We start from the raw sequence: 50555 nt of genomic DNA, 5'->3' as shown, positions 1-50555 counted from the left end.
GCTCTACACCGGAGCGTTTGAGCTGGAGTAGCTCAAAACAGCCCCTACGCTCCCAACGGAGCTCCCCGGGGGGGGCGGGGGGGGTTTTTGGGGGGGGGGCCGCGGGGGTTTTTTTTTACCAAACAAATTACGGCCGGGGGGGGGGGTTAGCCCAGCGCGCCGGCCTTATCGGTTAAGCAATCGAAGCGCTCCTGCTATGAACCGAAGTTCGTTGCAGAAACTACGCTCGAAACGCTACATCTGCTTGCGACGACGATCGCCAAGCGTCACGCCCGCGGCAACGAGCGTAATGCCACCGATGACGAACACCTCACCCGCAAGCGCGGAGCCATCGCCAGTCTGGGCGAGCGCGGCCGACGTGGCCTTCTTCTTGGCGACAGGAGCCTTTGCAGCAGCCTGCGCAACCTGGGGCTTGGCCTGCGGCTCGGCCTTGGGATGATATTTGTCGTACTCGGCCTGTGCGGCTGCCAGGGCTTCCTTGGCATCGTTAAGCTCTGCAAGCGCGGCGGCATAGACGTCGTTGGCATCGGACAGCTTGGCATCGGCATCGCTCAGAGCAGCCTTGAGGCCAGCGGCGGCATCGACGGCGGCCTTATAGCGAGCGTAGGCAGCGTTAAGCTTGACCAGCTTCTCGTTGCCCGTCGTGCCCGCGGCAAGGGATGCCTTGTGGTCGACAGCCTCAAGATCGGCCTTGAGCGCCTCGTCGTTGGCAAGCTCTGCCTTGGCCTTGACGATATCGAGGTTCGCATCGACGACGGCTTCGTTGGCGACCTCGAGCTGCTTTTGGGCATCGGCGACACCGGCGACGGCAGCGTCATAGGCGGCCTTGGCGTCGTCGAGCGCCTTCTGAGCAGCGGCGTAGCGCTCGAAGGCTTTGTTTGCAGTGGCCAGCTCGCCCTCGGCGTCCTTGGCCTTCGCCTGTGCGTCGGACAGGGTCTGCGTCTTGGCGGCAACTGCCTGTTTTGCGTCCGAAAGAGCGGTCGCGGCGTGCTCATCTGCAGCCTGAGCCTTATCAACGCCACTCTGAGCAGCACCGTCGGCCTTTTTGGCATCGTCAAGCGTGCCCTGCTTGTTCGCAAGGTCCGTCTTGGCGGCATCACGCTTGGCGGTAAGGTCCTTGACCGAAGCAGTGGCGTTGTCATACGCCTCGTTGGCCTGGTCGGATTTTGCCTTGGCGGCATCGTAATCGCCCTGTGCCTTCGCCTTGCGAGCGGAAGCCTTGGACGCGTTCGTCTGGCATTCGTCGAGCGTCGCATTGACCTTGTCGAGAGCAGTCTGAGCAGCGGCGGCTTCGCTCTTGGCGGCATCGAGCTTGGTCTGGGGCGTCTTGACGTCGATACCCTTGAGTTTGGCTTCGGCGGCGTCGTATGCCGTCTTCGCGGCGGCGGTGCCGGACTTGGCCTTCTCGTACTCGCCCTTGGCGGTGTTCGCGTTCGTGTCGGCCGCGGTATAGGCGTCTTGCGCGTCCTTCTGGTTATTGAGAGCGACGAGATATGCCGTATCGGCCGTGCCCATCGTCTTCTGCGCATCTGCCAGCTTGCTTTGAAGCTGCTTCAGCTGCTCCTTCTGCTCTTGCGTGCCGCCTGCGTTGTAGGCGGAATCGATGTAGTCGTTCAGGAGCTTCTTGAACTCGGGGACAGTGAAATCAGCCTGAGTGCTATCAGCGCTGTAATCGAAGATTGTTACCTCGGAATCGGTGTTCTTACCACTACCGGTCGCGATACCGATGGCTTCCGTGGCGGAATCGATGATGTTGAGATAATGCCCGCACTCATGGTAGATGCTGTTGTAGTTCTGATAGATGTAATAGGAATCATATCGGTGGCTGCCGAGGTCGTCGCCATACTGCGCGACGTACTTATCGAATGCCTCTTTTTCCTGAGTGTAGAGACCGGTATATGGCCAGCCAAGCGTATCCTCGGTCTCGCCGCCAGTATATGCACCGCCGCCGCCGGCAAGATTTTCTCCATTGTCCCAGTAACAGCCCGAGTGTCCCCAGATGTTCGATGAATATGATACATTAAGGGCGGCTGCCGCAGTCATGCGGAGGCTGACGCTGAGCGCCGACTGACCGTTCGCCTTGCGGAGGTTGTTCTGGGTGTCGAGATATGTCAAGGCGTTGCGCATCTGCTCCAGGGAGAGCGGGTTGGTGTCGCGAGACATGTCATGATCGACGTACTGGTCATACCATTCGGCCTTGTCAGCGGCACCGGTCAGCATCGATACGGCTTCCTGGGCGTTCTTCTTCTGCGTGGCTGTGAACTGGCTGCCGCCGATGATGTAGTTCATGAAGCCGAGCATACCCTGGCTGATTACATTCTGGTCTACGGTCATGTTCGACTTGAGGTCGGCAATCTGCTGCTCAAGAGCCTCAACCTGGGCATTAGCAGCGTCATAAGCCTTTTCCGCGGCGTTCGAAGCGGCGCAGGCTGCCTCCCACTCGCTGCGCTTCTGCTTGCGAACTTCGACAAGCTTATCGTACGCGGTCTTCTTGTCTGCTTCGGTCTGCTGCGCCTTCTCGTATGCGGCCTTGGCGGCGTCACGCTTTCTGGCCGCGTCTTTGTACTCCTTGTTTGCCGCATCGTATGCAGACTGGGCAGATGCCACAGCAGCGTTGGCGGCGTTGACCTTCTCCTGCGCGGCAGCGACGGCAGCCTGGGCGGCCTGCAGATTTGTCTGTGCGGTGGCGTCGGCATCCGTCGCGGCATTGAGCTCCGCCTGCGCGGTCTTGAGCTCACCAGCAGCAGCGTTCTTGGCGGCCTCAAGCGCACTCAGGTCGACACCCGTACCCGAGACGGCAGCATCGAGCGCGGCCTGCGCCTGGTTGAACTTCTGCTGGGCGTTATCGCGCGCGGTGGTTGCGGCTGCGAGAGCAGCGGCAGTCTCCTGCTTCTTGGCCTGGGCGGAAGTCAGAGCGGCCTCAGTGTCCTTCTTTTCCTGCTGGGCGCTGGCCTCGGCAGCCTTGGCCTGGTCCAGATTGGCCTGTGCAGTAGCAACGGCCTTATTGGCGTCATCGAGCTTGGCCTGCGCGTCCTCGACGGCCTTCTTGGCGGCCTCGTACTCGTCCATACCCATGGCCTCGAGCTTGGCTTGGGCATCATCGAGGGCCTTCTTGGCCTCATCCTGCTTTGCCTTGGCGTCCTTGAGCGCCTGGGTCTTATCCTCGACACTCTTGTTGGCCTGATCGAGCTGATCGTTCAGGTCGCCCAGCTTCTTCTGCTGTTGCTCGGTCTTTTCGACGGCGGCTTTGAGCTCGTCAATCTTCTCCTGGAGCGCGGCGACTTCTGCTGCGTTCTGCTCGATTTCGTTGTCGCTCACAGCCTGCGAGGCCTGATTCTTTTGCTGCTGCGCCTGCTTTTGAGACTGGCCCGCCGCATCGGCGTTCTTCTGGGCGGCATCGTAGGCGGCCTGAGCGTCCTTGAGCTGCTTTGCCGACTCCTCGGCCAGCTGGGCAGCCGTCTTTACGACCGCTTGGTTACCGGCGGCAACGGTATTCTCTACAGAACTACCCCCCCCCTGAACAGAATCGCCGTTATCGGTTGACGGTGCGGCGATTGCCGCCAGCGGCGACATGAGCGGCTGAGCGATGAGGCCCGCCGTCAAAACGGTTGCGACGGCGCGGTTGGCAACGCCCTTGACGTTGACGGCCTTGGCCCGAGGCACAAAGTGTTGTGGACTGTAGTTTGCCATGGCTTTCTCCCTTTGACACGGATGTATCCATACGTATCAAACAGTAGCTGTCGATTTTTGAATTCTGTTGCGCAACATTGGCGACCAGCGTATTTTGTGAAATTCACGCTCTCGTGCTTCACAGTTTCGTCACATTTGAAGGAGCTGGTGCATCATATTCTCGCGGGATGGAATTGAGCCTGTGATTTGCATTTGCTCCCGCGTCATCCGCCCTATCGGATTCCGCATCCAACAGACACTCCGCCCGCCACGGTGTAGAGTACATGCTGCGAGCGCACCCGCGTTCCTGCGGCAATACGAGGTGGACATGGAACTCGACAAACAACAGATCAAGCGACTACGCAAACGCCATCACCGGCGCCACGGCATTCGACCTGCCCATAGTGAGGCCCTGGAGAACACCGGCCGCTTCCTAAAGCGCGCATTCAACATTCGCGAGGGTCGCGCACCCTATCACGTGATTCGCAAGCGCTTTGTAAACGGGGCGCGGCTGACCGGCTCGCACTTATGCATCCTCATCATCGCCATGCTCATCGCGAGCATCGGCCTCGATATCGACTCGGACATTGCCATCGTGGGCGCCATGCTCATCTGCCCACTCATGGGGTCGGTCCTTGCCATGGCATATGGCATCGCCACGCTCGACCGCGAGATTGCCGTCGAGGCCGTCGCCGGCCTCGCGCTACAGATGGCCTTTTGTCTGATCACGTCCACGCTGTATTTTAAGCTCTCGCCCCTTGGCACCACCACGGCCGCCATCATCGACAACTCGACGCCCACTGTGTGGGACCTTGCTGTCGCGCTCGCGGGCGGCTTTGCGGGCGGGCTGGGCAACTCGCGTGACCAGGAACCTGCCACGCTTATCGCCGGCGTGGCCGTGGCGACCGCGCTCATGCCGCCCCTGTGCGCGGCGGGCTATGGCATCGCCATTGCAAGCGGGTCACTGTTTCTCTCGGCGCTTTATGAGTTTGGCATCAACGTGGTCTTTATCGCACTGGCTGCCGAAGCCGTGCTGCTTCTTTTGCGCGTGCCGCTCAAGCGCGACCTGAACGGCGACGGTATTGTGACTGCTGAAGAAAACGCCGAGGTCAACGAGCTATCGCGCAAGGTGCGCCGCCGCATCATCATGGGCACGGTGATCTTTGCCATCCCCTGCATTATTATGACGGCGGGGTCTATTGGCTCGGCGCAGGCCGGCGTGCAAGACGGCTACGGCGTCACTGAAACCACGCGCGAACTTGCCGCGGTGCTGCCGGGCTTTAAGGATTACACCGTCGCCGTCGAGACCTCGGCCGCCGAAGGCGACAAGGAGGGCGTTGTCGAGCGCCAGACTGTCGCTCGCGTAACGACAAGCGAGACGCTCGGGGCGCACGACCGCCGTGTTGCCCGCAAGCTCATCGACCTCAACGTACCCGAACTCGATCGCGTGGAGTTTGACGTGAAGTGATGCGGAACGTGAGGTAGGCCCGGTACGAGCGCGCGCAGCCGCGGGGCACAGGCACAGCCAAGCGCAGCGCTACAGCTCGTACTTGTACACGCGGTAGATGTACTTCTCGGCTTCCATCTCGTACGTGGCAATGGGCAGTCCATAGCGATCGTACTCGGCAAAGGTCTTGGCTATGCCCGATGCCACGAGCATGCTATTCGAATCGCCGACGCGCTGCGCACTACTTACGTAACCTGAGAACGGCACTGCGATCTGGTCCACAAGCTCGTAGGTGCGCGCGGTCTCGTCCACCGTAAAAATGCGCCCAAACGAATGCGTTCCCTTGCTGTAGTCGGTCACTACCGCAGCGCCCAGCTGGCCCCAGTCAAACTTGGGATAGCTCTCGGCAGCACCAAAGTTGTTGTCGTATAGCAGCACCTGGTAGCGACCAGTCGCGGTCGTCTCGTCGTTTGGCAGATAGGTCACACTATGCTGGCCTGCGTTGAGCGAAAAATCGCCTTGAGCCTGCAGCAACTTGTCCTCAAAGCCCGAGCCGGCCCAAAACTCTGGCGAGCCCATAAGCCAATCGACCGTAGGCGTACCGTAGATATCCGTGAGCTTGATGACCGTTGAGGTCTCGCGCGAGCTGAGCAGAACGGTGCCGCCGCCGAGCCACTGGATCGTGTTGATGTGAATCCAATCCAGGTCGCCGTCCGAGGCAACCTTGGCGCTTGCCTTGAGGTCGGGGAATATATCGCCCAGGTCCACGACGAGAGAGACGTCACCTGTTGTTATATCGACCTTAATGATGAGGTCCTCTACATTAACGCGATCATCCTTATCTTTTTTGGCAGCCGCGCGATCGACGTCCAAATCGGCTTCGGAGCCGGCGTGACTCGCCAGCACCAGCAGGTTGCCATCGTCATCGAAAGCGTAGTCGTGGTGTAGCTCGTAGTCGCCCGTGCTCCAGACGTTTACCACCTGGCCGATGGCGTTGATCTGGGCCATCTTGGTAGTCGAGACGCTCATGATCATGCTGCCGTCGCCCGGGAACAGCAGGCGGTGGCTGCGGTAGCCGACAATCGGCACCTCGCCGCGAATCTGGCCGTCGTTGTCGTAGAGGTACATAAAGTCGAGCTTGGACGAGTCGTTGCCCAAGATGGTAAAGAGACCATCGGCAAGCGGCGTATTGGACTCCCCCGACGTGACGGCGAGCTGCTCTTCTTCCTCGCCTTTGAGAGCCGGCGTCTTGACCGTGAACGTCGAGGTGCGGCTGATACCATCTTGTGCCGTGCAAGTGATAGTTACCGTGTTTTTGTGGTTGGGAATGAGGCCGATGACCTTGAACTCGTGTTCCATGGCCGGCGCGTCACCGCCGTGGGGCGTATGGGAAAACGCGGCGACCTTGGGCGTGTCGCCAGTCTTTTTGCGGCCGGCGACCTTGTAGGAGACGGTTACGGAATCCGTTGTCGCAAAGCGAACGTAGCAGCTCAGGGTATCGGTGCCAAAGGGATCCTGCGCGATAAACGGAGTGGTCTCGTTGTAGCCGCCGTCAGCGTACTCGGCATCGAGCCGCTCCTTGATGGCCGCCTGCTTCTCGACGTCGTAGGTCGCGACAATCTGCTTGTGGAGTTTCTTTTGCTCGTCAGTGAGCTCGTTGCTCGCAGTAGATGCGGCGCCCGTGCCGGCTCCGCCGACCGAGCAGCCCATGAGCCCTGTCCCGGCAAGCGCCAGCGCGCCCGCCGCGCCCGCAAGAGCCGCTCGACGCGAAAACAGTCTGCTGTCCTTGTCACTCAATTCCATATCGTTAACGTCTTTGAATACCATTGTTGTTCCCTCATATACCACGGCGTTTGCCCAGCCCTGTCTAATTATGACTCGCAGTTTAACAAACGCCCCTTAATGCAAGTTTAAGCTTGTAGCGATACGGAAACGCGGGGCGCGAAGGGAATCCGCAACCCTTCCGCTCCCAAGTGATCAATCGGGGCGGCCGCGATGGTGCTCGATCCAGTCCGCGGCAAAGTCGACAAGTTCGCGTTGGCGCATAAAGCGGATTGTCCCGTTGCCGAGCGGCGCTGCGGCGCACTGACACTGCAAATGATACGTTTCTCAATGTTGCCGAGGAATCTTTTTAGTACTTGAAGAAGCCCTCACCCGAGCTTTCGCCCAGCTTGCCTTCGTCGAGCATCTGCTTGAGGACGGATGCCATAGCCTTAAAGTTGTAGGGCATCATCATCTTTTTGAGCAGCGGGCTCACCAAGCCCGGCACCTTCTGATACTGCATGACGATGTTGTAGGCCGTCTGGATGCCCACGGTGTCGAACACGCGGAACGGGCCCTTGGGCGCGCCAGTGCCGCGCGTCCATGCGAGGTCGATGCTCTTGGGGTCGCTGACGCCCGAGACGTACAGATCAAGGCCCGAAAGCAGCCACGGTACCAGCATGGAATTGAGCAGATAGCCGTTCTTTTCCTTGTTGACGGGCAGGGCAAGCATACGGATGTCGCTGGCAAAGTCGACGAGCTCATCGAAATAGCGCTTGTCTGTCTGGTCCTGAGCCATGACCTCGGTCATGTTGTTCTTCCAGATGGAGTTGGCAAAGTGCAGCGACAGGTACTTCTCGGGGCGGCCGGTGTACTTGGCAAAGGTGCTCGGCAGCAGCGTGGAGGAGTTCGTCACGACAACGGTCTTTTGCGGGAGAACCGGGGCGAGCTTCTTGTAGAAGTCGATCTTTGCCTGGGTGTCCTCGGCCATCGACTCGATAACCAGATCGGCGTCGGCCACTGCCTTGGCAAGATCGAGCTCTAGCTTGAGTGTGGAGTAGGCACGCTCGACGGCGGCGAGCGCCGCCTCCTTATCGAAGGGCTGGTCGCTATCGGCGATACCGGCACACCACTCGCCCGTGCCGTCCGCCATGCCCTCGATAGCCGCGATGTACTCCTCGCGCACATGATCGATCTTGGGCTGAGTGCGGCCGATGCTGCCCTCGCTGCGCAGCCAGATCGTCACATCGAAGCCGCAGTAGGCAGCCTGAAAGGCAATCTGGCTTCCCAACACGCCGCCACCGGCAACACAAACGGTCTTGTAGCTCATAGGAACAGTCCTCTCTTACGTAATTCCATGGATGTGTATTTATTCAACCGTAAGGATGACACGCTCTAGAGGTGGGTTCCATAAACGGACGGTAATTTGCGGCGAACGGCTACATATGTTCATTATCTCAGGGTTCCAAGGGCGATTTTTGGTGCCACTGACACGTAGCTTTCGGAAGAGGTGCTAGTTGGGGCGTTTACGCAGCATACGTCCAGCAAAAACGGGTGGTAGCCGATACGGCTACCACCCGTTTGTCTCATATCTAGCACATAGCAGGCCAACTACTTCTTAATGCCACGTCCCAGACGCTTGGCGACCGATGCAACGGCCTCCTCGCTGACCGAGCCACAGCTCACGCAGCCATCATGGGCATGCATCTGGCCGGTGACCTCGTCCATCGCGAGCGGCGCCACCTTCTCGAGCTTAAAGCCCTTACCGGCGCGCATGTTTTCCTTGGCCACGCTGATCATGAGCTTAATGCGGTTGAGCTGGTTGACCTCGGACGCGCCGGGGTCGTAGTCCACCGCGACAATGTTGCTCTCGGGGTGCTGACGGCGCAGCTCCTTGATCACGGCCTTGCCCACCACGTGGTTAGGCAGGCACGCAAAGGGCTGCGTGCAGATGATGTTGGGCGCGCCATGGTCAATCAGGTCGAGCATCTCGGCCGTGAGCAGCCAGCCTTCGCCCATGTTGTTGCAAACCGAAAGCACCGTACGGGCCTTGTCCGCCATGGTGCCGATGCGCTCGGGCGCCTCAAAGCGGCGGGACTTTTGGAGCAGCTCCTCCACCGGCGTACGCATCCAGTCCACGAGCTTGATGAGCGCCTGCATACCAGCGCGCGTGGTTGCAGAGCTTCCGAGCTCATCCTTCTGCAGCTCGGCGTTGCTCATGGAGTACAGGAAGAAGTCCAGCAGGCCCGGCACCACGGCCTCGCAGCCCTCGCGCTCGATAACGTCAACCACGTGGTTGTTGGCTGTGGGGTGGAACTTGACCAAGATCTCGCCGACCACGCCCACGCGCGGCTTGGTGCCCTCACCCACGAGCGGCATGGTGTCGAACGCGCGGATGGCCTCGCGGCACAGCTTGGTGTAGTTGTGGCGGTTGAACTTGGGCGCCAGCTTGCGGGCGTGCGCCATGTACTCCTCGTAGAGTGCGTTGGCGGCACCGGGCGTAGCCTCGTATGGACGACAGCGATAAAGCATCTGCATCATCACGTCGCCAAAGAGCACCGCGTAGACTGCCTGCTTAAGCAGCGCCGGCGTAATCTTAAAGCCGGGGTTGTCCTCACCGAGCGCCACCGCCGAAAGCGAGATCACCGGGATCTCGGGGTGGCCGCTCTCGCGCAGGGCCTTGCGGATGAGTGCGATGTAGTTGGTGGCACGGCAGCCGCCGCCGGTCTGGCTGATAACCACGGCCGTCTTGGACAGGTCGTACCGGCCGCTCTCGATGGCCTCCATAATCTGGCCGGTCACCAAAATGGACGGATAGCAAATGTCATTGTTCACATAGCGCAGGCCGGCCTCGACGGCGTCGTGATCGGTCGAGGGCAGCAGCTCCAAGTTGTAGCCGGCACCGCGGAACACCTCTTTGACCAGGTCAAAGTGGATCGGCGCCATCTGCGGGCACAGGATGGTGTAGCCCTCCTCGCGCATCTGCTCGGTAAAGGGCACCTTGGGCCACGCGGTCGATGCGCTCTCGCGCTGAGCCTCGAACGTGTACTTGCGGCTCGCGAATGCGGGGGCATCCGTGGAGGGAGCCACCGGCGCGGCATCGCCCTGCTCGTAGGTCTCGCCCGCGGCCGCGGCCTCGGCCAAGCGCTCGGCCTCCTGGTCCTTAAGCGCGGCCATGAGCGAGCGGATGCGGATGCGCGCGGCGCCCAGGTTGGACACCTCGTCGATCTTGAGCACGGTGTAGATCTTGCCGCTGGCCTCCAGAATCTCCTGCACCTGATCGGTAGTCAGAGCGTCCAGGCCGCAGCCGAAAGAGTTGAGCTGGATCAGGTCCAGGTCGTTGCGCATCGTCACAAAACGGGCGACGGCGTACAGGCGGCTGTGGTACATCCACTGGTCGACGACGCGGATGGGGCGCTCGGGCTTCACCAGGTGCGCAAGCGAATCCTCGGTAAAGACCGCAAAGCCAAAGCTCGAGATAAGCTCGGGCAGGGCGTGGTTGATCTCGGGGTCGTTGTGGTAGGGGCGGCCGGCGAGCACGATGCCGTGACCGCCGTGGTCCTCGACCCACTTAAGGGTCTCCTCACCCATGGTCTGGATGTCCTCGTGGAAACGCGCATCGGCCTCAAAGGCAGCGTTGACGGCGGCATCGACCTCGGAGCGCGTGATCTTGGGACCGCGCACGCGGCCGCGACCAGCTTGCGCATCGGCCACGCGGTCGACGGCGAGCACCTGGTACAGACGGCGCTTGAGCTCGGTCTTGTCGTGATAGGGCACAAACGGGTACAGGAACTCGATATTCTGCTCACGGATCTCGTCGATGTTGAGCGCCAGCGCCGTGGGGTAGCTCATGACGATGGGGCAGTTGTAACAGTTGCCGGCGGTCGGATCCTCCTTGCGCTCCCAGCGCACGCACGGCATCCAGATAAAGTCGACATCGCGGTCGATAAGGTTCATCACGTGGCCGTGGCTCATCTTGGCCGGATAGCACACGCTCTCGGACGGCATGGACTCGATGCCCGCCTGGTAGGTCTTCTTGCTCGACTGGTCGGACAGCTGCACGCTAAAGCCCAAGCGCGTAAAGAACGCGTGCCAGAAGGGGTAGTTCTCGTACATGTTGAGTGCGCGCGGGATACCCACGGTGCCGCGCGGGGCCTCGTCGGGGCTCAGCACCTCGCGATTAAAGAGCAACTCGTTTTTCTTTTTGAAGAGGTTAGGGGCCTCGGTCTTTTGCTTTTTGTGGCCGGCGCCCTTCTCGCAGCGGTTGCCGGTAATGAAGCGCCTGCCGCCGCCAAAGTCGTTGACGGTGAGCTGGCAGTTGTTGGAGCAACGGCCGCAGCGGACGTGCTTTTGCGTCACAGTGAGGTGCGCGATGTCCTCGGCCGAAAGGATGGTCGAGGTGCCGTCGGCGCCAGCGCGATCACGGGCGAGCAAGGCCGCACCATAGGCGCCCATGCAGCCGGCGATGTCGGGACGCACGGCGTGAACGCCGGTGAGCTGCTCAAACGCGCGCAGCGTGGCATCGGACATAAAGGTGCCGCCCTGGACGATCACCTGGCTTCCGATCTCCTTGGGATCGCGCAGCTTAATGACCTTGAACAGGGCATTCTTAATGACGGAATAGGACAAACCGGCCGCGATGTCGCCCACCGTGGCACCTTCTTTTTGCGCCTGCTTAACACGCGAATTCATAAAGACCGTGCAGCGACTGCCCAGGTCCACCGGAGCCTTGGCATGGATGGCGGCGTCGGCGAACGCGCGCACGTCCATGTTCATAGAGACGGCGAAGCTCTCGATAAAGCTACCGCAGCCCGACGAGCAGGCCTCGTTGAGCATGATGTGCTCGATAACGCCGTCCTTGACGCGCAGGCACTTCATGTCCTGACCGCCGATGTCCAGGATAAACTCGACGCCGGGCAGGAATGCCTTGGCGCCGCGCAGGTGCGCGACGGTCTCGATCTCGCCGGAATCGGCCTTGAGGGCCTCGATGAGCAGCGCCTCGCCGTAACCCGTGGTGGTCACGTGGCCGATGGTGCAGCCGGCGGGGATGTGGTTGTAGAAATCGGCCATGATGACCTTGGCCGTACCCAGGATGTCACCGTTGTTGTTGCCGTACCAGGTATGCAGCAACTGGCCGTCCTCACCCACAAGCGCGGCCTTCATGGTGGTGGAACCGGCGTCGATACCGATGAACACGCGACCGGTGTAGCCTTCGAGCTTGCCCTTGGGGACGACCTCGGTGTCGTGGCGGGTCTTGAACTCGGCAAAGTCCTCGTCGGTGGCAAAGAGCGGATCCAGACGCTCGACCTCGGCGCCCTGTGTGTCACCCAGGGCATCGATGGCCTCGATGAGCTGCGGGAACGTGCTGAGCTTATTGGACTCGTGCGCCATGGCGGCACCGCTCGCCACAAACAGGTGAGCATTTTGGGGCACGATGCGGTGCTCCTCGTCCAGGTTGAGCGTGAGGTAGAAGCGATGGCGCAGCTCGGAGAGATACTGCAGCGGGCCGCCCAGGAAGGCGACGTTACCGCGGATGGGACGGCCGCACGCCAGGCCCGAGATGGTCTGGGTCACGACGGCCTGGAAGATGGAGGCGGCCACGTCCTCGGGGCGGGCGCCCTCGTTGAGCAGCGGCTGGACGTCGGTCTTGGCAAAAACGCCGCAGCGGCTGGCGATGGGATAGATGGTGGTGGCGTTGGCCGCGAGCTCGTTAAGGCCGCTGGCGTCGGTGTGCAGCAGGGTTGCCATCTGGTCGATGAACGCACCCGTACCGCCGGCACAGGTGCCGTTCATGCGCTGCTCGATGCCGTTATCGAAGTAGATGATCTTGGCGTCCTCGCCGCCCAGCTCGATGGCGACATCGGTGGCCGGGATGAGGGTCTCGACGGCGCGTTTGCTGGCGATGACCTCTTGGACAAACTCCAGGTCGAGCCACTGGGACAGCAGCAGGCCGCCCGAGCCGGTAATGGCGCAGGTCATCTGGGCCGTCGGCAGCACAGTCGCGGCGCCCTCGAACAGATCGCGGGCGCAAGCGCGAACGTCGGTGTGATGGCGCTGGTACTTGGCGTAGACGATCTGGTTGTCATCGTTGAGCACGGCGAGCTTGACGGTGGTGGAGCCAACGTCGATGCCCAGGTGCAGATTGCCGTGGGCGTTGTCGGGGTTGAAGATCGCGCCTTCGGGGGCGTGGGCGGCGGCTGCGGGCTCGGCGGCGGTGGCGGGCTCGCTAGCGACGGACGTCTCCCCTGCCGCGTTCTTGGCATCGGCAACTGCCTCGGCAACTTTCTCGGCAGCCGCGGTCGCGGCCTTCTGCGCGGCGTCCACCACGGTGGGCGCAGCCTCGCGTGCGGCGGCGACCATGCGGTCCTTGATGCCCTCGACGAGTTTGCTCATTGTCTCTCCTCTTAGTTGTTGGACTCGACGGTTGCGGGGGTGTCGGCCGCGTCCTCGAGCTGCAAGTTCAATAGCTTCATGCCGTACTCCGGCACGTTGATATCGATGGGTTGGCCATACAGGTCACCAGGACGCACAAAAGCGAGCACCGTCATCATACGCGCCATGGCCTCGGGCGATTCGGTGAGCCCGCGCTCAAACCAGCGCTGAATCATGCCGACCTCGGCACTCACGACGTAGGTGACGTAGTAGTCAAAGAACGTGCCCAGCGCCAGGCCCAAAATGCCCGTCTGCGCACGCGGCACCACAGCCTCACGCGCGGTGTCGATAATCCTTTTAATGAAGGCCTGGTCGCCGCCCGGACCCAGCAGCGCACCGATCAAGTCGCGGTTGGCCGCAAGATAACGCAGTAGCTCAACCGAACCGGGCGCCGGCTCGAGCTCATCGATGTTGTGATAGAGATCGGGCAGCCGAGCTGCGGTGATGAGCTCAATACGCTCACGGATCTCGGCCAGCAAGCCGTCCTCGATTTGATTGATAAAGTCGGGGATATCGCGGTAGTGCGAATAGAACGTACGGCGCGTGAGGCCAGCACGCTCGGTGAGCGAAGCGACGTTAATGCGCGAAAGATCGCCGCTTTCGGCTAGTTCGCTGGCAAGTGCCTGGCGAAGGGCACGCTGCGAGCGAAGGGACCGGCGATCGCATTTCTCGAGCTGGGACAAGCGTCCTCCTTGTTACTCTGCCTGTGCGCTATTGCACAGTGCGAGTATTATTGCACACCGTGTGCATCAACACGTAAAGGCAATATTTGAGATGTGACAAAGGGGCAGTCCCTTTGTCACATTCCATTCTCTCCTGGTACCGTTAATGGGACCAACGGCCTCCACACCAGTTGCATCATGCCGGTAATGATCGATAAGGAGACCGACATGAACAATCAGGCATGCGATGGCATCACCGATGCCGGCAAGGACCTCGTCCTCAGCTGCATCAAGAGCCAAGAGCTGCGCGACCACATGCGTAAATACCTATACTGGCCAGCGCCAATCATCGCCGGCTCTCTTAAGACGCTTGATGAAAAACGCACCATGCTCGAGCAACTCCGCAAGGAGGTTTCGCCGGAGCTGGTCGAAGATATCGATTCGCATCTCGCCCAGCTCAACAGCGCACTCGATATGCTCCACAACATCGAGCGCGACCGCGGAATCCTCCTACTGCACGTCATGGTCTACAACGAGGAGGAGCGCGACGCCGACGCCCTCGACGGTCCCTTCCCCACCGCATCGTGGGAGGCCGCGCAGGCACTCATGAAGCGCTACATCGAAGAGTATCCTGAAGACGACTGGTCCGAATCGTACTGGAAGATCGACCTATACACCCCGGAAGACCTTCACGAACATCAAATGGCGCAGTCCTCCCTGGCGTTTGCGGCAACCAAGGATGGCGAGCTTATATTTCTCCGCGATCAGCGCAATAACCGCACTCGCAAATCGTATGTCGAAAGCGCCTGGCGAAACGATAGCAGACGGTTCTGCAACAGCAACGAACCCATCTATACGCCGTGGGTCCCAGGCGACATCCTCAAAATCGACGGTCGCCCCTTTGATCACGGGCCTCGCTTTGCCATTGTGCTCGAAAACGACTACGAGCACACGCTCCGGGGACAGATCTGGTGCGCAGGGCCTAGTAAAGATCACGGCGTTAAGGAGGGTTCACTTTCATCCGGCACCTACAGCGACAGTCTCCTGGACCCCTTCATCCCCTCCGCCCTCTACACCGCCGAGTGCTACACCGGTGAGCTGCCGGACGACTGCGCTTTTATGCTCGAGCTTTCGCAGATGCTGCACGACAGCCCCGACTACGGCAAGCAATGGTCCGAAGGCTCGGTCGGACATGACTGCCTTCAGCCGTATCGCAAGCCCGCCAACCAAAGCGAGCTGGATATTCGTCCGGACATCTTCGAGTTTTTAGACTCGCACAGTATTAAGGAGCATCTTCAACGAATCAACTACGAGCTCACCACGCCCGTAGCGGCTTTCATTGTCAATTGCTCGCATAAAGCAACGCTGCAGCAAAAGCTCGAAGGCTGGCAAAAGATCATCGACAATATGCCCAATTGCACCATGAACCGCAGAAACGACACGGTCGTCATCCCGGACTTCCATGCCTTTCTGCGCAATGTCATCAAACAGGAGAAACGAAAACTCGCGCACCTTAAAAGGACGGACGGTCAAAGCCTGTACTTCTTTGAGGACTACTCGTGGGACTGGCGCGGGCAGGTCGGCTATCTTTACGGCCCGTACAGCAGTTATCAAAAGTGCTTCGATGCCATCTGGAAAGAGCTCGACGGTGACGATCCCAAAGCCATCAGGATCACCCGTCGTCCCATCGACCCAGAAGAAGACCACTATGCCGACGACATGGTCTTACTCAATGCGAACGGCGAAGTAATGTCTTGCGATTACCGCAACAAAAGCGAGTGGGACGAGGCGGGCACCGCCAGCGATTTCGAGGACATGTGGTTTGATATCCCGACGCCTTTCCATGCCGGAGACATCGTCTGCAACCTCCAACGCCCCGACAAGCCGATGGTGCTGTTTGACCTGCAAACTTGGGGATCCGAACGAGTCGACAAAGAGCTGGCCTCCTCCGTCTACAAAGAGCGCCTCGTTCAAAAGGCCGACAAGCTATTGCGCTGGCACCGATATGACGGCGACACCAGCGACATGTACGCCTACGGCTGCCAAGTCTCATCCGCCTTGCATTTCCCCTTCTACATTGGGGAGCCTGAGGGCTTTCTTTTGGACATCGACTATTACCGCAAGCCGCTCAAGTCAGAGGAGCGAATCCTTTACGGCGTCAGGGCATATGTCAAAGGCGACCTGGCGGTTGATTCGCTCGCCGCAATGGCCAGCGCATGCGAGCTACAGGCGCTGGCGGAGAAAAAGGCGCGTGGCTTCGAGGATGTAGACGGTTGGCTCAAGGACCGCTACCCGGAGCTGTTCGATGCGACGGCCGATCCCTTCTTAGAGGGAGGTTGCACCAGTTACGCTTAGTTTTTGAAACGCCCCTACCGATTGTCCTTTCAGTACGCGCACACTCATGTACCAGTGCGTTTCCAAAAGTATGTTTGACGCGAGATTCATATGGGACCCGTTAATGGGACCACAAAGCACAACCTCTGATGGATGCTAACGGCAACGACCGAATTGGAGGTTTCTATGGACAGCCAAGCAGATACCGTGATCACCGATGCCGGCAGGGAGCTCGTTTGCAGTTGCATCAAGGACGATGAGCTGCGTGCTCATATGTTCAAACACATGGGAATGGCAGATGGCTCCCTCTGTAAAACCATCGGCGGCTCCCTCAAGACGCTCGACGAAAAACGGACCATGCTCGAGCAGCTTCGCAAAGAGGTCTCATCGGATTACGCCGAGACGATCGACTCCGGCCTCGAACAACTCGACACTGCACTCGATATGCTTTACAACGTTGACCGTGACCGCGGTATCTTGCTGGTCTCCGGCGTGTTTTACAGTGAAGACGAGCGCGGGCACGACACCTTTGATGGCCCCTTCCCCGTTGCCTCTTGGGATGCCGCTCAAACCCTTATGAAGCAATACGTCGATGACGACCCCGATGAAGATTGGTCCGAATCATTCTGGCAGATTAAGCTCTATACCGCCGAAGACTTACACGACCGCCCACGCGCTCAAGCCTCGCTGATATTCGCCGCAACCATGGCTGGCGATTTGGTCTTTTTGAGCGACCGCCGGAATCAGCGGACTCCGCACCAAAGCATCGATCACTTGCCGTGGAACAATAGCAAGCACTTCTGCGCCAATGGTGAGGTCTTTTACACTCCCTGGGTCCCCGGCGACATCATCAAGATTGACGGTCGGCCCTTCGATCACGGTCCCCGTTTTGCCATCGTGCTCGAAGACGACTACGATAGCTCGTTCAAAGGCCAGGTTTGGTGCGCCTATCCGAGCAAAATCTACGGCGTTGAGGAAGGCAATCTCCGCTTGAGGGATTTCACGGACGGCTTCCTCGACGACTTCACGCCCTCTGCCCTCTATACCGCCGAACGTTATACCGGCGAATTGCCCGATGATTGCTCCTTTATGCTCGAGCTCTCGAAAAAGCTGCACGATGACCCCAGCTACGGCAAACATTGGTCGGACGGATCGGTCGTACACGACTGCCTGCAGCCATACCGCACATCGGCCGGTCCCAGTGCCAACGCTATACGTTCGGACATTCTCGAGTTTCTCGACTCGCCCGATATCAGAGAGCATTTGGAAGGCATCGGCTACGAGCCCACCACGCCCGAGGCAGCGTTCATCGTCGACCATTCGAACGAGAAGACGCTGCAACAGAAAATTGAGGCCTGGCAAAAGATTCTCGAAAACATGCCCAATTGTGCGATGAGCAGGCGATACGGCACGTTCAATATCCCCAACTTCCATGTCTTTCTTCGCGACGTCATCAGATGGGAGCGCAAGAAAATCGCCCAGTTCAAACAGCCTGGCAAGCACATGTATTTCTTTGAGGACAAGACGGGAAGTCCCCATGAGAGCGGGTGCAATTATGGCCCCTACACCAGCTACGAAAAATGTTTCGAGGCAATCTGGAATGAGCTTGAGGAGGAAAATCCTACCTCGATAGAAATAACGCGCCGCCCGATCGATCCGGACGAAGACTACTATGCCGCCGACAGGCTCATGCTCAACGCAAAAGGCGAGACCATGGACTGTCAACTGCGCTGCATCGACATGGAACGCGAGGGCGAAGACCCCACTTTCGCTTTTGAGTTGATGTGGTTTGACATCCCGACGCCATTCCACGCCGGCGACATCATTTGTCGTCACGGCGACCCTGGCGACCCCATGCTGCTTCTCAATATGCAGACATGGACCACGCAGCGGGTCATAGATGAGCTTCCGCCTTCCACCTACAGGGAATGCGCCGCAAAAAAGGCCGACGACCTGCTCAGGCACCATCGGCAAAATGGCGATACGAGCGACATGTACGCCTACGGCTGTCAGATTGAATATCCCCTGGAGTACCCCGTCTATATCGGAGAGCCGAGTTGTTTTCTTCTCGATATGGAATACTGCCGTACCCCGCTCAAGCCGGAGGCGAGAATTCTGTACGGCGTGCGGGCATATCTCGACGGCAATCTGGGTCTTGACTCACTAATTGCGCTATCAAGTCTTTGCGAGCTGCAGGCGCTGGTCAAGAAAAAAGCCGAGCGGTTTGAAGGGGAAGACGGCGGGCTCAAGATCCGCTATCCGGAGCTGTTCGATGATGCGATAACCCCGCCGGAGCGATTCGAAACAAAGAGGAGCTAACCATGGACATCTTGGATTTTGTTGACTCCCGGGACATTCGGGAGCATCTCCTCCGCATCAATTTTCAACCCAACACCATTGAGGCCGCCTATCTGGTTTGGTTTTCGAAGACCGCCACGCTCGATCAGAAATGCGAAGCTTGGCAGGAGATCGCCCGAACTATGCCCAATTGTTCGCTGGAGGCAACCCATGCCGGTCTTGGAAGGCCGGCCATCCCCGATTTCCATACTTTTTTGCGCTGGACAATCGATTACAACAAGCGGTGCGTCAATGCGTTTGCGAGTGGGACGGGCTACGTTTATCAGTATGAAGAGGAGATTGTGCCCGACGGGCAACTTTGTGGGGCCTTCGGCGCGCCATTCAGCTGTTATGAGAAATGTGCCGAGGCGTTGCGCGGTGATGATGAGCTGGCGAGCCGTCCAGAGGCACGCGTACGCATCACCCGGCGCCCGCTCGATGCCGACGAAGAACATCGCCGGGAAGATTGGCTCATGGTGAACGGTAAAGGCGAGGCCCTTTCCGTCTATTGTCCTTCCGCCGGCCCCGTTGAGAACGATTGGGAGATCGCATTCGAGTTCATCTGGGTCGATATCCCCACGCCGTTCCACACCGGCGATATCGTCTGGACGCCACAAGGCAGTGCCCGCGAGCCGTTCACGCTGTTCGATCTGCCCACGTGGGACCGGACAAAGCTCGAGGCAGAGCTTCGGCAGGCAGACCGTTCTGACGAATGGCTTGATCATGCGCAGCAGCGCCTCGAGCACTATCGCCATGCAGGGGATATCAGCAACATGCGTGCCACTGGCTGCTCGATTACCTACAACGAGACGTTTCCCCTCTACATCGGCGAGCCAGACCCGCTTTACCTGAATCTTGAGTACTATCGCAAACCACTCGAAGACGAGCAGCGAATTTTAATCGCCGCCCAGGCCTACCTGCGCGGCGACCTGTATGTCGACTCACTCATCGCGTTTATCGACACCATAAGGATGGAGTCCAAGGCAAAGCGCAACCTGGAAGAGCTGCGTCTGGATCAGGCGCCGCTCAAGGAGAAGTACCCGCAGCTATTTGAATAAAGGTCGTCATGCCCGAATCCACAAGAAGTCGCACCAACAACTCGGAGACTATCGTGCACGAAGAAATAATCAACTTGATCGACTCTCCGGAGCTGCGAGAGCATTTGCTGCATAATCCGCAGCTCCTGAGCGGCGACCATTACATGCAGATTGTCGGTGGAGCACCGGTTGAAATTACCCGCAAACGAGAGCTACTCGGCAGACTGGTTGCTGGCGGGTGCAACTCGTCAGACGACACCCCTTACTGGCACTATCGGCAGATTTGCTTCGACTACATCGATGACTGCCTGAACGCGCTAAAGGCCGTCGACGGGAACAGGAAGGTACTGCTTATTAGCGAAATTAGCTTTGTCGACAACGAAGTGGGATCCGCCATCACGCATGGCCCCTTCCCCGTAGCATCGTGGCAGGCAGCCCTTGCGGCAATGAAGGCATACGCAGACAAGTGGAGCGAAATGACAGACCTGTCGTCCTCATACTGGATGATCGAGCTGTTCAACCTTGCCAACGACCCAAGCTGTTCATATCCATACGACGGCTTTCTACAGCCAGACTACACTTACTACGCAAACGCCTCCGGCGAAATCCAGTACATCTGCAGGGAAGAAGAGGGCGAATGTGGCGAGGTGCTCGACTGCATTGTGGGTGGAATCTTTGGCCCGTGGTTCAAGGGGGCATATGTCGACCTGCCCACTCCGTACAGAAAGGGCGAAATTCTTGAGATCGACTGCCGCCCATGGGCGCCGGGACCTTGTTATTGCCTGGTAGCAAACTCGAAATTGGACTGTCTGTATTCCGATGGCGATGGGCAGATCAGATGTGGCTCTATCCCCTACGGCAGTTGCTTTGCCGGATGGGCGTATACGAACTTGATGCTGTCGCCCGTGTTCAGGGCGAGAAAAGCAACGCAGCCCTTGCCGGAAGCATGCGTGACCTTGCAAGCAATCGGGCTAGACCGGATAGATGACTTGCTAGAAGCGTGCGCCGACAACAAAGAAGAAGAACCCGGCTGGTTGGATATATATCGGCATCGCTCGCGTTGACGGGAGATGCGGAAAACCGCAGCGATCCCCATCAGCAGGTCTTGCCCATATCTCAATTCAGCATTCGAATCTTCATAGATACGAAAAAAGCCGTGCCCAAACCAGGCACGGCCCGAGAACGAGACTCAGAATATCTTTGGGCGAAGTGAAAGCATCTTGATCCGCCCAAGCTCTACACATAATGTCGAACTTGGGCGGGACTTTTCCATTGTCAATCGTCGCTAAGCTTAGCGACGATTTATTTCATCGTCTCCTTTGCCTTGTCGAGACGACTGCCCTTGAAGAAGTACCAAATCATCAGGTCGACTTCATGGAAGCCAATATCTGGGGCGGAGCCGTTATTTGAACCAACCGTCTGGTTTTCCTGCTTTCGCCACTCATTGATACCGTCAACGATATGGCTGTAAAGATCAAGGTATCCCAGGTAGCCCCAAGCGACCTGGGCGTCAGCGTTTTCAACATCCTCATCGGGCGTGGCAACCAGTTTATTAATCGTACCTCTAATCCATGCATATCGGTTTCCATAGCGGCTCAATGGAGTGTCATTGTATTTTTTGCACCATTCGTTAAGCCACTCACCCTCATTGCTGCCGTAATCAATATAAGCATCCGCATAATAAGGAAGCATTGTGCCGACAACCGTGTCATAGATGCAGAAGTTGTCCGCATCATAGATATAAGAGTCATTCACCTCACGCCTGCTTAGATTACGACAACCATGGTGGCAAAACTTTGTTGCAAAGGAAAAATTGCTTCGGTTGCACTTAAGGTCGCTAGGGTCCTCTTCCGGCAATAGTTTATAAGTCATATTTGTTGTAGCGCGCGCGATGCTGGCAACGAGATTCGCTCGGGACTCAAGGTCTTTTTCCAGCAGGCTAGACCCCAGTTCATTATTATTCGCATACTGGCTCACAAGATATGCGGCAGTTATAAGTGTTCCACCAGTAAGCTCGGCTTCGCCCTCATCCCCCTTTTCACCACTACCGCCTTGCGAATCCTCTTTGATTTCGCAAAGCCGTTTGAGCTCGGCATTCATCTTGCCCATTAGCTCATCTTGGCCACCCTTTACCGTCACTGCAGCCAAATGCGTCGAATTCATTTTATTAGTAAAATAAACAGCCTCCCGGATGGCGCAGGCATCACCGTTCGAAGCATCCACATACTTATCGTGAATCGTGTCCTGATCAATCCATGTGTAATTCGAATCATTATTTACGAGACCGTTCACAAAGGCGATGTTCTTATCGCTAAAAACCGGAAAACCGTTCTGGTCTAAATCAAACTCGTAATACTTATCCGGATGAAGCGAAGCCTCAATGGAAGAAACGATTCGCCTAACATTCCGATCTTTACGCGTTGCCATTGGACGTTCCTTTCTGAATCTGACAGAAGCCCGCTCGTCTTTGCCCTCTATTTGATGGTAATTCTTAACCCACTTAAACGCATCTTCTTGGCTGTTGAGCGGTCACTTTCTGCTGGTAGACGCGCTGCTGGCCGAGCAGTTGTTATTAGCCCTGACCTCAGCCAAAGACTCGCGCGCAGGAAGATTCCGTGCCATCGAAACTTATGCGGGCCAGGGCGTCTGCATTGCAGTGGGTCTCGGCAAAAGCCGCATCGTTGCCGCCCTCTGCCGCAAAGCAGCCTGCCAGGATGGCGGATGTTGGGCTGAGCATGTTGCGCAGGTCGCGCAGGGCTGCATTCACGGGGCGATTGTCGTCGAGCATCTCGAGTCCGTCAATTACGACCACGACGTCCTTTAGCACTGCTCTATTCCACGTCTGGTCGCCGAGCAACCAGCTCGTTAAAAGGTCCATGGTCATGTTGTCCTCAACAAAAATGCCTAGGTTGCGCTGCTTGAGGCGCATCGTTGCGCGGATTGCCTCGACTTGACGCTCTTCAGAATCCTCCGGCACTTTGGTGCCCATCTCGGCGCGAATAAGCCGGGCGATCGCGTCCTCTTCACACTCCCGCATCGGCACGTAAAGCACAGTGCACTGCTCGCTCAGGCATAAAACCGCATGCGCCAGTACGTTCGAAACGTCTTCATGCGCGCCGCCAATCACGCTAAGCTTGCCTAGTCCAATACCGCCGCCCAGGATGTCATCAACAGGCATACCAGTCTTCAATACCTGTAGGACCTCGAACACCGATGTTTCCATGGCATGATCGAGCCCGGAAGTCAGTCGATCATGGAAACGGCTTATGTCAAAGACGCCATCGCCCCGTTCTTCACGAATCCAACCACGCTGGCTCGCATCTGTCGGCGGCATAACGCCTGGCAGGCCCATTATCTCGCCCATGCTCACAGAGTGTCCAATTCGGTCGTCCCTGGAGTCCATCTTTAACGTCATCGCAACCCTCCTAACGCCTACCACGCTTACCAGTAGCCTTAAAATTCCAAATCGGCTTGAGTCGGTGAATAACATCAACCGTCGGGTCCATGAGTCTCAGTACATCATCCGCAGGCTTATACGCTTCGGGCGACTCATCGAGCGTCGTCTCGCATGCACTCGGACAGTAGATGCCGGCATCGCGCATCTCGTTAACGAACGACCTGGTGTCGAGCGTTTGGAACGCTTTGGCGCGGCTCATCGCGCGACCCGTCCCGTGCGGCGCCGAACAGTTCCAGTCCTCGTTTCCCTTGCCGCGTGCAATAACGGCACCGTCGCGCATGTTGAACGGAATCAGCACCATCTCGCCCGCATGAGCGCTAATGGCGCCCTTGCGAATCATGCCGCCTTCCGAGATGTAGTTGTGCATGGTGGTAAAGCCGTCTCCGTCGAGCCGAATTCCCGTACGCTCAATAATCTGTGCGACAATCGCCTTGCGGTTCTGATTCGAGAAGCGTTGGCAGTTATGCATATCGACGAGATACTCGGCAGAAAGATCTCCCACGAGATACTTAAGCTCGTCGGGGATATCCGCCGTGCACGTCTTCTGCGCCAGCGCCTGATGATGCTCCGCCGTCTGCTTGCCCATGTTGCGCGAGCCGGTGTGCACGACCAGATATTGGCACCCATCCTCGTCCTCGTCGAGTTCAATGAAGTGATTGCCGCCGCCCAGCGTGCCCATGGAGCGCTCAACCTTGCGCTTGTCCTGAAGCCAATCGCGCGACTCCATGTCAAAGTCCGCGAGTACGCAGGCAGGATCGCGATGAAGGCTAAAGCCCGTGGGCACCGCGCGCTTCACATCGCGATTGAACTGAATGAGGTCGTCGCGCGCGATGGTTTCCGCAAGCGGCACGCAGTACATCCCGCATCCGATGTCGACTCCAACCAGGTTGGGAATCACCTTGTCGCCCAAGTTTGCCGTAAAGCCAATCACGCAGCCCTTGCCCTTATGGGCATCGGGCATGATGCGGATTTTGGCGCCTTCAAACGCCGGGCAGCTGGAAATCTCCTCGATCTGCTCCTTGGTTGAATCCTCAAGATTCTCGGCAAAGACTTTGATGTCTGCCATCGCATTTCTCCTGTTCTGATCCTTGTAAACCGGAACCGGCCCCAAGCCAATAGAGCGCATGTCACACCAGCCAGCCAAACCGCCGATTTCCGTTTAACCACCTTTCGCCCTATTCGAGCTCTTATTGCTGCGAATACTACGGTCGCGCGGACTACAATGAGTCCCAATAACGGGTCTTGTTTTGTATCTCCGGTTGGTACCCTGCCGGCGAAAGGAGACAACGTGGCGAACAGACCAAATCAAAAGCTCAGGCTTCTGTTCCTGCTTAAAACCTTGATGGAAAAGACCGACAGCACGCACGGGCTCACAACGCAGCAGATCATCGAGGAACTCGCCTATCACGACCTTGAGGCAGAGCGAAAGGCCATCTATCGTGATCTGCAAACGCTTCGCGACTTTGGGCTCAACATCGACCAGCGCGGTGGCAGGGAATGGGCCCTGGTCTCACGCCCGCTCGACCTGCAAGAGCTCATCATGCTTGTTGACGCCGTACAGAGTTCGCCGTTTTTGACCGATGAGTTGACCGACCACCTCATCGGCAAGCTGCAGAGCCTCGCCAGCCTGGGCGAACGCGAACTGATGCACAAGCGTGTCGACGTGCCTTCGCGCGTGAAGATGCAAAACTCTGATGCCCTGCTCAACATCGACTTGATTCAGCAGGCTATGCGCGAAAAACGCAAGATTCGGTTTCGTTACTTCCACTACGACGCCGCCAAGCAAAAGGCCCTTAATCATGACGGAAAGGTCTACGAGCTCACACCTGTGCGCCTTATCTACTCCGACGAACTCTATTACATGATTGGATTTAGAGATAAATGGGCTAATGCCGGCTCGGGTCATCAGCCGTTCACGCCTTATCGCGTCGATCGCATGCTCGATGTTGCGGTATCCGAAGAGTCCGCGACCAAAGATCCGCGTATCGCAGGCTATGTGCTCGAGGACCACGTTTCGCCATCGTTTGGAGTCTATGCGGCCGATAAGACCACCGTGGTGCTGGAACTCGATGACCGCGCAATGAACCCGCTCATCGACAAGTTCGGGCTCGATGCCGTTGTGTTTGAGAACCAGGATGGGCGCCTGTTAGCTACCGTCAAAGCCCCGCTGTCTCCGCAGTTCTTTGGCTGGCTGCTGCAACTCAGCACCTTCATTAAGATCGTTCAACCTCAAAGTGCCATCGATACGTATCTTGACTATCTCGATAGCACGCGTGCGCTCTACCAGGAAGACAGGTAATACTGCCATGAACATGACCCCCAACTTTAACGTATCGTTCGAGCGCCTGAATCCCGAACAGCGCGAGGCCGTCGAATGCCTAGATGGTCCGTTGCTCGTCATTGCCGGCCCCGGCACCGGCAAGACGCAGCTGCTGAGCCTGCGCGCGGCGAACATCTTGGCCAAACGCGACGCCGCCCCTAGCAACATCCTCTGCCTCACCTATACCGAGGCGGGCGCGGAGGCCATGCGCAAGCGCCTGATTGAGCTCATCGGCCGCGACGCCTACGGCATCGAAGTCAGTACGTTCCACGGATTTGCAAGCAGCATCAGGTCGCGCTATCCCGAGTACTTCATGCGCCCTTCGACCGACACGCTTGTTACCAGCCTGCACCAGCAAGAAGTTTTTGATCGGCTGCTCAAATCGCTGCCCTTTGGTTCTCCGCTAGGCGGAGGGTCACCCGATATGCCTGCGCAAAACATCGGTAAGATGATCGGCTTTGTCTCCAAAATCAAACGCAGTGGCCTGGACTACGACACGCTGAGCGCCATCGCGCAGCAGAATATCGACGCCGCTACCTGGCTCACCGAACATTCCGAGCTGCTTTCGCTCGCCCGCGAAAGGGCAAGCGCCGTGTTGGCCGAACGCTTTGAGGAAGAGGTCGAGCGTGTCTGCGCCATGGCACCCACATCGCTCACCCGCCCGATTGACTGTCCCGCCGGCACGTACGTGCCGTACATTCTTGAGTTGCGCGACACCGTTCGCCGCACCGAGCTCATCGATGAGAAGGGCAAATCCTCGGGATACACCAAGGTGCGCGATGCCTTCTTTGGAGGCAGCAACTCTCAGGGGCGCACGTTTAAGATTGTGGAGCAGAGCGAGCGACTCAAGACCGCTTGCGACGTCGCGCGTCGCTACCAGAGCGAGCTCGACCAACACCATCTCTACGATTACGACGACATGATCGGCGACTTCGTTAACGCCGTCGAGCACAACGACGCGTTGCGCCAAGTGCTCCAGGACACCTATACCTATATCCAAGTTGACGAGTTCCAGGACACCAATGGTGCCCAGATGCGCATCATCGAGCTGCTCTGCGACGGCGTTGATGCGCCCAATATCATGGCCGTTGGCGATGACGATCAAGCCATCATGCGTTTTCAGGGCGCCACGATCGAATGCGCCAACCAGTTTGCGGCCGAGTTCTCGCCCCGGAGCATCGTGCTCAAGACCAACTATCGCTCCACGCCCGCCATCGTTGAGCTTGGTCAAGCTATCGCACGGCAAATTGAATATCGCCTCGACGCCAGCTCGAACAAATCGATCGTGGCGTTTAGGCCCCAAGGTGACCAGGTCAACTTTAGTGAGAACGTCTTCAGCGGCAAAGCCGAAGAATACGCCGCTGTCGCTGCGAGCATTAAGCAGCGGCTTGAGTCCGGCTACCTCAATGACTGCGAAGATCCCAATGAAGGAATTGCAGTCATCTCTGCCAAACACGCCGCACTGCGTTCGCTTATCCCCTTCCTCGTTAAGGAGAACGTGCCGTTTTCCTATCGTGAACGGCAAAACCTCTTTGCCTCCGAGCGCATGCAGACGACGCTGGCGCTGCTGCGCTGCGTTGCCGCGCTTACTCGCGGGAAGAAGGAGCTCGCCAGCAGCTATCTTCCGCAGATCATCTGTGCCACCGAGCTGGGCGGCGACCATCCATCGTCCGTGACGTTTGCGCTCAGCGCCAAGCGAGACCAGCATGGCGACTGGATGGCCGCCATGCGCGAGAGCAATATCGCCCGCGTCAAAGAGCTACACGACGACCTTATGCAGTGGGCGGCCGAGGCCGGCGCCTCCCCGGTCAGAGCGTTGCTCTTTAAGATTGTCGAACGCAGCCTCGGCTATTATCAGGATCATAAAAAACAGGATCCGCTGGGTGCCGCCGAATTCAATGCCGGCATCCGCGCCCTACTCGCCTTTGCCGAAGGTGAAATGGGAGATGCGCGCCGTATGGGACGCGCGCTTCGCCTGCCCGATATTGTCGACAAGCTCGATGCCGCTCAAAAGTTTGGCGTGAGTATCGACGCATCGATCAACCTCGGCGCGCCGGGAGCTGTTCGCCTCACCAGCGCCCATAGCTCTAAGGGCCTGGAGTTCGACTGCGTCTACCTGCTCGATGCCGACGACTCCACTTGGCACAAAGGCGCCGGCGGCATGAGTTTGTACCCATCCAACCTGCTGATTCGTGATGAAAAGGACAACGACGACGCGCGTCGCCTGCTGTTTGTCGCCATCACGCGCGCTAAGCGACACCTCGAGCTGTACCGCGCCGGCGGGTTGGCTTTGCAGGAGCTCACGGGGCTTATCGACTCTTGCGAAGTTTCTGCTGAGACAGACCAGCTCAGCGTTGCAATCGAAACCGAGTGGCGCGACAACTACGTGTTTGATACGCCCGAGCTCCGCGCGCTTTTGGAACCTCATACCGACGTGAAGTTTCTTTCTGCCACAGCGCTCAACAACTTTGTGACGTACGAGCCTGGATGCGCAAATAGCCAGCACTTCCCTGAGAAGCAGATTGTGCGCCTGCCCACGGCGCCCACGATCCAAACCGAATTCGGCACCATCGTTCACGCGATGTTCGAGGAGATCGTTAATAGAATGGCAGCCGATGGCGAGGCGGCGATTGAGACAATTAAGGCCGAGTATCGCCAGCAGATTTCGTGGCTCGATTTTGCCCCCGAGGACGTCCATCGCTATTCGGAGCGCTTCGAACGCATTTGTCGTGCATTCGTCCCCTGGCTTGTCGAGCATGTGCATGGCTATCGCTGCGTCACAGAGGCGAATATGCAGTGCCTGACCACCGAAGGAACTCCGCTCTTTGGTTTTCTCGACCTGCTCCTCGTTGACGATGCCACTAAAACGGTGCAGATCGTTGACTACAAGACTGGTTTTGGCAAAGAAGTCCCCGCAGGCTACCATCGTCAGCTCAAGTTCTACAAACTGCTGGTCGAAGCATCACCCGAGTTTTATGGCTACACCGTCACTTCCATGGGCGACTACTATGTCGAGCCCGACAAGACAACGGGCGAGCTCCGCCCGCCGTTCGCGACAACCGCCAACGCCGACGACATTGCCGAGCTCGAACAACTCATCGATGCCGTATGGTCGCGCATTGAACACGGCGCTTGGGATACCAGCGCTTTTGAGCAGAGTGGTGCTTATGGACTGGCCGTTGAGGAACAAAAGGGCTGCCGCAAAAAAGCCGATAAAACCGAGGTCATGCAGCGCGCCTACGAGCACTGGCTAGTCGAGAACCCGGGAATGTGACAGAGGAACAGTCCCTTTGCCACATTATTCGATGACGGTGCGGGAGTTTTGCTTGCGCATGGTGGCGAGCATGTGTTTGGGGACGGCGTGGACCATGCAGCTGCCGATAGTCGCGCTCGCGGCGGCCTTGGCGGCATCGCTGCCGTTTTTGGTCGCGTAGCTGTGGCGGAAGCGCTTGAGCATGGCGATGTCGTTGCCGCCGTCGCCGTAAACCGCGACCTCGTCCTCGGCAATGCCGTAGTAGCCCGCCAGCCAGGCCACACTCTCGCCCTTGTTGCACGCCACGTCCGTGATCTCAAACATCACCGGATCGAACGGCGCGTTGACCACGCGGTCCGAGCGCTCGGCCAAATACGCCTTAAGGTCGCGCTCCAGCTCGGGCGAGGTCACGCGACAATTGATCTTGCATACGTCATGGCGCAGGATGTCACCGATCGACTGGTCGAAATACTGTTCCTCGTGATACCCCCCACGTGCACGCATGCCGCGCATCACGATGCGCTTGATAGGACTGTCCTTTTTAAAGCCCGCCTGGTGCATCTCGAACGATCCGCTCGAGAACATGCCATCGGGCGTGGAGCAGTCAAAACAGATGTCCGGGAACGCCTTGAGCAGCTCCTCGGTAATCTGCGGGTCGATGGTCCAGGTCTTGAGCACCTCGCCATGGCTGTTGCGCACGATGGATCCGTTGGAGCAGCAGGCGTCGAGTGCCAGACCTGTAAAGCCATGCTCGCCAATCGGCAGCGTCGAGCGCCCGGTCGCGGGAACCACATGCAGGCCAGCCTCGGTCAGCTCGCGAATGGCACGGCGGATGGTCCCGTCTGCCTCGTGCAGGGCGTTCAGCAGCGTTCCGTCTAAGTCACTCGCAAACATCTTGATCATGGGCATGCCTCTCCTTCGTCTGCACGATATTGTAGACGAGAACGGGCGCGCCCCAAGAGAAGCACACCCGTCAGGCGGTCGATTCTACACCGCGGCGGGGCCGTGTTCGCCGGTGCGGATGCGGATAACTTCCTCGACCGGCTCGACCCAGATCTTGCCGTCGCCGACGGCGCCGGTGCGGGCGGCGTTGCAGATGATGTCGACAATTCCGTCGACATGCTCATCGGCGCAGATGAGGGTGAACTGCACCTTAGGGATCGTGTTGACAAGCAACTCGTTGCCGCGCACGTATTCCTTCCAGCCATGCTGCGCACCGCAGCCCTGCACCTGGTTGATGGTCATGCCACGAACATCGGCAGCAAACAGCGCATCTTTAAGAACCTCAAGCTTCTCGGCACGAACAATCGCCGTAATTTTCTTCATAGTGAATTCCTCTCAATAAAAGAAATGAATTGCCATTCAACGACGCGGGTTTTCGAGGTGCCCGAGATTGCCCCGAAAGAGGAGCGCCGCGTACTTCGGTACGCAAGCGACGGTTTGAGGGGTAAGGTCAGGTGCCTGGGAAAGCCGTGCTGCTAATCGAGCCCAGAGAACGAAGGATAAGCGCTCTCGCCGTGCTGACTCGCATCCAGGCCCAGCGCCTCGTCCGCCTCGTCCACGCGCAGGCTACCGTGGAACAGCGCCTTGACCACCGCAGCGATCACCAAATCGAACACCAGTACAATAGCGACCGTCACCACAATACCCAAGATCTGCGAGATGAGCAGCGACACGTCGCCCGTGTAGAACAGGCCGCCCTTACCGGTCCACGAGAGCTCCGGCACGCAGAACAGGCCCGTGAGCACGCCGCCCAAGATGCCGCCGATGCCGTGGCAGCCAAACGCGTCGAGCGCATCGTCGTAGCCAATCTTGGTCTTAAGATGGCTGATAGCCAGGTAGCAGACAGGTGATACGATCAGGCCCATGACCAGCGCTGCCCACGGCTCGACAAAGCCCGCACCCGGCGTGACCACCACAAGGCCCGCAACCAGACCGGTGCTGGCACCCACCAGCGTGGGGCGACCGGTATGCACGCGCTCGACGACAAGCCACGAGACCATGCCCGCCGCGCTGGCCGTCACGGTGTTGAGGATGGCGAGCGCGGCCACAGCGTCGGCCTTAAACTCGCTGCCGCCGTTAAAGCCAAACCAGCCAAACCAAAGCAGGCCGGCGCCCAGCGCCACAAACGGCACGTTATGCGGGCGGTAGCTCACCATGCCAAAGCCGCGACGACGGCCAAGCATTAAACAGAGAATCAGGCCCGTCAGACCGGACGAGATGTGCACCACGTCGCCGCCCGCAAAGTCGAGCGCGCCGATGATGTCGCCGATAAAGGAACCCTCACCGCCCCAGACCATGTGAGCGAGCGGCGCATAGACCACGAGCAGCCAAATGCCCAGGAAGGCCGTCATGGCACCAAACTTAATGCGGCCGGCCAGGCTGCCCGTGACGATAGCAGCCGTGATCATGGCAAATGCCATTTGGAAGGCGATGTTGATGATTTGAGGGTAGACGGCACCGTCCGCAGCATTGCCCTCGGCCGCCTGCAGCACCTGGTTGAGCACCGGCAAGCACAGCAGCTGGTCAAGGCCTCCAATAAACGGGCTGGAACCATCGCCACCGTAGGCCAGCGACCAGCCGGCGACAATCCACAGCACACCAACCAGGCCAATGGCGCCAAAACACATGAGCATGGTGTTGATGACATTTTTGCGCCTGGACAGGCCGCCATAGAAAAACGCCAGACCCGGTGTCATTAAAAACACGAGCATGGTGCAGATGAGCATAAACGTTGTCGATCCCGTATCGTACATTCGCTCCCCTTTGGTCGCATGAACGTTGTCGGCGCCCATAATGCGGCCGAGGGGCAACTGGTGTAGACCAGATACGGCGTTGTTAAACGCTGCGTTGTCGAATGGAAACGGTGCCGCAATCTTGGAAACGGCGCGGCAACGGAAGCGAAACGAACGGGAAATACGCGAGCAAGGGAGCCGTGTGCGCGCCCATCCCGGCTAGCGCCGAAACAGCTCGTGGGCGCGGTCGCGGAGATTAGTTGCTCGAATGACACCCTCGTAGCGATTGATACGCAAGCGCGGGAAAGCATTGAAGAAGCGCAGGTCGCGACGGCTGAGCGACACACTCGGCACCGGACGGCTCATGCGCTTGCCGGCAAGGCGACGACTGAGCGACGGACGCGGCATGCTCGGCGCGGCATCGGCCACGCGGCGGGCGGCAAGCGCCAGGCCGCGAGCACCATCCGAGATAAACGTCGGCATCGAAGCCTTCTCACGAAGGGCATCGAGCGCCGCGTCGCCCAGCTCGGCCAGCCACGCGTTAACGGCGCGGCTACGGATATGCGTCTGCGCTACCGAGTCAATCGTCGAATCGGGAATACGTTCGAGCATGGAGTCCGAGGCATCGGCAAGCGACTCATTGATGCGGTCGGCAAGGTCGGCGCGCACACGCTCCAGCTGATCGGACAGACGCTGCCAGCTCGCCAACGAGCACACCGCATCAACCATCATCGCGACCGCGACGATAAAGGCGGACAGCCGCACAATCAGCACCGGCAGATGGCCAAGCAGCCCCAGCAATGCCGGCTCCACTAAACGACAAATGCACAACGCGCCCAGGCCAAACGCGCAGGCCCAGTACAGGCAGATACGTCCGTGCAAGTTAAACGGCAGGTGCGAGTAGTCCCAAAAGCGTGCGCCTGTTGTCTTTTCCAATAGAAGGCCCACACTGTACTCGATTACGCTGCACACAAGCGCCGCGGCGACAAATTGGCTCGAGGCATCCGGAATCCCGCGCAGCAAAAGCCAGCAGGCTATGCCGCCCACACCATAGATAGGGCAACACGGCCCCAGCAAGAATCCGCTGTTGGCAAAGCGTCCTTGGTTGAGCATGGCGCAGACTGTCGACTCCCATGCCCAACCGCAAAACCCGTAAAAGGCAAACGAGAGCACCAGTGCCGAGAGCGGACAGGCGGCAAGCGTCGCGCCGTCAAATGCCATGTCGATCGCGGTCCCCACCGTCTACCCTCTCCTCTTTTCGCTCGATTCTTCACTCACGCCATCGTCTGCCTCGTCCTTGCGCGGCAGACGGCCGGCGACCGTCTCACGCAGAGCACACCATTTATCCGCCAGGCACACAATCCATGCCTCACGACACGTCGGCGGCACCGGCACCAGCGGAAACATATGCCGCACGATAATATTCCGCTCGCGCGACGTCAGCTCAAAATCTTCCTCCGCACGGGCTAGGGCAAAAAACGGATGCCGAAAGCCATGCAGCCGATGGCTCGGATCGGGATCGTGCCAATCGTAGAGAAAGTAATCGTGCAGCAGGGCTCCGCGCAGCAACGAGGCGCGGTCGACCGAGATACCGACACGGCCCAAGCGCTCGGCAAAGGACAGGCTCGCCCGCGCTACCGAAGTCACATGTGCATAGACCGTCACATCGCCATGCTGGATAAACTCGCGCGTCAGGTCCAAGCGGCCCGCCTGCGCCAGTTGACGGGCGGCATAGTCGACCTCGTGCGCGATTTTCTCGGCACGAACGACATCGGACATGCTGCCTCCTTCCAGCGACTCACGGCGACAAGCCACAGCCTGCACGCATTGAATAAATCATCATCGAATCTATCAGTATGGCATCGGACAAAACGTTTTGCCCCACCAGTTGGCGAATTACCGCGCCGCCGTCACATATCAAACGCCAAAATGTGCGAGACTGTTTTGTGCAATTGTGCCGGCCGAGGGAGCGCCGGCGCTCGATTCGCATGGAGTAACCCACAACGATGCTGCTTACGCAAACGACAACGCCCGAGGACGTCAAGGCTCTCGACCGCGCCGAGCTTCCGCTGCTCTGCGGCGAGATCCGCCAGGCAATCCTCGAAAGCTCCGCCGCCGTCGGTGGGCACGTTGCCCCCAACCTGGGCGTCGTTGAGCTTACGGTTGCGCTTCATCGCGTGTTTAACTCCCCCATCGACAAGATTGTCTTTGACGTTTCGCACCAGACCTACGCCCACAAGGCGCTGACGGGGCGCGCGTACACCTATATCGATCCGGAGCGTTATGGTGAGGCTTCTGGCTTTGCCAATCCCGACGAGTCCGAGCACGACCTGTTTGCCATGGGCCATACCTCCACGTCGGTGAGCCTGGGCTGCGGCCTTGCGCACGCTCGTGACCTGGCGGGCGACACGTATAACGTCATTACCGTTATTGGCGACGGCTCGCTTTCGGGCGGCCTGGCGTTTGAGGGCCTCAACAATGCCGCCGAGCTCGACAGCAACTTGGTCATCATCGTCAACGATAACGACCAGTCCATCGCCGAAAACCATGGCGGCCTGTATCGCAATCTGGCCGAGCTGCGCGCCAGCAACGGCGCCTGTGAGCGCAACGTTTTCCGCGCGATGGGGCTCGACTACCGCTATCTGGACGCCGGTAACGATGTGTTAGCCCTCGTCGACGCGCTGCAGGAACTACGCAATATCGATCATCCCATCGTGCTGCACGTCTCCACCGCCAAGGGCAAGGGCTTTGAGCCGGCCCAGAGCGACCCCGAGCGCTGGCACCATGTGGGTCCGTTTGACATGGCAACCGGGCGCAAGCTCTGCCCGGGCCATCCGAGCGAGCCTGCGCCGCGCACCTATGCCGACATTACGGGCGAGGCACTCAGCGCCGCCATCGAGCGCGATCCGCGGGTCGTGGGCATCACGGCCGCCACGCCCTACATCATGGGCTTTACACCCGAGCTTCGCGCCGCGGCCGGCAAACAGTTCGTCGATGTGGGCATTGCCGAGGAGCACGCCGTGACCTTTGCCACCGCGCTTGCGCGCTCGGGCGCCAAGCCAGTCTTTGGTGTGTACGGCACGTTTTTGCAGCGCGCCTACGACGAGCTGTGGCACGACCTGTGCCTCAACGACACCCCCGCAACCATCCTGGTGTTTGGCGCGTCAATCTTTGGCACCACATCCGAGACGCACCTCTCGTTCTTTGATATATCCATGCTGGGCGGACTTCCCAACATGCGCTATCTGGCACCGGCCTGCATGGAGGAATACCTGTCCATGCTGAGCTGGTCGCTCGACCACCGCGAGCATCCCGTGGCGATCCGCGTTCCGGGCATTGGCCTGGTTAGCCGCCCCGATTTGGCGCCCGCCGAGGACACCGACTACAGCGCCGTTCGCTACGACGTGGTGCGTCAGGGCCGCGACGTTGCCGTGCTCGCGCTTGGCGATTTCTTTGAGCTGGGCGAGCGCGTGACAAACCGCTTGGCTGCCGAATACGGCATAGAGGCCACGCTCGTCAACCCGCGCTTTGCAACCGAGCTTGACCGCGAGTCTCTCGATGGCCTTGCCGCCGAGCATCGCGTTGTCGTCACCCTCGAGGACGGCATCTTGGACGGTGGCTGGGGCGAGCGCGTCGCGTGCTACTTGTCCTGCACGCCCGTGCGCACGCGCACCTTTGGCATCGCCAAGGGCTTTCCCGACCGCTACGACCCCAACGAGTTGCTTGCTCAGAACGGCATAACGGTCGAGAACATGGCCGCCGAAGCAGTACGCCTGCTGAACGAGTAGAAAAACCTCCGCAAGGGAAGCACCCCTGCGGAGGTTTTTATTTTCCCAACTCAATTGTCTCGATCTGTAACACCTAGAGGGCAAATCCTCGCCCAATTTGTTACAGATCTAGACAAACCGTCTTTGCCCCTGTTGTTTGTCTCAATCTGTAACAGATAGAGACCTTTTGTCCGTCCAGATGTTACAGATCGAGACACTCAAGTCCCCCTAAAGAGAAAATCTCAATCTGTAACAGTTACTCGGCAAAAATGGCTGCAGATGTTACAGATCGAGACAAAACAGCGAGGCAAGCCGCCACATCTGCAAGAACTACCACAAAGGTGCCCGTCCCCTTTGTGGTAGTTTTAAGTCATGGTCGGCGCGAAAAACGAATAGCCGTTCATACGCGATCTCCTTACTTATATATGTCGCGTTGCCGCCATTATAGCGACCGCCGCGAGCGACCATGCCGTCTGCAAAACGCTATCTCAGCTGCAATAACTGACGTTTGCCCAGATAAAACCTGCCAAAATAAACCTGTCCCTTTTTGGTAGGTAGAATTACCCATAAGGTAAGTATGTTTCTGAGTTATTTCGTGTTGACCCATTTGAGCGCGATAGGGTATAACTCTATTCAACCGCTAGGGATTTTATTGAGAAAGGTGTTCTACCATGAGCAAGAACCTCTCCCAGCAGGTCGTTTTCGACCGTCGCGGCTTCATCGCCGCCACCTTTGCAACCGTCGCCGGCCTTGGTCTTGCCGGCTGCTCCGACACCAGCGCCGAGGCCGACAAGGGTTCCGCCGCCGGCTCCTCCAAGAGCCCCGAGGACACCGAGGCTTCCACCACGCTCGATGCCAAGGCATTCGACAAGCTCATCGACAACGGCCCCAAGGCCGATGATGACGCCATCGCCGCCAGCACCTGGGCCACGGCCGTCAAGGACGCCGGCGTCTTTAAGATCGGTGGCGTTCAGACCTCCACGCTCTTCTCCCTCCTCAACGAGAAGGACGGCAAGACCCGTGGCTTCGACGCCGGCATCGCGCAGCTCCTGTCCAACTACATTCTGGGCGAGAACAAGGTCGAGATCACCCAGGTGACCTCGGACACGCGTGAGTCCGTCCTGCAGAACGGCCAGGTCGACGCCGTCTTTGCCACCTACACCATTACCGATGAGCGCAAGAAGCTTGTCTCCTTTGCCGGCCCCTACTACTACACCCAGCAGGCCATCCTGGTGCTCGCCGACAACGACGACATCAAGAGCGTCGACGACCTGGCCGACAAGAACGTCGCCGTCCAGTCCGGCTCCAACGGCCCCGCCATCCTGGAGGAGTTCGCCCCCAAGGCCAGCCAGCAGGAGTTCAAGACCGACGAGGAGGCCCGTCAGGCACTTCAGCAGGGCCGCGTTGACGCCTACGTCATCGACAACAACATGCAGCAGAGCGCCCTGGTCCGCGAGCCCGGTAAGTACAAGATCGCCGGCAAGCCCTTCGGCAGCAAAGAGCCCTACGGCATCGGCCTGCCGCTCGATTCCGACGGCGTCGCCTTTGTCAACGACTTCCTTAAGAAGATCGAGGACGATGGCACCTGGACCGAGCTGTGGCAGATCTGCATCGGCGATCGCACGGGCGACACCAACGTTCCCGAGCTGCCCGAGATCGGCGCCTAGACAGCGAGCCCAGTAACGGCCGCTACGAAACCATACGGAAACGCACGATGCGCTTTATTGCGCTAAACTGTTTCCACACTGAGTTGTCGGGGCTTCCGTACACACGGGAGCCCCTTTCCTTATCGGCGGGAGGTCCGCATGAGTCTCTCCGAGCTCTGGTCGCTCTATGGCCAGAACTATATCGACGCGCTGCTAGCAACCTGGGGCATGACGCTTGAGTCGTTTGCTATCGCCATGGTGCTGGCCGTCGCCGTCACCGTGATGCGCGTGTCGCCGCTCAAGCCGCTGCGCATTTTTGGCGACCTGTATGTTCAGGTCTTCCGTAACATCCCCGGCATCGCGCTGCTTATCATCGTCGTCTATGCGCTGCCGCCGCTCAAGGTCGTCCTGCCCTACCGCACCTGCGTTATCGTCGCCACGGTCCTTTTGGGCTCGGCCTTTGGCTCCGAGAACTTTATGAGCGGCATCAACACCGTCGGCGTCGGCCAGGTGGAAGCCGCGCGCTCGCTCGGCATGAGCTTCAGCCGTATCCTCGCCAAGATCGTGATTCCGCAGGCGCTGCGCTCGAGCGTGCTGCCCATGACCAACCTCTTTATCGCCGTCATGCTCACCACCGCACTCGGCAGCCAGGTACCGCTTCAACCGCAGGAGCTCACCGGCGTGGTGAGCTACATCAACACGCGCTCGCTCGGCGGCGTCGCCGCGTTCTTTATCTCGGCGCTCGGCTACCTGGGCACGGCCTTTGTGGTGAGCCACATTGGCAACTACATCGATAAGAAGGTGAGGATCCTCCGATGAGCAAGCATTCCACCTCCGCGCTCACCATGCGCGATGCGCTCTACGAGGCCCCCGGCCCCAAGATGCGCGCCAAGATTCGCATCGGCACCGCTATCTCGCTTGTTGCCGTCGCCGCGCTCGCCGTCCTCGTGTTGCAGCGCTTTTATGTGACCGGTCAGCTTTCGGTCCACTATTGGTATTTCTTTACGCACCTCACCACCTGGAAGTTCCTGCTTGCCGGCTTTGAGGGCACCGTTAAAGTCGCACTCACCGCTGGCGCCATCGCGCTGGTGTTGGGCCTAGCCCTTATGCTCGGCCGCACCAGCGACATTAAGCCGCTGCAGCTGGTCTGCCGCGTGCTCACCGATTTCTTCCGCGGCGTACCGAGCCTGCTGTTCATCTACTTCTTCTTTTTGGTGCTGCCTCAGTACAAAATTGCGCTGCCGTCGTTTTGGATGCTCACGCTCCCCGTCGCGCTCGCTGCAGCCGGCGTGCTGGCCGAGATCTTTCGCGCGGGCGTCAACGCCGTGCCGCGCGGGCAGGTCGAGGCAGCCCAAGCGCTCGGTCTCTCCAAAGCTAAAATCACCTTTAAAATCGTGCTGCCGCAGGCGATTCGGTTTATCATTCCGTCGTTGATTTCGCAGCTTGTGGTCGTAGTCAAAGACACCACCGTCGCCTACGTGGTGAGCTACCCCGACCTCATGCAAAATGCCCGCGTGCTCATTACCAACTACGACGCCCTCGTGTCGGTCTACCTGGTAATCGCGGTCATCTACATCCTCATCAACGTCGCGATCAACAAGGCCGCTGTCTACGTTTCGCACAAGACCGGCGCGACCATCATCCGCTAACGCTTTACCATTTCCAGTCATAAGGAGCCGAGCACCATGGCACAGAGCACCTCTTCCACCGGCAATCAGCCGCTGATCGAGCTCAAGCACGTCGATAAGCACTATGGCGATCTGCACGTCCTCAACGACATCAATCTCTCGGTCGACCGCGGCGAGGTCGTCGTCGTGATCGGCCCCTCGGGCTCGGGCAAGTCGACCATGTGCCGAACCATCAACCGCTTGGAAACCATCGACTCGGGCGAGATCCTCATCGAGGGCGAGCCTCTGCCGCAGGAAGGCAAGGACCTTGCCCGTATGCGTGCCGAGCTGGGCATGGTGTTTCAGCAGTTCAACCTGTTCGCACATATGACCGTGCTGCAGAACGTCATGCTGGGACCGGTCGACGTGCTGGGCGTCTCCAAGGACGAGGCTCGCGAGCGCGCCATGGACCTGCTGGGCCGCGTGGGCGTTGCCGAACAGGCCGATAAGGTGCCCGCACAGCTCTCGGGCGGCCAGCAGCAGCGCGTAGCCATCGCCCGCTCGCTTGCCATGCAACCCAAGGCCATGCTTTTTGATGAGCCCACGAGCGCCCTTGACCCCGAGATGATCAACGAGGTGCTCGAGGTCATGGTCCGTCTGGCCCAGCAGGGCATGACGATGATCGTCATTACGCACGAGATGAACTTTGCCCGCCGCGTGGCCGACCGCGTCGTGTTTATGGCCGACGGCCAAATCGTGGAAACCGGCACGCCCGACGAGTTCTTCGACCACCCCCAGACCAAGCGCGCCCAGGACTTCCTCAACTCCATCAAGGGCCACTAACCAGCAACCCCGTGGGACAAATCCATTGAAAGTGTTGTCCCACGTCTCTCATGCGCCCTGTCACCTTCAGATTCGAAAGCAGCATCCATGATCGGAACACGTACTTCCTCGTCCTATACCCCGCACGTCGACGTTGCCCCCTCCGACCGTCCGCTCATCCTGGTGGCGCCGCGTTGGGAAGAGGCAAAGCCGTTTTTGAGCGAGACACTCTCCCCCAACGAGGAAATCGCCAGTGTTTTTGTCGATGCCATCCTTGCCGCCGGCGGCCTGCCGCTGCAGATGTCCATCACCGAGGACATTGAGGTCATCCGTCATTACGTCGATATCGCCGACGGCATCGCTATTCCCGGCGGCCCCGATGTCAATCCCAAACGTTGGGGCGATGATCGACCCTACGACCCCACCCTCTGCTGCGAGATCCGCGATAGCTTTGAGTTTAAGCTGGTCGACGAGGTGCTCCGCGCCAAAAAGCCGCTCTTTACCACCTGCCGCGGCACGCAGCTGCTCAACGTCGCCACTGGCGGCACCCTGTGCATGGACGTACCGAGCCTGGGCGCGCGCGAGGGCCGCACGCAGTGGCGCCATACCCACGTGCTCAACGACCCCGTGCATCCCGTCGAGGTCGTGCCGGGCTCGCTTCTGGAGCGCGCGGTTGGCGGGCACAGGCTGATCCAGACCAACTCCGCACACCACTGCTGCGTCGAGCGTCTGGGTAAGAGCACGCGCTTGGTCGCCAAGGCAACCGACGGCGTTCCCGAGTGCATCGAGGTCGAAGGCCAGCCTTTCTGCCTGGGTGTGCAATGGCATCCCGAGTACACCTGGCAGACGCTCGAGACCGACTTTAACCTGTGGAAGTCGTTTGTCGAGGCGGCGGCCAAGGTAAAGCAGGCCCGCTAGTTCGCGAACCGCACAACAGATAAGGACGCCCCGCCGGCCACATGGTCCGACGGGGCGCCCCTTTGCCTAGCTTAAACCGAAGGGAACGCGACAACGTCCGCAGGGCGCTCCAGCGTCTCGGCAATGCGATCGCGCACTTCGAGCAGACACTCGATAAGCAGCGGATTGAAAGCGCCGCACTCACCGTCCAGAATCATCCGAATCGCCTCTTCTTGCGAAATGGCGTCCTTGTACACACGCACGCTCGTCAACGCATCGTACACATCGGCCACCGAGACCACCTGAGCGGCAATGGGGATATCGTCGCCCTTAAGACCGTCAGGATAGCCCGTACCATCCCAACGTTCATGATGCCAGCGGGCGATTTGGTACGCATAGTCCAAAAGGGCACTTCCTTCATGGTTTCTGCCCAGATTGCGCAGCATGTCGGCGCCAATGGTAGTATGCGTCTTCATTATTTCAAACTCTTCGGGCGTCAGACGTCCGGGCTTGTTGAGAATCGCATCGTCGATCGACATCTTGCCGATATCGTGCAGCGCCGACGCCAACGCAATCGAAGAACGCTCCTCGTTGCCAAGAGAGTACTTGTCGCTCCGTCGCGCCAAGTCGCCAAGCAGCAGCTCAGTCAACTTCTCGATATGCGTGACATGCCTGCCGCTTTCGCCATTACGGACTTCCATGACGCTCGCCATGATGTCGACGAGTATACGGCTGTTATTGACGCGCGCATTGTACTGCTGCGACAGCAGACTCATCAGACGACGCTGTTTGGCATACAGTCGAATAATATTGTTGACGCGACGACGCACAATGCGGTCATCGAACGGGCGACTGATATAGTCCGAGGCGCCCAAATCGTAAGCACGTAACACCACGTCGTCGGTGTCTTCGCTCGAGATCACAATAACAGGTAGGCTATCGAGGGCTGCCTGACGCGAAAGCTCGGCCAGCACCTCACAGCCGCTCATGTCCGACATGACAATATCGAGCAGCACGAGGGACAGGTCGCCACCATAACGGTCAACCGCATCGAGCGTGGCGCGACCGCTATCGGCTTCTAGAATGCGATAGTCGTCCTTGAGCATCTCACCGAGGATGGACCGGCTCACTTTGGAATCGTCGGCAATCAGCACCAGGGGCTTTTGGCTTTGGAAGGCCTCGATGGAATCGGCATCGGTCACGACCGTACCGGCTTTTGTCTTAGCGTGGCTCAGTAACTGGACAGCGCGGCCAACGCCCTCATCGACCGTCTCGCCATGAATGCGAACGCCACCAACACATGCCGTCAAGCTCACGTACTCATGGCCCGGAATAATCGTGGCATGAACGGCATCGGATACCTGATGCAGGCGACGGGTGAAGTCATCGGAGGGAATATTGGGCATGACGACCACAAACTTGTCGCAGCCATAGCGCACAAGCTCGTCAGTCGAACGAATTCCGCTGCGTATGGCTGTCGCCACAGCACCGAGCGCAAGGTCGCCGGCATGACGGCCACACGTATCATTGACGACCCTAAAATCATCAAGGTCGATCACCGCAACGCCGGCATTCATGCGGGCGTTGCGGAGCTTTTCCTCGTAATATCGGCGATTGCGCACACTCGTCAGCACGTCGGTGTAGGCAAGGTCCTCTTCTGTGGCCTCTTGCTCATCAATCGGACGCACCATCAGCAGGACGCGAGGCTCGCCCTCGACCTTTAGAGGGCGCAGACGGGCGCGGTACTCAACACCATCGTTGAGCAGTTGCTCCGATACCTCATCGGAGTCTTCCAAGGCCTCAAGACTCGACTGACGCAGACAAGGGCAGCGGTCGCCGGCGAGTAGGCAGTTAGGCTCGCTCTTAATCTGTTCGGCAGAAAGCAGGCGCACCACGGGGTAGGTCTTCGCGACGCGGGCGACCTCAGCGGCAGCCTCCTCGTCGGTTAGATTGGCCTCGTGACTATTGAGCATATGGGGCCCTTTCGATAGTTTCGCATGGTAGCGATGGGTTCCAATTGTTACAAGGGTAACACCTTGCCGATGCAGGTAAGCACGTGAATGCTGTTACATTTTTATGAGTTGGCAGGCGACGCGATTGAAGCCGCAGACGTGAGGTTTTGAGCACATTTGTTAACACGGCCGAAACGTTTGCGGGTGAAGGCTGTTTCGGCTATTGCAAGCGCTAGAGCCCCAGGATGCCACGAACAGTCTGGGCAGCCGCTGCCGGGCGATCGCGCAGGCCGTTGTGCGCGCCGGGAACCATTACGAGTGGACAGTCCAAAAGCTCAGCCGCCATCCTCGTGCCCGCCTCGCGGGGCGTGCCAATCGAGAGTTCACCCAAGAGCACGGCGGCCACCGTTTTCGACGCGCGAACGCTATCCCAATCGGGAACGCAGGTCATAGTAATCCCGTATTCGTTTGCCATGAAACTGCGGCCGTTGCGCAGGGCATGCTTGGCTTCTGCCTCGGTTAACTTGGGGGCCTCAGGGTCCGAATCGCCGATGGCGCCAAGGAAGGCCCGTAACGCCCTGGAGACCTTTCCCGCAGCGATCATCTCGAGCAAAACCGGGGCCGCGCCCAGGCCGGCGCCCTCATCCGTCACGGCAGGTTCATGCAGAATCGCACGCGAGATTATGGCGGGGTTTGCACGGAGAAGCTCCAGGGCCACCAGCGTACCGGCACTGTGCGCGAGGACATTTGCCGGGGCGCCGGCATGTTGGATAACAGCTCGCAGGTCGGCAGCCTGAACTGCCAGATCGTAGCGTCCGTCTGCCGCATCGTCGCTCTCGCCGCAACCACGACGGTCATAGGCAATGAGGCGATAGTCACGGGTGAGCTCGTGGGCGATGCCGTCAAAAAATGTGCCGTCGACGCACGCACCGTGCACGCACACCAAGGCGGGCGCATCGGACGATACATCCGGGCCGGCATACTCGCGGCAGGCAATCGTGGTGCCCGCATTTTCGACCGTAAAATCCATGTTGTGATCCTATCGTCAACGCCATCAGGCCGCACCGAGGTGCGACTTGGATAGTCTGGCGCCATGTTGCGCATACTTAAGTGCGTTTACTGTACCCGACTCGCACCCTTTCATGATAGGGTTCCGAAAACTCACCAGACTGCACAGTTTCGGCTTAGACAACAGTGTCCAGACCCGCGATTGGCACGGGGGCCAATGCTATGCTTAAGTGCAACTGTCCCGAGGAGCATATGCCTATGTCTACGTTTTTGAATGCCAGCCCCATCTTTGGGCCCGTCCGCAGCCGACGCCTTGGACTCTCGCTCGGCGTCAACATGATGCCTGCCAGCGGCAAGATTTGCACCTTTGACTGCATTTACTGCGAAAACGGACTCAACGCCGAACGCCCCTGCCACGAGCCACACAACACGGCTGCCGTGGTGCTCGACGCACTCGAAGCCAAACTACGCGAGATGACGGTCGAGGGTGAGCTGCCCGATGTAATCACGTTTGCCGGCAACGGCGAGCCCACCGCCGCACCGGAGTTCCCGCAGGCTATTGCCGGCGCTGTCGCGCTTCGCGACCAGTTGGCCCCGAACACCAAGATTGCCGTGCTTTCCAACGGCACGCGCGCCGACCGTCCCCAGGTGCATGATGCGCTCATGATGGTCGACGACAACATCCTCAAGCTCGATACGGTCGATCCGGCATTTATCCAGCTGCTCGACCAGCCCGTTGGTCCCTACGACGTCGAGCACCAGATCGAGACGTTCGCGAGCTTTGACGGTCACGTTATCATTCAGACGATCTTTTTGACCGGTGAGTATCAGGGCAAGCCCATCGACAACACCGGCGAGGAGTACGTTGCCCCCTGGCTCGCGGCGCTTGAGCGCATTCGTCCGCAGGAGGCGACCATCTACACGGTGGCGCGCGAGACACCAGTCGCCGGCCTTGCTAAAGCGGCTCCCGAGGCGCTCGACGCGATTGCCACACGCGTGCGCGCCCTCGGCATCCCCTGCCAGGTGAGTTACTAGCACCCGTCTGCCCAAGAGCAGCTAATTTGGGACGGGGCTTTTTTGACTGCTTTTGGGAGCGATATGGGCGGCGCAAGGCCGCGCGGACAAAAGCAGTCAAAAAAGCCCCGTCCCAAATTAGCTGCTCTGCGGGTGGGCTATACTAGCTGCGAATGAAAGGAAGTTAGCCATGTTTGACAATGGACCCGTGCCTGGCCGCAACGACGCTTGCTGGTGCGGCAGCGGCAAAAAATACAAGAAATGTCACAGCTCCTTTGATGAGCGCCTCGAGCGCCTGTGGGAAGAGGGCTGGAACGTCCTGCCCCGCACGCTCTATAAGACGCCTGCCGATATCGAGGGCATCAAGCGCTCGGCCGCCATCAACGTGGGCGTGCTCGATTATGTGGGTGAGCATATCGCCGCGGGCATGACCACCAACCAGATCGACCAGATGATCTACGACTACACCGTCGAGCATAGTGGAACGCCGGCCGACCTCAACTACGAGGGCTACCCCAAGAGCGTGTGTACCTCGATCAATGACGTAGTCTGCCACGGCATTCCCTGCGATACGGACGTACTGCACGAGGGCGACATCATCAACGTGGACTGCTCAACGATCTTAGACGGCTATTTTAGCGACTCGAGCCGCATGTTCTGCATCGGCAAGGTCTCGGCCGAGCGCCAGCGCTTGGTCGACGTCACCCGCGCCAGCGTGGAGGCGGGTCTGGCAGCCGTCAAGCCATGGCTGCCGCTCTCCGTGATGGCCGAGGCCGTACAAAAGACGGTCGAGGACGCCGGCTTTAGCGTGGTGCGCGAGTACGGTGGCCACGGCATTGGCAAGGAGTTCCACGAGGACCCGTTTGTGGGCTTTACCACCGAGGCGCCCGACGTGGACACTATCATGGTTCCGGGCATGGTCTTTACTATCGAGCCCATGGTCAACGCCGGAGCACCCGACATTAAGATTAGCAAGGGCGATGGGTGGTGCGTGCGCACCAAGGACGGCAGCGACTCGGCCCAGTGCGAGGTACAGCTCGTGGTGACCGAGGACGGCTACGAGCTGCTGAGCTGGTAGCCGTAGATGCGCCGGATGCTGACGGGCACGCTCGTCTTACATCCGGCGTTTTATTTGAACGTTTTGCCTGATAAAACCTGCCAAAATAAACCTGTCCCTTTTTGGCAGGTTGAGCGGAGAGGAATGCTTGTGAACATCCTGGTTTTGCTGCCCGTCAACGACCGCCATCGTGCAATTCTTGAGTCGAGCGCTCCGGGCGAGGATTTTATCTACACGAGCGCCGGCGATATCACGCGCGAACAGGTCGCCGATGCCGACGTGATCCTGGGCAACATCGACCCTGACATGCTCACGGCATGCGACCATCTCCAGCTGTTGCAATTGCAGACCGCCGGCTATGACGACTACCTTGCCGCCGGCACCGTGCCGGCTGAAGCCAAGCTGTCTTGCTCGATCGGCGCCTACGGTCAGGCCGTGAGCGAGCACATGTTTGCCATGGTCCTTTCCATGATGAAGCGCCTGCCCGGCTATCACGACTTGCAGCGCGAGCATCGCTGGGAGGATTTGGGGCCGGTCACCTCGCTCAAAAACGCCAACGTGCTGGTGCTGGGCGCAGGCGATATCGGCGGCCACTTTGCCACGCTCTGCCGCAGCATGGGTGCGCATGTCCGCGGCATCAAGCGCCATCCGCTCGTCTACCCCATTGTGTTTGAGGACATGGACGGCATGGATGCCCTGTCTGAGCGCCTGGCAGAGGCCGACATCGTCGCATCCTTTATGCCCAGCACGCCCGAGACCCGCGGTCTGGCGAACGCCGAGTTCTTCGCCGCGATGAAACCGGGCGCGTTCTTTGCCAACGGCGGCCGCGGCGATCTTGTGGTCGCCGACGACCTGGTTGCCGCTCTGGAATCGGGACATCTCGCCGGCGCCGCGGTCGACGTCACCGATCCCGAGCCGCTGCCCGCCACAAGCCCGCTGTGGGATGCACCCAACATGCTCATCACGCCGCACGTCTCGGGTTGGTTCCACCTGGCCGCCACGCTCAATAACGTGGTCGACATCGCCGCGGAGAATCTGCGTCACCTGCTGGCCGGCGAAACTTTACGTTGTTGGATTGAGCATTAGATTGTTCCGGCGTTTTACCAAACGCCGGAACCCCTCGACGCTGCGAGCCCGCCGTTTGGCCAATCTGCCGTTCAATTTCAAAGGCGCGACCAGAAGGTCAGCGCCTCTTCATTTCACGGCACCTTGGCTCAAACGGCGGGCTCTCGCTGACTTTTGCTCTACCTGCGGCGGTTCCGCTGGCGTCGGCTTCATCTGCAAGCCTTAGCAGCTCCGTCTTACCGTTGACATTGCGGCATTTGCCCAGATAAAACCTGCCAAAATAAACCCGTCCTTTTTTGGCAGGTTTTAAAGCTCCACACTTTCGGCACCGTTGATGTTTAGGTCGCGCTCGTAGAAAGCCGTGAGGGCACGGATCGCGTACATCACGTCGCGCACGCCACCGGTCTCGTAGCTCGAGTGCATGGCCAGCTGCGGCAGGCCCACGTCCACGGCGTGCATGCTCGCCTGCATATTGGACAGATTGCCGAGCGTGGAGCCACCCGCCATATCGCTCTTGTTGGCAAAGGCTTGCGTGGGCACGTCTGCGTCATCGCAGATGGCCTGGAACACTGCGCGGCTAAAGGCATCGGTGCAGTAGTGCTGGTTGGCGGCTTCCTTGATGACGATACCGCCGTTGAGCACGACCTGGTTGTGGGCATCGCACTTTTCGGCGTGGTTGGGATGCACGGCGTGCGCGTTGTCGCAGCTCACGAGCATCGAGGCGGCAAGCGCACGGTGGTACGACTCGTCATCAAAGCCCAGCGACCCGTTAATGCGACGCAACGCATCGGCCAAGAACGTCGACATGGCGCCCTGCTTGGTCTCGGAGCCAACTTCCTCGTTGTCGAAGCAGCAAAAGACCGAGATGTCATGCGCATTCTCGGCGCCCAAAAATGCCTGCAGCGAGGTGTAGGCGCAGGCTAGGTCGTCGAGCTTGGGCGTCGAGATAAACTCGTCGGCCCAGCCCCAAATGCGCGCGTCCTGACGATTGACCAGAAACAGATCGCGGCCCAGAATCTGCTCGGGCTCGACGTCCAGTTCGTCGGCGATCAGAGCATCAAAGTCGCCCTGCTTAAGCTCGCCGGCGCTGATGAGCGGGCACAAGTCGACGGCGCGGTTGGGTGCAAAGCCCTCATTGACGCCACGGTTCATATGGATAGCAAGGCTCGGAATGATAGCGACCTCGCGCTCGGTGGCAAGCAGGCGGCTCTCAATACGGCCGCCCTCGCGCACCAGCACGCGTCCAGCCAGCGCCAACGGGCGATCGAACCAGGTGTAGTCGATCATGCCGCCGTAGGCCTCGGTGTTCAGGCGCAGCGTCTCGCCCGCGCCGTCAAGCTCGGGCACGGCCTTGACCTTAAACGTCGGAGAATCGCTGTGCGACGCCGTGAGCTGAAAATGATAGTCGCCGGCAACGCCGTCCTCGCCCCACGTCGCGGCCAGGTCCTCGCCCACCTTAAAGGCGATAACGCTCGAGGTGTTGCGCTGCGTGTAATAACGCCCGCCCGGCTCGATGTCCCATGCCGCGTTCTCGGGCAGGTAGGTAAAGCCCGCCTCGTCGAGCTCGGCCATAATGGTCGCTGCCGTATGGAACATGCTGGGGCACGCCTCGATAAAGTCGATAAGGTCGTTGGCGGCCTCGATATCGTCGGCCGTCACATGCGCGCGCTCGGGCGTTTCCTGATCCGTCATGCTCTCCCCTTTCGCTGGGTTGATGGTCCCCTCCAGCATACCCCGCCACGCCAGCGCCGCACTCTTCATTCCATGTTTAATCCCGTGCCACTCACCAGGTTGAGCCATCATGCCCGCGCTCCTTTTGCGATAATTACGCTAACAGGACGAGAGGAGCCGTCATGAAGCCACGTAACATTGCCATCGCCTGCGGTGTCGCGGGAGTCGCCGTCGGCCTTGCCGCTGCCACCGGTATCCTTTACCGCAAGCAAATCAAGTCCGCCGCGTCGCTCAAACGCTTGACCGGCTACGCGGATGGCTATGACCTGTACGCAATCGACATCGCCTACGACTACGATCTTGATCGCATCATCGCCGCTGGCGTGCGCGACGACCAGGCCTACATCGATGCCGTGGTGGCGCAGGTGCTGCCCGGTGTGCCGGCACATGTCCAGGCTCCCCAGTTTGCCTGCAGCGCTTTTGTCGCCGTAGATGCCGAAGGCCGCGTGCGCACCGGTCGCAATTACGACTTTAAGGACGACACCTCGGCGCTGCTGGTGCGCAATCACCCACGCGGCGGCTATACCTCCATCGGGTTTGCCGCCCTTAACAACCTGGGCGATAACACTCCGCTTGACTCCGTCGCCGGACGCGCCGCCGCACTCATGGGTCCGTTTGCCCAGCTCGACGGTGTTAACGAATGCGGCGTGTCCGTTGCCGTACTCACCCTGGATTCCAAGCCCTGTGACCAGGACACGCAACGCCCTGTCATCAATACCTCGCTCGCCATCCGTCTGGTGCTCGACCGTGCCGCCACCACGCAAGAAGCTGTCGACCTGCTTTCCGCCTACGACATGCACGCCATGGCAGGACGCGATTATCACTTCTTTATCAACGACGCCACCGGTGACGCGCGCGTAGCAGAGTGGGATCCGCACGATCCGGACCGCGCTTTCAAATCGACTCCTGTACGCCAGGTTACGAACTTCTACCCCTGCTATGGCGACGAAGTGCTGCCCAACCAAAAGAACGGCGAGCTGGGCCATGGTAAAGAGCGCGCCGTCGCAATTGCCGATGTCCTTGACGCCCATGTCGGTGCCCAGGACGAAACGATTGCCTGGGAAGCCCTGCGCGCCGCAGCGCAAGAGCCCAATCCGGAAGACATCACCAGCAATACGCAATGGTCGGTCGTCTTTGACAATACCGAACCCGCCGCCGCTATTACGCTGCGCCGCCACTGGGGCGACGTCGACGCCTTCGCGCTGTAAGGAGCCAGGCCCGTCGACCTTACGCTCGCCTGACGTTGTTTACATTTCTATACGCTTGAGCTAACACGTTTTACCCCCGTATCAACAGTGTGCGGGGGTAAACTTATGCGCATGTTATAACTTGCCCGGAAGGATTCATCATGCTTAGGATCGGTCTTCTTACCAGTGGCGGCGACTGTCAGGCGCTCAACGCCACCATGCGCGGCATCGTCAAAACGCTTATGACCAATAGCGAAGAACCTATCGAGATCTATGGTTTTGAGGACGGCTACCAGGGCCTTATCTACAGCAGGTTCCGCGTCATGACGCCTGCCGATTTTAGCGGCATCCTCACCCGCGGCGGCACCATTTTGGGCACGAGCCGCACGCCGTTCAAGCGCCTGGACATTCCCGAGGCCGACGGTGTCGAGAAGGTGCCCGCGATGGTCCACACCTATCACAAGCTGCAACTCGACTGCCTGTTTATGCTGGGCGGCAACGGCTCCACCAAGACTGCCAACCGCCTGCGCGAAGAGGGCCTCAACGTTATCGCTCTGCCCAAGACCATCGATAACGACACCTGGGGCACCGAAATGACGTTTGGCTTTACGAGCGCCATCGATGTCGCCACCAAGTGCATCGACGACATCCACACCACCGCCTCGAGTCACGGCCGCGTGTTCGTTATCGAGATCATGGGCCACAAGGTTGGCTGGATCCCGCTGTACGCCGGCGTCGCGGGCGGCGCGGACGTCATCCTGATTCCCGAGATTCCCTACGACATGGGTAACGTCATCAAGACCATCGAGCATCGCATGGAGACCGGCAGCCGCTTTACGATCGTGGCCGTCGCCGAGGGCGCTATCTCCAAGGAGGACGCGGCGCTGCCCAAGAAGGAGTACAAGAAGAAGCTCGCCGAGCGCACGAGTCCGTCGATTGTCTACGACATTGCCAAGGAGATCGAGGCCAAGACCGGTCGCGAGACCCGCGTCGCCATCCCCGGCCACACGCAGCGCGGCGGTCAGCCCGACGCCCAGGACCGCATCTTTGCGACCCAGTGCGGCGTTGAGGCGGCACTGGGCTGCCTACGCGGCGAGTTTGGCTACATGATTGCCCTGCGTGACGGCAAGATGTGCCACATGCCGCTCGAGGAGGTCGCCGGCAAGCTCAAGTTTGTCGATCCCCAGAGCGACCTGGTACGCGAGGCCAAGGCGCTGGGCATCAGCTTCGGCGACCAAAATCCACGGGCGCAAAACAAACCCAACGGCCCCCCCCCCCCCCCCCCCCCCCCCCCCCCCCCCCCCCCCCCCCCCCCCCCCCCCCCCCCCCCCCCCCCCCCCCCCCCCCCCCCCCCCCCC

34 protein-coding genes are annotated in these 50555 nt (G+C 59.4%); 18 read left to right on the top strand and 16 right to left on the bottom strand.

Annotated features, from left to right (window positions below):
• Positions 1-234: 234 nt before the first annotated feature.
• On the bottom strand, positions 235-3690 hold the full coding sequence (locus ACTNDJ_RS06910) for a CAP domain-containing protein (protein ID WP_441083484.1): 3456 nt from the start codon (positions 3688-3690) through the stop codon (positions 235-237).
• A 307-nt stretch (positions 3691-3997) separates the two neighbouring features.
• On the opposite strand from ACTNDJ_RS06910, the gene ACTNDJ_RS06905 reads away from it, so the two are divergent.
• Positions 3998-5137, top strand: coding sequence for a DUF389 domain-containing protein (locus ACTNDJ_RS06905; RefSeq protein WP_441083483.1), 1140 nt, complete (start codon positions 3998-4000; stop codon positions 5135-5137).
• A gap of 69 nt (positions 5138-5206) precedes the next feature.
• On the opposite strand, the gene ACTNDJ_RS06900 is transcribed toward ACTNDJ_RS06905, so the two are convergent.
• The 4 genes from ACTNDJ_RS06900 to ACTNDJ_RS06885 all read right to left on the bottom strand — a co-directional run bounded on the left by ACTNDJ_RS06900 (position 5207) and on the right by ACTNDJ_RS06885 (position 13992).
• On the bottom strand, positions 5207-6943 hold the full coding sequence (locus tag ACTNDJ_RS06900) for an aryl-sulfate sulfotransferase (RefSeq protein ID WP_441083482.1): 1737 nt from the start codon (positions 6941-6943) through the stop codon (positions 5207-5209).
• A 304-nt stretch (positions 6944-7247) separates the two neighbouring features.
• A complete protein-coding gene (locus tag ACTNDJ_RS06895; RefSeq protein WP_154514839.1) occupies positions 7248-8207 on the bottom strand; it encodes a 3-hydroxyacyl-CoA dehydrogenase in 960 nt (319 codons plus the stop codon).
• 281 nt (positions 8208-8488) lie between these two features.
• Complete coding sequence (locus tag ACTNDJ_RS06890) at positions 8489-13270, bottom strand: acyl-CoA dehydratase activase-related protein (RefSeq protein ID WP_441083481.1); 4782 nt, start codon at positions 13268-13270, stop codon at positions 8489-8491.
• An 11-nt stretch (positions 13271-13281) separates the two neighbouring features.
• Positions 13282-13992, bottom strand: coding sequence for a TetR/AcrR family transcriptional regulator (locus tag ACTNDJ_RS06885; protein WP_427728052.1), 711 nt, complete (start codon positions 13990-13992; stop codon positions 13282-13284).
• A gap of 207 nt (positions 13993-14199) precedes the next feature.
• On the opposite strand from ACTNDJ_RS06885, the gene ACTNDJ_RS06880 reads away from it, so the two are divergent.
• The 4 genes from ACTNDJ_RS06880 to ACTNDJ_RS06865 all read left to right on the top strand — a co-directional run bounded on the left by ACTNDJ_RS06880 (position 14200) and on the right by ACTNDJ_RS06865 (position 20743).
• Entirely contained in the window at positions 14200-16326 is a 2127-nt protein-coding gene (locus tag ACTNDJ_RS06880) for a hypothetical protein (protein WP_441083480.1), read from the top strand.
• Positions 16327-16491: 165 nt separating this feature from the next.
• Positions 16492-18624, top strand: a complete 2133-nt coding sequence (locus ACTNDJ_RS06875; RefSeq protein ID WP_441063662.1) for a hypothetical protein — start codon at positions 16492-16494, stop codon at positions 18622-18624.
• Between the two features lie 2 nt (positions 18625-18626).
• Positions 18627-19700, top strand: coding sequence for a hypothetical protein (locus ACTNDJ_RS06870; protein ID WP_441063664.1), 1074 nt, complete (start codon positions 18627-18629; stop codon positions 19698-19700).
• A gap of 8 nt (positions 19701-19708) precedes the next feature.
• Entirely contained in the window at positions 19709-20743 is a 1035-nt protein-coding gene (locus ACTNDJ_RS06865; RefSeq protein WP_441063665.1) for a hypothetical protein, read from the top strand.
• Between the two features lie 238 nt (positions 20744-20981).
• Here ACTNDJ_RS06865 and ACTNDJ_RS06860 read toward each other — a convergent pair whose 3' ends face one another.
• From ACTNDJ_RS06860 to ACTNDJ_RS06850, 3 genes are all read right to left on the bottom strand, one after another.
• Complete coding sequence (locus ACTNDJ_RS06860) at positions 20982-22106, bottom strand: hypothetical protein (RefSeq protein ID WP_441063666.1); 1125 nt, start codon at positions 22104-22106, stop codon at positions 20982-20984.
• Positions 22107-22263: 157 nt separating this feature from the next.
• Positions 22264-23094: a hypothetical protein gene (locus ACTNDJ_RS06855; protein ID WP_441063667.1), complete on the bottom strand. Its 831-nt coding sequence runs from the start codon at positions 23092-23094 to the stop codon at positions 22264-22266.
• A 10-nt stretch (positions 23095-23104) separates the two neighbouring features.
• Positions 23105-24202 (bottom strand): RtcB family protein, encoded by a 1098-nt coding sequence (locus tag ACTNDJ_RS06850; protein WP_441049061.1) that lies wholly within the window; start codon positions 24200-24202, stop codon positions 23105-23107.
• Positions 24203-24424: 222 nt separating this feature from the next.
• Here ACTNDJ_RS06850 and ACTNDJ_RS06845 point away from each other — a divergent pair, with 222 nt between their 5' ends.
• Complete coding sequence (locus ACTNDJ_RS06845) at positions 24425-25435, top strand: helix-turn-helix transcriptional regulator (RefSeq protein ID WP_441063668.1); 1011 nt, start codon at positions 24425-24427, stop codon at positions 25433-25435.
• A 7-nt stretch (positions 25436-25442) separates the two neighbouring features.
• Entirely contained in the window at positions 25443-28730 is a 3288-nt protein-coding gene (locus ACTNDJ_RS06840; protein WP_441063669.1) for an ATP-dependent helicase, read from the top strand.
• A gap of 24 nt (positions 28731-28754) precedes the next feature.
• Here ACTNDJ_RS06840 and ACTNDJ_RS06835 read toward each other — a convergent pair whose 3' ends face one another.
• The 5 genes from ACTNDJ_RS06835 to ACTNDJ_RS06815 all read right to left on the bottom strand — a co-directional run bounded on the left by ACTNDJ_RS06835 (position 28755) and on the right by ACTNDJ_RS06815 (position 33223).
• Positions 28755-29612, bottom strand: coding sequence for an HAD-IIB family hydrolase (locus ACTNDJ_RS06835; RefSeq protein WP_441063670.1), 858 nt, complete (start codon positions 29610-29612; stop codon positions 28755-28757).
• An 84-nt stretch (positions 29613-29696) separates the two neighbouring features.
• On the bottom strand, positions 29697-30035 hold the full coding sequence (locus tag ACTNDJ_RS06830; RefSeq protein ID WP_117629936.1) for a P-II family nitrogen regulator: 339 nt from the start codon (positions 30033-30035) through the stop codon (positions 29697-29699).
• 152 nt (positions 30036-30187) lie between these two features.
• Positions 30188-31465, bottom strand: coding sequence for an ammonium transporter (locus ACTNDJ_RS06825; protein WP_441063671.1), 1278 nt, complete (start codon positions 31463-31465; stop codon positions 30188-30190).
• Positions 31466-31663: 198 nt separating this feature from the next.
• Entirely contained in the window at positions 31664-32683 is a 1020-nt protein-coding gene (locus tag ACTNDJ_RS06820; protein ID WP_441063672.1) for a putative ABC transporter permease, read from the bottom strand.
• Between the two features lie 3 nt (positions 32684-32686).
• A complete protein-coding gene (locus ACTNDJ_RS06815) occupies positions 32687-33223 on the bottom strand; it encodes an HD domain-containing protein (protein WP_441063673.1) in 537 nt (178 codons plus the stop codon).
• A 227-nt stretch (positions 33224-33450) separates the two neighbouring features.
• Between ACTNDJ_RS06815 and ACTNDJ_RS06810 the strand changes: the two genes are divergently transcribed.
• The 6 genes from ACTNDJ_RS06810 (at position 33451) to ACTNDJ_RS06785 (ending at position 40204) form a co-directional block, all read left to right on the top strand.
• Positions 33451-35232 carry a 1-deoxy-D-xylulose-5-phosphate synthase gene (locus ACTNDJ_RS06810; RefSeq protein WP_441063675.1) on the top strand — a complete coding sequence of 594 codons (1782 nt, stop codon included), beginning with the start codon at positions 33451-33453 and terminating at the stop codon, positions 35230-35232.
• A 650-nt stretch (positions 35233-35882) separates the two neighbouring features.
• The gene (locus ACTNDJ_RS06805; RefSeq protein WP_441032898.1) at positions 35883-36878 is read left to right on the top strand and encodes a glutamate ABC transporter substrate-binding protein; all 996 of its coding nucleotides are present in this window, start codon (positions 35883-35885) and stop codon (positions 36876-36878) included.
• A 138-nt stretch (positions 36879-37016) separates the two neighbouring features.
• Positions 37017-37676: an amino acid ABC transporter permease gene (locus ACTNDJ_RS06800; RefSeq protein ID WP_154514877.1), complete on the top strand. Its 660-nt coding sequence runs from the start codon at positions 37017-37019 to the stop codon at positions 37674-37676.
• Positions 37673-38506: an amino acid ABC transporter permease gene (locus ACTNDJ_RS06795; RefSeq protein WP_373094275.1), complete on the top strand. Its 834-nt coding sequence runs from the start codon at positions 37673-37675 to the stop codon at positions 38504-38506. The genes ACTNDJ_RS06800 and ACTNDJ_RS06795 overlap by 4 nt, the downstream gene beginning before the upstream one ends.
• A gap of 36 nt (positions 38507-38542) precedes the next feature.
• Positions 38543-39307, top strand: coding sequence for an amino acid ABC transporter ATP-binding protein (locus tag ACTNDJ_RS06790; protein WP_117840240.1), 765 nt, complete (start codon positions 38543-38545; stop codon positions 39305-39307).
• Positions 39308-39394: 87 nt separating this feature from the next.
• Positions 39395-40204, top strand: coding sequence for a gamma-glutamyl-gamma-aminobutyrate hydrolase family protein (locus tag ACTNDJ_RS06785; RefSeq protein WP_427793644.1), 810 nt, complete (start codon positions 39395-39397; stop codon positions 40202-40204).
• Between the two features lie 71 nt (positions 40205-40275).
• Here ACTNDJ_RS06785 and ACTNDJ_RS06780 read toward each other — a convergent pair whose 3' ends face one another.
• Positions 40276-42156, bottom strand: a complete 1881-nt coding sequence (locus tag ACTNDJ_RS06780; protein WP_441063676.1) for a diguanylate cyclase — start codon at positions 42154-42156, stop codon at positions 40276-40278.
• A 211-nt stretch (positions 42157-42367) separates the two neighbouring features.
• Positions 42368-43165: an alpha/beta fold hydrolase gene (locus ACTNDJ_RS06775; RefSeq protein WP_441063677.1), complete on the bottom strand. Its 798-nt coding sequence runs from the start codon at positions 43163-43165 to the stop codon at positions 42368-42370.
• A 236-nt stretch (positions 43166-43401) separates the two neighbouring features.
• Here ACTNDJ_RS06775 and ACTNDJ_RS06770 point away from each other — a divergent pair, with 236 nt between their 5' ends.
• The 3 genes from ACTNDJ_RS06770 (at position 43402) to ACTNDJ_RS06760 (ending at position 46300) form a co-directional block, all read left to right on the top strand.
• Entirely contained in the window at positions 43402-44178 is a 777-nt protein-coding gene (locus ACTNDJ_RS06770) for a radical SAM protein (RefSeq protein WP_441063678.1), read from the top strand.
• 169 nt (positions 44179-44347) lie between these two features.
• A complete protein-coding gene (gene map, locus ACTNDJ_RS06765; RefSeq protein ID WP_441063021.1) occupies positions 44348-45235 on the top strand; it encodes a type I methionyl aminopeptidase in 888 nt (295 codons plus the stop codon).
• Between the two features lie 123 nt (positions 45236-45358).
• A complete protein-coding gene (locus tag ACTNDJ_RS06760) occupies positions 45359-46300 on the top strand; it encodes a D-2-hydroxyacid dehydrogenase (RefSeq protein WP_441056356.1) in 942 nt (313 codons plus the stop codon).
• Between the two features lie 285 nt (positions 46301-46585).
• Here the strand turns inward: ACTNDJ_RS06760 and ACTNDJ_RS06755 are convergent, their stop codons facing one another.
• A complete protein-coding gene (locus ACTNDJ_RS06755) occupies positions 46586-47971 on the bottom strand; it encodes a M18 family aminopeptidase (protein ID WP_441063020.1) in 1386 nt (461 codons plus the stop codon).
• Between the two features lie 161 nt (positions 47972-48132).
• On the opposite strand from ACTNDJ_RS06755, the gene ACTNDJ_RS06750 reads away from it, so the two are divergent.
• Positions 48133-49218: a carcinine hydrolase/isopenicillin-N N-acyltransferase family protein gene (locus ACTNDJ_RS06750; protein WP_441063019.1), complete on the top strand. Its 1086-nt coding sequence runs from the start codon at positions 48133-48135 to the stop codon at positions 49216-49218.
• Positions 49219-49358: 140 nt separating this feature from the next.
• Positions 49359-50555: 6-phosphofructokinase (locus tag ACTNDJ_RS06745; RefSeq protein WP_441083479.1), on the top strand; the 1197-nt coding region annotated here is incomplete at its 3' end.

Source organism: Collinsella sp. HCP3S3_D1 (assembly GCF_052064015.1).
Lineage (GTDB): Bacteria > Actinomycetota > Coriobacteriia > Coriobacteriales > Coriobacteriaceae > Collinsella.
This window is presented reverse-complemented; position numbering and strand designations above follow the sequence as displayed.

Coding starts and splice junctions, on each gene's coding strand:
- ACTNDJ_RS06910 (WP_441083484.1), bottom strand. CDS start 3,690: ATGGCAAACTACAGTCCACAACACTTTGTGCCTCGGGCCAAGGCCGTC.
- ACTNDJ_RS06905 (WP_441083483.1), top strand. CDS start 3,998: ATGGAACTCGACAAACAACAGATCAAGCGACTACGCAAACGCCATCAC.
- ACTNDJ_RS06900 (WP_441083482.1), bottom strand. CDS start 6,943: ATGGTATTCAAAGACGTTAACGATATGGAATTGAGTGACAAGGACAGC.
- ACTNDJ_RS06895 (WP_154514839.1), bottom strand. CDS start 8,207: ATGAGCTACAAGACCGTTTGTGTTGCCGGTGGCGGCGTGTTGGGAAGC.
- ACTNDJ_RS06890 (WP_441083481.1), bottom strand. CDS start 13,270: ATGAGCAAACTCGTCGAGGGCATCAAGGACCGCATGGTCGCCGCCGCA.
- ACTNDJ_RS06880 (WP_441083480.1), top strand. CDS start 14,200: ATGAACAATCAGGCATGCGATGGCATCACCGATGCCGGCAAGGACCTC.
- ACTNDJ_RS06875 (WP_441063662.1), top strand. CDS start 16,492: ATGGACAGCCAAGCAGATACCGTGATCACCGATGCCGGCAGGGAGCTC.
- ACTNDJ_RS06870 (WP_441063664.1), top strand. CDS start 18,627: ATGGACATCTTGGATTTTGTTGACTCCCGGGACATTCGGGAGCATCTC.
- ACTNDJ_RS06865 (WP_441063665.1), top strand. CDS start 19,709: ATGCCCGAATCCACAAGAAGTCGCACCAACAACTCGGAGACTATCGTG.
- ACTNDJ_RS06860 (WP_441063666.1), bottom strand. CDS start 22,106: ATGGCAACGCGTAAAGATCGGAATGTTAGGCGAATCGTTTCTTCCATT.
- ACTNDJ_RS06855 (WP_441063667.1), bottom strand. CDS start 23,094: ATGACGTTAAAGATGGACTCCAGGGACGACCGAATTGGACACTCTGTG.
- ACTNDJ_RS06850 (WP_441049061.1), bottom strand. CDS start 24,202: ATGGCAGACATCAAAGTCTTTGCCGAGAATCTTGAGGATTCAACCAAG.
- ACTNDJ_RS06840 (WP_441063669.1), top strand. CDS start 25,443: ATGAACATGACCCCCAACTTTAACGTATCGTTCGAGCGCCTGAATCCC.
- ACTNDJ_RS06835 (WP_441063670.1), bottom strand. CDS start 29,612: ATGATCAAGATGTTTGCGAGTGACTTAGACGGAACGCTGCTGAACGCC.
- ACTNDJ_RS06830 (WP_117629936.1), bottom strand. CDS start 30,035: ATGAAGAAAATTACGGCGATTGTTCGTGCCGAGAAGCTTGAGGTTCTT.
- ACTNDJ_RS06825 (WP_441063671.1), bottom strand. CDS start 31,465: ATGTACGATACGGGATCGACAACGTTTATGCTCATCTGCACCATGCTC.
- ACTNDJ_RS06815 (WP_441063673.1), bottom strand. CDS start 33,223: ATGTCCGATGTCGTTCGTGCCGAGAAAATCGCGCACGAGGTCGACTAT.
- ACTNDJ_RS06810 (WP_441063675.1), top strand. CDS start 33,451: ATGCTGCTTACGCAAACGACAACGCCCGAGGACGTCAAGGCTCTCGAC.
- ACTNDJ_RS06805 (WP_441032898.1), top strand. CDS start 35,883: ATGAGCAAGAACCTCTCCCAGCAGGTCGTTTTCGACCGTCGCGGCTTC.
- ACTNDJ_RS06800 (WP_154514877.1), top strand. CDS start 37,017: ATGAGTCTCTCCGAGCTCTGGTCGCTCTATGGCCAGAACTATATCGAC.
- ACTNDJ_RS06795 (WP_373094275.1), top strand. CDS start 37,673: ATGAGCAAGCATTCCACCTCCGCGCTCACCATGCGCGATGCGCTCTAC.
- ACTNDJ_RS06790 (WP_117840240.1), top strand. CDS start 38,543: ATGGCACAGAGCACCTCTTCCACCGGCAATCAGCCGCTGATCGAGCTC.
- ACTNDJ_RS06785 (WP_427793644.1), top strand. CDS start 39,395: ATGATCGGAACACGTACTTCCTCGTCCTATACCCCGCACGTCGACGTT.
- ACTNDJ_RS06780 (WP_441063676.1), bottom strand. CDS start 42,156: ATGCTCAATAGTCACGAGGCCAATCTAACCGACGAGGAGGCTGCCGCT.
- ACTNDJ_RS06775 (WP_441063677.1), bottom strand. CDS start 43,165: ATGGATTTTACGGTCGAAAATGCGGGCACCACGATTGCCTGCCGCGAG.
- ACTNDJ_RS06770 (WP_441063678.1), top strand. CDS start 43,402: ATGTCTACGTTTTTGAATGCCAGCCCCATCTTTGGGCCCGTCCGCAGC.
- map (WP_441063021.1), top strand. CDS start 44,348: ATGTTTGACAATGGACCCGTGCCTGGCCGCAACGACGCTTGCTGGTGC.
- ACTNDJ_RS06760 (WP_441056356.1), top strand. CDS start 45,359: ATGCTTGTGAACATCCTGGTTTTGCTGCCCGTCAACGACCGCCATCGT.
- ACTNDJ_RS06755 (WP_441063020.1), bottom strand. CDS start 47,971: ATGACGGATCAGGAAACGCCCGAGCGCGCGCATGTGACGGCCGACGAT.
- ACTNDJ_RS06750 (WP_441063019.1), top strand. CDS start 48,133: ATGAAGCCACGTAACATTGCCATCGCCTGCGGTGTCGCGGGAGTCGCC.